A 56,069-nucleotide genomic window follows, 5' to 3' on the forward strand; every position below is an offset into this window, starting at 1 on the left:
CCACATGACGAGGCAATGCGGCTCGGCGAGAGAATAGCCGTACTCGAAGCCGAGCACGGCGACCTCCGATAGCATTGAGTTAAAAGTCTCGCACGGCGCTTGGTCTGCGCTCACATGACTGAGCGGCAGATAGCGCTCGCCGGTTTCCTGGTCGATAATCACCGAGTGGCGCTGAGAGAACGTTCCTCTTTCGCTGTCTTGGCCAGAAAGGCGCACAGGATGGCCTTCCCTCGCTAGGGATCCCATGGCGAGAGCTTCGGCCGTAGCCCAATCCAAATCTCGTCCGCTCTCTACAGCCTTTCCACGCGCATCGAGGAACCGAATAATCGTGGGATGCGCCGCGAAGCGATCAGGCAGCGCGGTTATCGCCCGCCCGACCTCCCGTAGCGCCGCCAGATCGACGCCCGTGGATTCCGAAAAATCTTCCCTTTCAGGGTCACCACGTTCCAGCCCTGCCCACCTACCGTCAAGCCAGTCGCCCTTGTTGGGCCGGTAGCTCTTCGATGTTTCCAGTTCTGTCTCGAGATGAGCCGACCAAGCCGCGCTGGCTGCATCGACGTCCGCTTCGGCCAGTATCCCCTCCGCGGCCAGCCGCTGGGCGTAAAGTGACAGAGTGGACCTATGGGATCGTATTTCCCTATACATCGCCGGCTGCGTGAACGAAGGCTCATCGCCCTCATTATGGCCGTACAGCCTGAAGCACATAAGATCGATGACCACCGGGAGGTGAAACGTCTGACGGTACTCGACCGCGAGCCGTGCGACCCATGCGACGGCTTCTGGATCATCTCCGTTGACGTGAAAAATGGGCGCGTCGACGGCTTTCGCTACGTCGGAAGGATAAGGCGAAGAGCGCGCGTAGCTTGGATCAGTCGTGAACCCCACCTGGTTGTTTATAATGAGATGCACTGACCCGCCGGTTCGAAATCCTTTTAGTCCAGACAACCCCAGACTTTCCGCGACGATCCCCTGACCCGCGAAAGCTGCGTCCCCGTGGATTAGGAGCGGCATTACGCCAGATCGCTCGACAGCATCGCCCCTCTGCTCCTGCTTGGCCCGAACCTTCCCCAAAACGACAGGGTCTATGACCTCAAGATGGGAAGGGTTCGCCACAAGCGACAGATGCATTTTCCTGCCTTGGACGACGCGGTCGGAAGAGGTTCCAAGGTGGTACTTGACGTCTCCAGATCCTTCCACGTCATCAGGAAAGGACGAACCCCCTTTGAATTCGCTGAAGATGGCCTGGTGAGGCTTTCTAATTACCTGACCCAGAACGTTCAGGCGCCCTCTGTGCGCCATGCCCAGAACGACTTCAGTTACGCCCAGCTCCGCTCCCCGCTCAATTATCTCCTCAAGCGCGACTATCGTCGTTTCCGCACCGTCGATCCCGAACCTCGTGGTACCGACGAACTTTTTTCCAAGGAAGCGCTCGAAGCCGGTAACCTCGACCAGCGTCTGGAGGATCGTGCGCTTCTTCGCCTTGTCCGGTTCAGACCTCCGCCCTTCGGCGTACCGCTGCACCCACCCTCTTCTAGCGGGATCAGCAATGTGCATGTATTCAAACCCAACCTTTTCGCAGTACGCGCTGCGCAAGGCTGAAACGAGCTGACGTACGCTCGCGGCCTCAAAGCCCATGACACCATCTACGAAGACTTGACGGTCCAGATCCGCCTCGTCGAAACCATACGACGATGGATCGAGTTCGCTATCCCTCGCGCGCGGATTCAGCTTCAGGGGATCCACGTCCGCTGAAAGATGTCCTCTGGTTCGGTAGCTCCTGGTCAGCGCCAAAGCGCGCGCGGTGTCACGTGGTGCAAATTCTGGCGAGACCGTGAGCTCAGCGATCGCCTCGGCTTCGGCCTTCGCCGGCACATCAGTTTGGTGCCAATTGCCGTCTAATACCGCGGCCAGATCGCCATGCAACGGAACAGGCCAGTCCACCCCCTTCCGAGACGCCACCTTCTCGACGTCGCGGACGTTATCGCCGAGCTGGTTGAAAAAATCGCGCCATTCTGGCCCTACAGAACTCGGATCCTTGGCGAACCGTGTTTGTAGCTCTTCAACATAATACGCATTGGTGCTGTCGAGGAAAGATGTCTGACGGAAGGCTTCGTTCGCCGGCTGTCTTGTAAACGCGCTATTCATTTCAAACACCTGGACCCGACTGTTCAAATATTGCTGTTCGTGGATCAGCTCAGCGTCTTGCCCAGAAGCACAACAGCGCGGGCGTATTTTTCCGGACCTGCTTGAGAAGACTAATTCGGACAAAGGCCCTGCAGATCCCGCCGATCGATGTCCCTACAATCCGCCACTGCCCGCGCCGCTCCAATTGCACCATGGTATTGGAACCGGCCCTGCAACGCGGCGGAACGTCGTACCGATACCTAAGTTCAGTTAAATCGTCCGCCTGAGTGCGCTACCTTCAAGTTGTCGTTGACCTCCCACTCTCGAACGAATGTTCAAGACCAGCGACACGCTCCGGCGCCCTCCCCTCCGCCGGGGCCAGCGGCCAACAGAGGCCCGCTTGGGCCGTCTCTCCCGCCTTAGAGACGGCCCACCTTTTCAAAGAACAAATGGGAGGGATCGCACCGGAGGGTCTATAGCAACCGCGATAAACTCGGAAGGCCAAAGCCACCGGTTGTAGAATGCCGTTGTCCCGAGTTTGCAAGCACGACGTCCGCCATACAGGGAGCTGTTGCTGATGATATTTGGCTGCAGGGATGCCCCCTCGAAAGCTAGATCGGCTTCGCTGGTCGACGCACCCTTTTGCTAAATTATCCCGGCCATCATCTTAGTGAGTTGCATCTCATTTAAGTTCGCTTTGTCGAATGTGCCGACCGAACGCCCCCGAAATAGCACTACAAATGTATCTCCGATCGAATAGGCGTGCTGCACGTTGTGCGTGACTAAGATCACGCCAATCCCGGCCTCTTTGGCCCGCCGGACATAGCCTAGCACCCTTTCGACTTGCTTGACTCCGAGGGCAGATGTCGGCTCATCGAGAATCAGGATTCGCGCGCCAAAATACAAGGCTCTCGCCACCGCGACGCCCTGCCGCTGACCGCTAGAAAGCGTTCCAATTGGAAGTCGGACGGCGGCGGAACTGACGCCTAGGTCGCGCAACGCTCCCTCAGTAATGGCTATGGCTTTCCGTTTGTCGAACATCTGGAATGGCCCCCAACCTACCGTTGGCTCACGCCCGAGAAAAAAATTGCGGTACACGGGCATGATTGGCACGACCGCGAGGTCTTGGAAAACCGTGGCGATACCTCTTTCGCGTGCTTCGGCGGGAGAACCTAGTCTCACGTCGGCACCGCTTATACGAACCGTACCGCTGTCCGCCCTTTCCACTCCGCTCAAAATATGAAGGAGCGTCGACTTGCCGGCACCGTTGTCACCTAATAGGCAGACCACCTCGCCGGGCCGGACGGAAAGACACACTTCGTCTAATGCCGAAACATCCTGATAGAACTTTGTGACTTTGACTGCCTCAAGATAGGGTTCACCTTTGATGGCCCGCCCTCCGCGGTTTCATCGCCTTTAATCTGGCATAGTTATTAATGAGGACCGCGAGAAGGAGCACAACGCCAAGAAATGTCATAAACCAAACGTCTGGCAGCGGCGTGAAAAAAAAGCCCTGTTCCACCATGCCGAACAAAAGCGCTCCCAAAAGTGAACCTATAGGGGACCCGTATCCGCCGGTCAGCAGAGCACCGCCAATGACCGCAGCCGTCACCACCTCGAACTCGCGTCCAGTCGCTGCGTTTGCATCGCTTTGGTTTATGGCAAAAATGTCCAGAGCGGCAACCACCACCGCTGAAGCCGCCACTGCTATATAAAGTATCACTTTAACTCCTTGCACTGGAATCCCCAACCGCACCGCCGCTACCTCGTTGCCGCCGGTTGCGTAAATCCAGTTGCCAAAGGCAGTTTTTTCGAGAACCCAAGCCCCCAGAACCGCTATCAGCACCCACCAAACGAGCGATACTGAAAAAGGACCGATCGAATTCGCAAACAGAGATGCCAAATGGTCCTCGCTGACAATATCTCGAACACCGTCTATCGTCGTCGTTCCAACCAACATTCGCAAACCACCTTGCGCACAGCCTCGAAGAATAAACAGCATTGCAAGGGTTATGATGAACGAGGGTAACCTAGTCTTAACAACCAGAAGACCGTTCACTGTTCCAACAATTGAGGCCGCGACCATAGCGACGGCGAACGCAGCGGCAAACGGCCAACCGCAATATACCGTCAAATATCCTATAATCGATTGACTCACTGCGACCATCGCCCCAACGGAAAGGTCGAACTCACCGGCAACAAGCAACAGCGTGACAGGCGCGGCGATGATACCAATCTCGGCTCCAACCTCAAGATAGTTGCGAGTCATCGGCAACGTTAAAAAGCCCGCTTGACCGGTAAAAATCGCAAAAAAAGAAAAGACAACTATCGTTCCAATAACTGCGGTCAGTTCCGGTCGCGAAACCATCGAAAGAATGACCTTGGCCGTTCGCATGTTAGGTTTCCCGAGTCGGTCGCACCTTAGCGATCGGTGGCCTCAAGTCGGCTTACGTTGCTTTGGGTTATCACCACCGGGCCGGTAATTAGCCTTGGCTCGGCCGGCCGGATCGCTTGGCGAACATACAAATCTAGCATAACCGCGGGATAGTAGCCTTGAGCATACTGCTGTGCATCGAGCGCAAAGTCGAGTTGGCGAGCTTTCAGAGACCTAATGGCGCTCGCCGTCATATCGATCGTGCCCCAGTGAATGTCCTTGCCCTTTTCCCCAAGATCGGCGCGGACCTGCATCATTGCTGTGATACAGCAGCCGCCAATAGAGAATACCGCATCAATCGACGCGTCCTTCTGGAGCTGCGACTCGGTGATTGCTTTAATCCGATTTGAGTTGTTGAAATCTGACAGCGGGATTTCCGCCAACGCCGATGTTCCCACAAACGCTTTCTTAAATCCGTTCGTGCGTGCGTCCAGGAACGGCAAAGCCCCCGGAGGAGCGGTAATTATCAGCGCGTGTTTGGATCCCAAGGAATTAAACTGAGCGGCGCCGAGCTCGCCTTGAGAGCCCGGATCGTCCCCCACAAACGCGAGCGCGGCCACGTTTTCAACCTGATCGCCTCCCTGGTTAACCAAAACCACAGGGATCCCCGCATCCGACGCCTTCTTGATTGTCGCGTTCAACGACGACGGCGTTGGATCAGAAACGATAATTCCGTCGGGCTTGGCCGCGATCGCTGCTTCAAGATTTCGGCGCTGCTGGTTGGGATCGTTGAGATTATTCTCAACGCCACGGTATTGGACTTCGACGCCCAAGTCCTTACCCGCCTGCTCCAATCCCTTGATCACGCTCACCCAATAAGTATCTGATGGCGGGGAATGGGTTACCATAATGAAGATGGAGCCAGCCCTAGCTGAACCATGAACTACGAAAAAGAGTGCGGCTAACGTAACCGCGAATGCCAGTTTCTTGACCATAACATCCCTCACCTGCACGATTTATGCCTCTAGGGAGCCGATACCGCTGGTTTCGCCCATCTCACGATATATTCCTTTTTCCAACAAAACGGAATATACGATAAAGAAGGGAATTCAGTGAAGCGTTGCATCGTTGTGCCGCCAAATGCAAAACGGGCGACGACAAAACGTCGGGCTAGAGACCGCGATCAACGAGTTAGTCGTTGGCGACGTTTTGCATCCTACTTTGCGTTTCGTCGACACTCACCGCAGGTATCGTTTTTTGGACAATCGTGGAGCGTGATGGATGGATCCCCAGATCTCGCTTGGCGCACGCGGAGGCGGTCTGAGCATCTTGTGGGAAGATGGCGAGCGCGCGCTTTGTCGAGGGGTGATTTCCGATGGCAACAAGTCCTCACGCAACGTACTCACACTGCACCTCACTTCAACCTCCCCCCGCCCGGCGAGCATCGACCGGCTGGCAAATGAATTTCAACTCAAAGATCACTTGGACAGGGGGTGGGCCGCCCGCCCGCTAGAATTTGTTCGCGAGCCGGATCGAACAATGCTCGTATTGGAGGACCCCGGTGGCGAAGTGCTCAGCCAGAGAATTGGTGAGCCGATGTCGGTTGACGAGTTCCTTAGACTGGCAATAGGCACCGCTGCGGCGCTAAGTAGAGTTCACCGACATGGCCTTGTCCACAAAGACCTCCGGCCGATCCATATCTTGGTAGATGGTCCAAACGCCGATGTGCATATAACTGGTTTTGGACGCGCTTCTCGGCTTCCTCGCGAGCGTCAGACACTAGCTCCCCCCGACTTTTTGACCGAAACGCTCTTATATGTAGCACCCGAGCAAACGGGGAGGATGAACCGTTCGATAGACTCGCGCAGCGATCTTTACGCGCTTGGAGCTATTTTTTACCAAATGCTGACGGGAGCGTTACCATTCTCGTCGTCTGACCCGATGGAGTTGGTTCATTGCCACATTGCGCGCACTCCAACTCCGCCGCATGAACGACTAGCAACTATCCCGATCCAGGTCTCTAACATTGTAACAAAGCTGCTCGCCAAGACGGCCGACGATCGCTACCAGACAGCGGCCGGCGTGGAATATGATCTCCGGTTATGTTTGGCCGAGTGGCAAGTCAAAAGGAACATCCATCCTTTTGCAATAGGCGTCTTTGATACGCCTGACCAGTTGATAATGCCCGAGAAACTTTACGGCAGGGATTTGGCAATCACGTCCCTAATGGATGCTTATGACCGCGTGGCAGCCAACGGCACTCCTGAGTTGATTACAATTTGCGGCTACTCGGGGATTGGCAAGTCTTCAGTAATTAATGAGCTGGAAAGGCTACTGCTTTCTTCCCGTGGTATGTTCGCAACTGGAAAATTCGATGAGCAAAAACGCGATATTCCATATGCAACTCTCGCCCAGGCGTTTCAACGCTTGATCCGCGGTCTCTTGAGCAAAAGTGAGACTGACCTGGATTTCTGGCGAGATTCCCTGAAGGGGGCATTAGGAACGCAAGCGCGGCTTCTTGTGGATGTCATACCCGAGTTGACGCTGATAATAGGTCAACAAGGCCCTGCTCCCGATCTTTCGGTGCAGCAGGCGCAGCAGGCTTTCCAAATCGCCCTCCGCCGGTTCGTCGGGGTGTTCGCTACCTCGGACCACCCCCTAATATTATTCCTCGACGATCTACATTGGGCCGATTCGGCGTCACTTGATCTTCTGCAAGATCTCACGACACACTCCGAATTGCGGTTTCTGTTAGTAATCGGCGCATATCGAGAAAGCGAAGTTAACCCGAACCATCCGCTGGTATTGAAGTTGGAGGCGATCAGAGACGCGGGTTGTGAAACCGGACAGATAGTGCTGCAGGCCCTTAGCCCAAAACAGTGTGAAGAATTTGTTGCCGACGCTTTACATCGCACAAGGTCGCGCGCGGCCTCGCTTGCTCGGATACTACACCAGAAGACTGGCGGGAACCCATTCTTCTTAAAGCAGTTCCTGTCGGGGCTTTACGAGGAGGGTCTCGTTTCATTCGATCCAGCCAAGCGCGAGTGGTTTTGGGATCCCAGCGAGATACGACGGAAGCAGCACACCGAGAACGTCGTCGAACTGATGGCCGGTAAACTCGTCCAGTTGCCGACAGAGACAAGAATTGCATTGCAACAACTTGCTTGTCTTGGGACCAGCGCAACGACGTCGATGCTTTCAACGGTACTCTCGATGTCGGAAACGCGCGTCGACGCTGCACTGTGGGAGGCAACCCGGCGCGAATTCGTCGAACACAGCGACGGATCGTATCGGTTTTTCCACGATCGGATTTTGGAGGCCGCGTATTCGCTGATCCCTGAACAAACACTCGCCCACACTCATTTACTCATCGGCCGTCTACTCGTATCGCACACACCAGTTGAACAGCGAGAAGAGATTATTTTCGACGCCGTCACCCATCTCAATCGAGCTAGAGAGCTGATTGTTTCCACGGAAGAAAAAGAGCAACTCTCTGAGTTAAATTTGATGGCGGGAAAAAGAGCAAGGGCTTCGACGGCCTACCATCAAGCACTCAAGTTTTTCGAGGTTGGGGCTTCGCTCTTGACCACCGAGGCTTGGGAAAATCGCCACGAGACCGCCTTTGCGCTCGAGTTCTACCGCGCCGAATGCGAGTTTCTTATTGGCGAGATGAGAATTGCGGAAAAACGCCTCAATCTACTTTCTTCTCGATGTGCAAACGGTCTTGAGCGGGCAAATGTCGCGTGCCTTCGCATTGATTTGCACACGACCCTCGACGAATGCGACGAGGCCGTCGATGTATGTATCGGATATCTACGGTTCCTAGGAGTTAACTGGGTCGCGCATCCTAAGCGTGCGCAAGTGAAGCGCGAGTATGAAAAGATTTGGAAAAACCTTGGTTCTCGGACGATAGAGCAACTAAGTGATCTACCATTGACGAACGACGCCATCGCTCGCGCTACGTTAGACGTGCTTACGCGGGTCCTTCCGTCAGCGCTGTTTACGGATGCAAACCTGCTTTCGCTCGCGATCTGCCATTCGGTCAACATCAGCCTAGAAAAGGGCCACGGCGATGGATCGTGTGTCGCATACGTTTTTTTCAGCAAAATAGCAGGACCACAGTTCAACGATTTTGACGCTGGGTATCGCTTTGCCAACCTCGGTTATGAGTTGGTCGAGAAACGTGATCTCGAAAGATTTCGCGCTCCCACTTTGCTTTGGTTCACTCAGTTTTCATTGATGTGGACGAAGCATGTACGTTTCAGTCGTACAGTAATAATGCGAGCGTTTGAGACAGCGACGAAAGTCGGCGATTTAAATTTTACAGTCTATTGTTGCGACAACCTTAACACCAATTTTCTAGCCGCAGGCGATCATCTCGTTCACGCCGAGCGGCAAGCCGAGGCCGGGTTAGTACTCGCCGAACGCGCCCGCTTTGATCACATAGTGGACATCATGAAAGTGCAGCTCGGAGTAATCCGAAATCTGCGCGGGCTAACATATAAGTTTGGCTCATTCGATGACGAACAGGTAAGCGAGAATGACTTGGAGGCTCGCTACGCTAACGATCCCGCGACAAAGCAACCCGAGTGTTGGTATTGGATCAGAAAGCTGCAGACACGCTTTTTCGCCGGAGATTTTCCCGCGGCATTAAATGCCGCGACGAAGGCGCGCGACTTACTTTGGACGTCCGCTGCCATGTTCGAGATAGCAGAGTATCATTACTATCATGCGCTATCCCTCGCCGCGACCCAAGGCCGAGGAGGCCCCCCGGTTGCGAAGGAGGACATGATTGCTCTGGTCGCTCACCACAACCAGTTAGTGGCGTGGGCAAATATTTGCTCAGAAAACTTTGAGAACCGGGCCGCGCTTGTCGGTGCCGAGCTTGCTAGACTTGAAGGCCGCGATGATGACGCCGGACGCTTGTACGAGCTTGCAATTCGGTCCGCTCGCGCAAATGGTTTTATTCATAACGAGGCCATAGCCTATGAAACTGCGGCGCGCTTCTACGGTCTCCGCGGCTTCGAAGAATTTTTCAAACTGTACCTTTCCAAGTCGCGCGACAGCTACTTGCACTGGGGCGCGCATGCCAAAGTGAAGCAGCTAGAGTCGCTCTATCCGATGCTTTTGAACCCGACCCTCAATCCCGTAAAAGACGAAAGAACTGGAGCTGAAAGGTTCTTCGACGCTGACGCCGTCCTAAAAGCATCGCAGGCATTGTCTAGCCAAATTCTCTTGCCAGACTTGGTTGAGCGCCTGATGACGCTAGCGTTGCAAAATGCGGGCGCCGATCGCGGACTTCTCATCCTATCCCAAGACAACAGTTTCAGTATCGAAGCGGAGGCGTTGACAGAGGGGGAAGCGATTGTGTTGCGTCACGACCGCTCCGCGGCGCCGGCAATTCCACAAACGATCGTTCGTTACGTCATCAGGACACACGAAACCGTGATCATTGACGACGCAGCGGCGCAACACATCTTTTCGAGTGACCCATACATCGGCAGACAAAAGCCCAGATCCGTGCTTTGTCTTCCTCTTATCCGTCAAGGCGTTCTAGGTGGGTTACTGTATTTAGAAAATAGTCTGGCGTCGCATGTGTTCACGGAGGACAGGGCGCGGTTGTTGGAGGTTATCGGAACCCAGGCGGCTATTTCACTTGAGAATACGCGTCTATACGCAGATCTCCAAGAACGCGAAGCGCGTATTCGACGCCTGTTCAACGCCAATATCATCGGAATATTCACCTGGAGCCTGGACGGAACGATCACGGATGCGAATGATGCCTTTCTGCAGATCGTTGGATATCAAAGTGACGATTTGGCCTCGGGTAGCATGCGATGGAAAGATCTGATGCCCAGCGACTGGGACCCGGAGAACGACCGAATTATCGGCGAGATGCTTGCAACCGGCGTTGCGACGCCGTTTGAGGGAGAATACGTTAGGAAGGACGGCAGCCGTGTTCCCGCCCTTATTGGCGCCGCACTTTTTGATGGCCGACCAACAGAAGGCGTTGCGTTCGTCATTGACCTCACTGAGCTCCGACGCGCGGAGTGGTCTGCCCGTGACAGCGAACGCCGATATCACGACAGCCAGTTAGCTCTCGCACATGCCAACCGTGTGACCACTTTGGGACACCTGGCAGCATCGATAGCCCATGAACTTAGCCAACCCCTGTCCGGCGTAGTTGTAAATGCGGAAGCGGCAAGATTGCTACTGAATGAGAGACCGAATTTGCCCGAGGCGCGAGAAGCTCTCGGTCGGATCGTGAGAGACGGCACCCGCGCTAGTCAAGTATTTAGCCGAATTCGTACTCTTATCAAAAGAAAGCCGCCGGAGAGGTCTTGGCTTGATATGAACGTTGTCGTTGGCGAAGTAATCGGCCTAACGTCAGGCGAAGCGCACAAAAATGGGATATTGCTCAAAGCGAACTTGACTGAAGGTTTACCGCTAACTCAGGGTGACAGAGTGCAGTTGCAGCAGGTGTTGCTTAACCTGATCATGAACGCGCTGGAAGCGATAAAGCAGGGCAGCGGTGGACGAGGCGAAGTTCAAGCAACTACTAACTTTTCAGCGTCAGGCGAAATTCGAATATCCGTACGGGATACCGGACCGGGTATTGAGCCAGAAAATCTGGAGCTCATCTTTGGGGCATTCTACACGACCAAGGCCGAGGGATTGGGCATGGGGCTCTCGATTTGCAGGTCCATTATTGAGGCGCACGGTGGCAAGTTGTGGGCAGAGACCGCGTTTCCGGTAGGGACCACTTTCAATTTTGTTTTACCCGCCCCAGAATAACGGCAGATCGCGCATTTTTTTCATCGACGTCTTGGGCGAGTGCCGTGCAGGGTTCTACGCTGCCGCGCGACGGGCAGAAGGTTTCCTACGAATTGGGGCCGAGAGCGCAAGACGGGCAAGTCGAAGGCGGAAAACGTCCGCGGATTCTGACCAATCCATCGGCGGAGCGTTGCGATGAAGATCAGGACGGCCACCCTCGATGACGTGGCGGCGATGGGCGCGATGCTCGAGAGGCTGGTCGCCGCCGGCAAGCGAACTGCGGCGGCGGACGAAGAACACGTCGAAAATCCGCTCGGTATACGTTGCACTCTCGCGGAAGACGGCGACGGCAATCTCCTCGGGTTCCAGTCGCTGATCCACGCCGTCGAGGGCAAACATTACGACACGCCTGTTGGCTGGGATCATTGGCACGCATCTGTCGCCCGAAGCAGACGAACGGGCGTCGGCACCAAGCTGTTTGTGGCGAGCAAAGAGGCCACAATCAAGGCCGGGCTAACAAAGATCGAAGCCTTCATCGGCAAGGACAACTCGGTCGCGCAGGCATTACGAGCGGATGGGTTTCGAGACCTTTCGGCATACGGAAGCGGCGGTCTACGAGGTTTGGACACGAAGTTAAGGGAGGACCGCCCTTTTGAGGTCGCTTTTACGCCCCGTCCGCTGCCGCTTCAACTTTGCGCATCAGGATAATTGCATGATTATGGTCGTGATCGCGTGCGGCATAAAGCAAAGTGACGTCCTGACTCGACACCAATCCCCGAAGCTCGCCGAGGGCGCTATTGCAGCTCAGTTCCTTTTGATAGCGATCTTGGAATTCCTCCCAGCGATCGACGCGATGGTCAAACCATTTTCGCAGTTCGGTACTAGGGGCGACGTCCTTCATCCAGCGGTCAAGGCTGGCGTCCTTTCTTGAGAGGCCGCGTGGCCAGATCCTATCGACCAATATCCTCTCGCCGTCGGCTGTTGCCGGCGCCTCGTAGACGCGTTTAATCCTCACTGCCATCGCCTGCGATCCCCCTCGGTACTCCTACGCCTCGCCCAACGTTTCTGCCAGGATCTGGCCGTACGGAAAAAAGTCGTCCTTTCGGCCTCCGTTCCATGCGTCCCGAAGCGCCGGCTTTGTGATGTCCCAGTCCGCGAAGGACTTCGTGCAGACCGCGCGAAGATCAAGTCGCAGTTCCTCGACGGTGGGACGCCCGAAGAACCAATAGCCATTGTAAATCTTGTGAACGACCAGTTTCGGCTCGAGCACGATCACGTGCGGGATCATCGGATTGTGGATTGGATCGGTGTACTCGGCGATATCCAAGTCCTTCTGGATTATCCGTCGCGGGTCGGCCAGGAACGGCCACTGCGCGCCGACGCCGCTGCGATACTCGTGCGTCTCGGCGATAGCGTCGGTGCTGATCGTAACCATACGGCAATATCCAACGGTCATCTCTCGATGGAGTTGGAGCAATCCCTCCGCTTGCCGTCGGTCTTTAGGGCAGTAGCTTCCCCGACTAAGCACGACCACCGTCGGATACACGCCCTGGAGTTCAGAAAGCTTTCGGCGCTTGCCGGTGTGATCGCTCAGTTCAAAGTCGGGGAATACGGCGCCCGGCACGATGTCCGCTCTCATCTGTTCCTCCGATAAAGGCTCTGACCTGTTCCATCCGACACAGGAAACCTCACTCTTGCCTTCCGCGCCATTGCACTTAGGTGTCGCCGGGAACCCTTTCGGTGATAGGCGGCTGGCGAGCGTTGGGACCGCCTGCCGCTGCTTGTCAGGCGATGGATGTCATGTCTTTCAGGAAGTGATACCGGAGGTCGCTCTTCAGGACGCGCTCGTAAGCTTCGTTGACATCCTTGATTTTGATCGTCTCGATCTCGGGAACGATGTCGTGCTTTCCCGAGAATTTCAGCTTCCGCTTGAAGGATCCGATCGTCGAACCTGCGACGTTCCGGCAAGCGTGAAAAAACCCCGCCAGTGTCGAGTAAGGAATGTCTCGCATCTACTGGTCGCATCTCCCCGACGCTAACACACGGCAACGACGGCGCGCCGGCGTCGCGCCGATACGATGGTGCAATAGCGGGCCGTGCCCAGTTGACCCAAACTCTGCGGATAGTGAACCCAGCGGCCGGGCTGTCGAGCCACTCTCGAAGGACGCCGACTAGGGCTTGGCTTTTTCAACGGAGAACGCGGCAATGGGAAACACACAACTCGCAAGCCTGACGCGGCGTTCGTTCGGAGGCGTCGCGCTCGGCCTCACCGCTGCAGGGATACTTCCTGAACGCAGCACATCGGCGGCGGAAACCCATAGAGTCTCGGCGTCGCCGACATTGGCCACGTTCGACGACATCCGGCACGTCGACGCTGGAGATCTCAACGTCGCCTATGCGGAACTCGGCCCATCCGACGGATCTCCGGTCCTTCTGCTTCATGGCTGGCCTTACGACATAGACAGCTTCGCCGAGGTCGCGCCGGCCCTCGCCGCCCGCGGCCACCGCGTCGTGGTCCCCTACCTTCGTGGCTACGGTGGCACGAAGTTTTTGTCAGGCAAGACGAAGCGGAATGGCCAGCCCTCCGCTCTCGCGGTCGACACGATAAAGCTCATGGACGCGTTGAAGATCGAGAAGGCGACCCTGGCAGGGTTCGATTGGGGCGCAAGGACTGCGGATATCGTCGCTGCCCTGTGGCCAGAACGATGCAAGTCGCTCGTGTCCGTGAGCGGATACCTCATCGGAAGCCAAGCGGCAGGCGCAAAGCCCCTTCCCCCAACGGCGGAGCTGCAATGGTGGTACCAGTTCTATTTCACCACCGATCGCGGTCGCGATGGATACGAAAAGTACACGAACGACTTCAACAAGCTCATCTGGAAGCTCGCCTCCCCAAGCTGGAGTTTTGACGACACGACGTTTGCGAGGAGCGCCAAAGCCTTCGACAATCCCGACCATGTCGATATCGTCGTTCACAATTACCGTTGGCGATTGAGCTTGGCAAAGGGAGAGGCCCGTTTCGACAAGTACGAGGCTCTCCTTGCCCAATCGCCCGAAGTCCAGGTGCCGACGATCACGCTCGAGGGCGACGCGAACGGCGCACCTCATCCCGACCCGCAGGTCTACGCGGCCAAGTTCAAGGGCAAGTACGAACATAGGCTGGTCACTGCTGGGATCGGTCACAACCTCCCTCAGGAAGCACCGGAAGCATTTGCGAAGGCGGTCATCGACGCGGAAGCGATGGCATAGCGGCGACATCGCCAACGTAGTCGCCGCGTTTGAAAAGAAAGCAGCCCCGGAGATAGCAAGCTGACGGAATTGAAAAACGAATTGGCGGCGAGGCTGTTCGACAATTTCTTTGTCGGTGGTTGGTTACTGGCGTCCGGGAGTGAAACGAATGCCGTCATCAGCACTTCTATCAGAGAGATGGTGGCGATCCTTCTCTACGCCACGTCCGAAGAAGTCTACATAGCCATCCTTGCAGCCCGCATCGCATTCGATAGGGGAGCGTAGGCGCCCCTCGTCAACGGGGTGGCGGAATCTCACGAACGCCGCCAGCCGCTTTTTTCAAAACTCTGGACCGCGCAGGTGGCGGCAAGGTAACGAAGGTTTGCTTCACCAAAAGCGTCGCGACGGCTAGCAGCATCGCTTCCGTCGTCGCGGCACGGATGGGCCGACTGACATTCGAGATCGGCGGGAAGTCGGCCGCCATCCTGCTGCCGGACCTGGACATTGCCAAAGCGCTGCCGACACTCGAACAATTCACGATGCGGTTCTTCGGCCAGTTCTGCTTCTCTCAAACCTGTCTCGTCGTCCCTCGATCGCGGGAAGAGGAGATGGTCGGCGCCTGCCCCAGCCGCGTTTCTTCATTTCGAATGGTCGACCCGTGGTACCTGGAGGTGCATGTCGGACCCGTCCCCAACCGCGTGCAGTTCGACAAGGCAATGGGTTACATCGCGCAATGCGTCGAGGACGGGGCCAAAGTCACCGTGCAGACCTACGACGACAGCGACGAGGCCGTCGCCATCGCGTACGACACGGGCTTCGGCTTGAGCGGAGCCGTTTTCGGCGACGTCGACCGGGCACTCGACGTAGCCCGCAGAATTCCGACCGGCCAGATGCATTTGCCATGGAGCTGGCCGCGAGTGCGCCGTTTAGCGGTGTCACGATGTCGGGCGTCGGTCGAGAAGGCGGACCCGCTTGAAGCATTCCTTTTGAACACAAAGCGATCACCTCCCCGTCGAGCTGATGAAAGCATCGCTCTACGCACCCGAGCATTAAAAAGGCCGCGAGACAGGCGTCCCGCGACCTTCGGGCCCGAAATCTTCGAGCCTAGGCAGCCGTCGAAGCTTGGACGCTGGAGAGAAGCGCAACCAACGCTTGGGCGCCTGCCGTGGACGATGCTGGGTTTTGGCCGGTAATGAGCCGGCCGTCGGTAATGGCGAAGCTCTCCCAGTCGCCCTTCTTTTCGAACAGTCCGCCCAAGCGCTTCAGTTCGTCCTCCACCAAGAAGGGCACGACCTTTGTGAGCTGGACCGCCTCCTCCTCGGAATTGGCGAACCCGGTCACCCTCTTGCCCTTGACGATCGGCGCGCCCTTGTAGGTCACGTGGTGCAAGACGCCAGGCGCATGGCAAACGGCCGCGACAGGTTTGCCGGAATTGTAGAAGGACTCGATGAGGTTGATCGAATCCCGATCTTCGGCCAGATCCCACATCGGCCCGTGGCCGCCGGGGTAGAACACGGCGTCGAAGTCTTCAGAGCGCATGTCCTTCAGTCTCTTCGTGTTGGCGAAGACCTTCTGTGCCGCCTCATCTTTTTTGAAGCGCGTCATTGCAGGGGTCTGGTTTTCCGGAAGATCGCTTTTCGGATCGACCGGTGGCTGGCCGCCTTTCGGCGAGGCAAGCGTCAGTTCGATCCCGGCGTCCTTGAACACATAATACGGCGCCGCGCCCTCTTCGAGCCAGAAGCCAGTCTTGCGCCCGGTGTTGCCAAGCGTGTCGTGCGATGTGAATACCATCAGGACCTTCATCGTCGTCTCCTTCGGTCGGTTCAGCAGCCGGAGTTGGGCTGCGGGGGTACTATGTTCCCGAATGACGAGAGACGCAGTTGCACAATGGTATCGGTCAGCGCCCCGCATCGCCGAGGATCAGCTCTTGGTACGCCGCCAGCATCTTCGGGTCTTCGACAGATCCATGATGATGGAGCTGCAGCCAGGCCCCGTCCCTCCGGACGAACCACCGAGTCGTGCGGAAGGCCACCGTCATCGGCCGTTCCGGCGTCTGGCAGACGCCGCGCTCACGACCGACGAACAAGTGCCAGTCGTCTCCGCCCTGGCTGGAGAAATCGTGGAAGGTCACCTGCACATTCGTCCTGCCTTCGAAAATCCTGGAATAGCCTTCGGCAATCGTGCGCCATCCGCGCCGTATCCCTCCGATGGGGTTGTCCATGCTCGGTTCATGACCGACCGCCCAGACGGCTTGTACCGGGGCCAGGTCTCCTGAGTTGAACGCCCTGTAGAACTCTATAAGAGCGTCGAGAGCTCCCCCGTCTTCAGCCTTCGCCTCGTCTCCGGTGACTTCGAGAAGATTGCGTTGCATGGCGTGACCCTTTCGTAGGCGAACATCTAGGAGCGCGACGGAGCCGCACGGCGATCAGGATGGAAATTCGAGGGACAAAAAGCTATTGTACGATGGTGTGGCTAGTATCGCGCTCGTAAGGTGATGCGGCATTCGATCGAAAAACAACTAGCCGCATTGTTCGGTTCTTTGTTTCCCTTCGATGGCGATCGATGCGTGTGGATGGCGGATCGCGTCGTCTCCGGACTACGAAGAAACTGAGGCTTGATGGGCGCGATCAGCAGTCGCCTAGCTGACCCCGGAGCGTCTACCAACGACTTCCATGGCGGTCTCGAAGCGGGACTTCGTCGTAGGCCGGGAGCCGTGGCGCAAGGCGCGCGGCCTGCCCGGACCAAAGGTTGGTGAAGTCGTCCGAATCCAAGGCTTCGGCCTTTGCACGAATGGGCACCAGCGCGGCGGCGGCCATCGGGAAGGCTGGAGCGGATGGTGAGAGCGGCCCGACTTCCCGGACCAGCCGATTGACGACGTGCGAGCCGGCCGCCCCGTGAAGACGTTGGTGATGGCGGTGTTGTCGTCACAGGCGGAGAGCAAGGCGTGGGCGTGCATTTTTGGAATTCGCGCTTCCGGGCAGAGGAGATAGGCAGTCCCGACCTGCACTGCGGATGCGCCGAGCATAAGGGCCGCCGCGACCCCTCTCCCATCCGCAATCCCGCCGGCTGCGATCACCGGAACCCTTACGGCGTCGGCGACCTGAGGGACGAGCGCCATCGTTCCAGTCTGCGTGGACATATCGTCCCCGAGGAAGTTGCCGCGATGACCGCCAGCTTCAAATCCCATCGCGATGACGGCGTCGACGCCGTTCTCTTCGAGCCAGACCGCTTCTGCGACTGTCGTCGCCGACGATAGTATCTTCGCGCCGGTCGCCTTCACCCTCTCCACGAAACTCCGCTCTGGCAGGCCGAAATGAAAGCTGACCACGCTAAGGCGGAATTCTCGACCACCTCGCAGAAGGAGGAATCGAACGGAGCCCGCCCTGCGCCCGTCGACGGCACCGGAGGATCGAGGCCATGTTCCAGATAGTAGGGCGCGAGCAAGGCCTGCCATCGCTTGAGCGCGGCAGGGTCGTCGGCCGGCGTCGAGTGAGCGAAGAAATTGACGTTGATCGGAGCGTCGGTCGCCTCGCGTATCGCCGTCAGCGCCTCACGAAGCTGCGCGACGTTGTACTGCGCGCTGGGCAGCGAGCCCAGTCCCCCCGCCCGCGCCGTCGCCACCACCATCTCGAAGCTGGTCGCTCCAGCCATCGGTGCCTGGATGATGAGAATCTCGACCCCGAGCAGATCCAAGATACGGCGGTCGGTCCAAGTCCTCATCTCTTCCTCCTGCTGCTTTCCCGACCGGTATTTATCGCGCGCGGCATCATGCGTCCATTGAACGTTGATGTCAGCAAGGGCCTTGCGGGGGACACCATCGTACAATAGCGGGCGGACAGAAATCGTACGAAGGTCCACCTCACCGAGGGTGGGCAACCTGCTCGACCTCAACCGACAAGGCTGTCGCCGCGACATCGAGGCCAGGCTCGGGCACTACACGCAGACTCTGGCCGACAAGTAGGCAGACACGGTGCTCTCCTTTGCGATCCGCTCCTTCAGATAACGAAATCGGCGACTTTGAATTTCGCTATCTCCTTTTTTACTGTGAGCGCAATATCCGCGAGCGAGACGCTAATGAAGAAGCCTAGGAGGTAGATGTTGTGCGCAAGGTCTTCGACCGCGAATTTTAACGGAGTGGGTTGGTCTTGCACGAACGTATCGCCGACAGCCGCATGATGTGGGCCCGAGCACACCGACACCATCGCATAATAGACGGGCGGTCCGGCCTGGCTCATCGTCCCAATCAAGCCGTCCAACAAACGGGAGGCACAGATGACAGTCCAGGAGCGAGCAACAATTTCCCAAAAGACATCGGCCGGCGAAATCGACATGAAGCTTGAAGTCGTCGTCATTCCGGTGTCCGACGTGGAGAGGGCGAAGTCGTTCTACGTGGGTCTTGGATGGCGGCTTGACGCCGACGTATCCGGGCCGAACGAATTCCGCGTTATCCAGGTGACGCCGCCCGGCTCGCCCTGCTCAGTGATCTTTGGAAGCAACATCACCTTTGCAAAACCCGGTTCAGCGCAGGGACTTCATCTGATCGTCTCAGATATTGAGATGGCGAACGCGGCCCTTGCGGGACGTGGAGCTGAGATGAGCGGTGTCTTCCACGACGCGGGCGGCGTATTCCACCACAAGGGGACCGACGACCGGGTCGCCGGGCCAAACCCCTCCAGGGCGAGTTACGGCTCTTTCGCGTCCTTTGCCGATCCGGATGGGAATGGATGGGTTTTGCAGGAAATCACGAACAGGCTGCCCGGCCGGGTCGACGGGGGCGCCGCCTACTCCTCGTCCGCCGACCTGGCCAGTGCGCTTCGACGCGCGGCCGACGCACATGGAGAGCACGAGAAGCAGAACGGCGGCGTTCATGACGAGAAATGGCCCGAATGGTACGCGGCCCACATGCTCGCGGAAGTCGCCGGGGCCGCGACGATCTGAGAGGCGCTACCGATACCTTGGTACAATACACCGGGGGTTGAGCAGACCCTAAATTCGAAATAGCGTGAAACGACGGCCGTGTAAGCAACCCGCGTTGTTGGAGAGGTATTGCGAGATCGCTGTGGTGGCGGCGCGCAAACTGATTGCGGTGATCGACGAGACGTTTCGGTTCGCGAATCCCTGCCCGGTCTCCATCAATCTTTCGGCTTCGACGTGGTATCCTTCGCGTCGGCCGAGGAATTTCTGGACTCCCCGCAATTGGCCGGTTCCGATTGCTTGATTCTCGACGTCAAGATCGAAGGTATGGCAGGACCTGCGCTTCACCTGGAAAAGACGGAAGATCGACGTGCCCGTCGTTTTCATAACCGCCAGTCCCTGACGACAGCCTCCGCGCCCGTCTGCTGGCGCAGGGCGCGGCGGACTGTCTCTTCAAACCGTTTTCCGACGATGCGCTCAAGCAGGCGGTGTTCCGAGCGCTTGTCGGAAGATAGCTTAGACCTTCCTTGCGGCGACGATCTTTCGGTATTCCGACGTCGGCAGTCCGCCCCAGCCCCAGTTATCTAGATCGACTTCCTCGATCACCACGTAGGTGGATTCGAGCGGCTTGTTGAGGACGTCCAGCATCACCTGGCTAACGCCGGCGATGATCGCGGCCTTCTCCTCGGCAGTCACCGAATTCCTGTCGGGCTTCGTTCCTTCGCGCGTGATTTGTACGGTTACGATGGGCATTGAATTTCTCCTATCGGTTCGTGTGTTATGCTGCTGCCTTCAGCCGGGCCTCGAGTTCATCGACCTTGGCGTATCCCGGTGAAACCAATTGAAGCCGGGATTCCTTGCGGAGGAAGAGTGCCGGAAAGCTGGTGACGCCGATCGCACGGGCGGTCGCGAAGTCCGCTGCCGCCTCCTCGATAGTGCTGCGGAGCTTCCATATCTGCAGAAACTCTTCGGCCGACATGGGTCGCCCCACAGCCTCCAGCGCCCGCGACCCCACCTCCGCCAGTACCGCGCCCTTCGTCGTATCGAGGGCGTCGACGTAAAACGCATGCTGGAAGGCGCGGAAGACGCTCAGGATGTCGACCTGCGGGCGAAGGATCCGTGCGGTGACGACAGCGCGGCAGATCGGCTCGGTGTCGTAGACGAATCCCGTCCTTGCAAGCAGTCCTTCTCGATTGAAGGCCAGCCCGCTTGCTTCCTCTACCCTTTCCCAGTGATACAGCCGAAATTGCTTGCCGGCATCGTCGAGTACGTCGGTCGCTCCGGCACGAAGGCCGCCGAGTATGATCTTGAGCGTGATGTCGGGACGACGCTCTTCGAGAAGCGTCAGCTCTTTCCCGAACCCATAGCACCACGAGCACAGATCCGCGGCTAAAACCAGTTCCATATTTCGATCCTGTTGTTTCACAACCGCCCCCCCGCCCGGCACCGCCGGCAGGCGGGAGGACAGACTCGTGACCAGCGGCCGGCGTTCTGGCCGCCATCGACGTGCAGAATCTCTCCGGTGACGGGCGTCGGCGCAGTAGATTTATATGCTCGCCGATATCGGGAGAATTGCCGCCGCCCGGCGGTCAATCGACCCTTTTTCGGGATAATGATTGCAGGGTGCCGGCCTCGTCCGCGATCCGGCCCAATTCCGACCGTAGACGCGGAGACGCGAAATCGATGAATGCACGAACCCTCGGCACGGTGGTTCTTCCCTGCGGCGTTAGCAGGTGCACGGGCAGCGCAGGCGGCTCGGCGTCGGCAAGAACGATGACCAGCCGTCCGTCCCTGACGAACTCGGCGACGTGATACGAGTAGAGCCTTGTCGGTCCCATCCCCGCCACGGCCGACGCCGCCGCGGCCCGGACGGTGTTCATCACGTAGCGCGGAGAGAAGTGCACGTGCCGTGGGATCGTCGCGCCTTCCATAGGCGGAAAGCTCCAGGAATCGAGGCCGAAATTGCCGAAGGCGATGATCTGATGCTTGGATAGGTCGGCGGGATCGGTCAAAGCCGGTTTGTCCGCCAGATACTCGGCGGACGCGACCACGACCCGCCGGACGTCGCCACCGATGCGGGTCGCAATGTTCGACGAGTCCGCCAGTGTTCCTATGCGAAGCGCGATATCGACACCTTCATCGACGAGGTTCACGAAGCGATCATGCATGAGCATTCGCACGGAGACGCTCGGGTGCACGGTAAGGAATTCGTCGAGTATCGGCCGGAGCACCTCCTCGCCCAGGATCGGCGGGGCCGAGATCGTCAGCATTCCCTTCGGCGAAGAGCGCTCGCCGCCCGCGACCATGTCCGCCTCCTCGAGATCGACGAGAACCCGGCGGCAGGCTAGCACATAGCGCTGCCCGGCATCGCTGAGCTTCAACGTGCGCGTCGTGCGATGTAGCAGTTCGACGCCGACGTGCTCCTCCAAAGCGTTGAGCGCGCGCCTGATTGCTGTCGCGGCCCGCTTCAGCTTTCGCGCCGCACCAGCAAGGCTGCCCTCGTCCACTGCCGCAACGAAAACTCTCATCGCGTCGATCCGATCCATTCAAAACTCCTCGTGCGTAGTCTTCGCACACTGCCAGATTCTACACGGTCGGGTGCCAGCGTCGATTGTACCAAGGTCTCGCCGACACCATCGTACAATGGCGACGCTTCAGCATTGGTGACACGGTTTCGCCCGCCCACCCTCGAACTCACAGGAGAGTGCCATGTCACCCATTGCCAGAAATATCACACGCCGCTCCGTGCTTGCCTCTGCAGCCGCCGCGGGCGTCCTCAGCGTCGTTCCCGGCGCGATCGCAGAGGTCAAAGCCGACACGTCTGAAATCAAACCGTTCAAGTTCAAGGCGACCGACGCCCAGCTCGCAGACCTGCAGCGTCGCGTCAAGGCGACGCGCTTTCCCGAGCGCGAAGTCGTCGATGATAATTCGCAGGGTGTTCAATCCGCCACGATCGAGAAGCTCGCAAAGTACTGGGCGACGGACTATGACTGGCGCAAGGTCGAGGCCAGGCTCAATGCCCTACCGCAATTCACAACGGAGATCGATGGCGTTGAGATCCATTTTATCCACGTGAAGTCGAAGCACGACGATGCCCTACCGATCATCGTGACGCATGGCTGGCCCGGATCCATCATCGAGCAGATGAAGATCATCGGACCGCTGACCAACCCGGCTGCGGCTGGCGGTTCGGCGTCCGACGCGTTCCACGTCGTTATTCCCTCCATTCCCGGCTACGGCTTCTCAGGAAAGCCGATCGAGAAAGGCTGGGATCCCATTCGCGTCGCCCGCGCATGGATCGAACTGATGGACCGCCTTGGCTATACCAAGTATGTCGCGCAGGGCGGCGACTGGGGCGACGCCATCACCGAGCAGATGGCGCTGATTGCGCCGCCCGGACTTCTCGGTATTCACGTCAACATGCCCGCGACGATCCCCGAGGACGTGGCCGCGGCACTGCAGCCAGGCGGCAAGAAGCCTGATGGCTTGTCCTCCGACGAGTCTCACGCCTATGACCAGCTCGCGGACTTCTACGCGCATGGTCTTGGCTACGCGATCGAGATGGCGAACCGGCCCCAGACGCTCGTCGGCATCACGGATTCACCGGTAGGTCTCGCGGCATGGATGATCGACCACGACATCCGAAGCTACGAACTCATCGCACGCGTATTCGACGGCAAGACCGAAGGACTGTCCAGGGACGACATCCTCGACAACGTGACGCTCTACTGGCTGACCAACACCGCCGTCTCGTCGGCACGTCTCTACTGGGAGAACAAGCTTGCCTTCTTCCAGCCGAAGGGAGTCAAGATTCCCGTCGCCGTGAGCGTCTTCCCTGACGAGATTTACGCGGCGCCGCGGAGCTGGACCGAAAAAGCCTATCCCAACCTCATCCATTTCAACAAGCTCCCAAAAGGCGGCCACTTCGCAGCCTGGGAGCAGACCAAGGTTTTTTGCGACGAAATGCGGTCCTCCTTCAAAACGGTCCGTGCATAGTTCGGAAATTCGCGCCGCGGCGACCATCGTCCGCGGCGCGCGACGACACCATCGGATTATTGACCCGAAAAGCCAGGAGCGCGACGATCGTGCATCACCTCGGCAGTGCCCCATTCGATGACAATGAACCGGTGGCTACTCTCCGCTCTGCACTGGCGGCTTGAGCAGCACGACCGGCTCAACGGAAGCCAACTATTTCGACGCGCGCCAGACAGCTTCAGAGAGCTGAGCGGTAAAGCGCGCGTCGCCGTTGATTCCAGGGAGGCGGGCCGTAATCTCCTGCACCGTCCAGCCGTTGCCGTCTGGGTCTTCGAAGGTAATGTAGGACGCGTAGCTCTTGCGATCGGGATTCGGTCCAGCCGTGATGCCCTTTCCGTTCGAATGATGGAAGATCCCACCCACGTCGTGAAACGGGTCGCTGACGGCGATGCCGCGGCGGAGAAGGTCCTCCCGGACGTTGTCAATGTCGGAGACGACCAGATGCATCCCTTGCGCCGAGCCAGGCGCCGCGGCGGTGATGTTCGTGCCGAACATGATTGCACATCCGGAGCCCGGAGGGCTGAACTGGATGATGCGATAGTCGTCCCCAAGAGAATGATCAATGTCGAGATGCCAGCCCAGGCTTTGATAGCATGTCCGGGATCGATCGGGGTCGGAGACCGGGATCAACAGGAGTTCGATATTCATCGCGATCGCGACGTCGGCGGATTGTGTTGCTCTTCGTTCGCCAATACTCATGTTGGTCTCCTTGAGAGGGTCCAGCGTTGCCACTACATCTGCCGGACCGGGAAACGATAAAGGGGCGACCACAGCCACGCCATTGCACGAACGTATTGGCGACACCTTCGTCGCTTCCGGAGAACACCATCGTTCGATTCTGCTGAAGCTCATCGCTCAGAAGAAGAAGACCCTCAAGCCGGCGAAGAAGACAGCAAGAGACCAGAAGGAAGACGCCGGTCCGACGTCGAACGTCATCAACATCATGGACGCCCTCCGTAAGAGCATGGAGGCGGATCTCAAAAGCCGGAAGAGCGGTTGAATGAAGCTACCGCCGATCGACAAGAACGGCGGCGACCACTGGGGGATAAGGATTCGGCAACGTGAAGGCACCCTTCCTTGTGAGCTAGCCGGCGGAGCGCGAGGCGGCACGCACGTCGCGAAGCAACCGCTTGTGTCAGGTGTGACGATTTTCGTAGCTGGAGACGCTTTTTGGCGGCGTCAATCCGCAACTCTGTCTAACGGTGTCGATCCGCTGATCACTTCTCGCAAAGCTTGGCCAAGTTTTTCTCCAGACTTCGCCGGAGGGCGCCAGAGATTTCAGTCTCAAGTCCTTTGACGATGTCGCCGAACCGGCCACCGGTCTTCACGATCTCGATGGAGGTCTCGGTCATCTTGCAGGTCGTAAGGTCGACCATCAGCCGAACCTCAGCGGCCGCTGAAAACCCTCCTTCTACCAGCGCTTCGTCCGAGGTCTTGCAAGCAAGCGTGCCGCGGGCGCTCGCCTCCGCGGTGTTGCCATTCACCGACAATTGCAGGTTTTCGATCTTCACGGAATCGAGCTTGTCGACGCCTACCTCCACACTGATGCCGAAGCTCGATACCTTGGTCTTCAACGACCTGCATGGCTGCGCATCTCCGATGGCCCTCTCCAGGGCATTCGGTTCCTGTGCGTTGGCGAAGGAGCATAGCTGGAGGAGAGAGACTCCTGCCGCTAGCAGGCCTAAACAATTCCGCATCGCTCTCCCATCTCCCTGGATTTCATGCGGGCGCCTCGCGGGACCCGAACTTCCAAAGCATCGGATCGGGCTATTATCACCTCGAACCAGGTCCGCGGTAAGCCCCTCAATCAAGCCCCGACCCGCGCCTTGGCGAGGCGCTTGATCGCCTGTTCCAGTGGCCGTTGGTCGTCGCTACGACAATGCAATGCTAGCCGCGCACGAACCGATACTCCGCACCTTCCCTCTCGACGTACCCGACGCCTGGATAGGTCCAATGGTAACCCAACATTCGAAGCTTTTCGTTCGAGGCCTTGTCCAGGAGCGCGGCCCTGTTCTTAAGGGCAATATCCGGGTCCGTGTCGAACCCGAAATACCACTTCGGATTTTCGAAGGAGACTATGTTGTTGGGGATGACGTCACCCGCGATCAAGAGGTTTCCATCACCGGCGAGCTCCAGAGATATGTGTCCTGGCGTATGCCCGCGGGTACTGACGACATTCAAACCCGACACGATCTCGTCCCCTGGCTTCACCATCGTCAACCTATCTTTGACGGCGAAGAGGTCGCGCTGGGCACCGCGCGCGAAGGCGTGCAAAGTTCCCGGCATCTTCGTCTCGTAGTCGGGGTCCGTCCAGAACGACCACTCGGCTTCGTTGACGTAGTAATATGCGTTCGGGAACAGAAGCGATCCGTCCGCCTTCGTCGTGCCGCCGGAGTGGTCCGGGTGAACGTGCGTGAAGATGACCTTCGTGATGGACGCGGGATCGACGCCGACCGCAGACAGGTTCTCTGCGAGCCGGCCATCGGTCGGCTGGAAGTTAGCGCCTGCCCCGGTGTCGACGAGGATGAGATCGCTGCCGTGGCGAATGAGCGGGATGTTCGTCTGCAGCGGGGCGCTGTCGGCGTCTCCTCCTAGCCGACCGAGGATGCTTTGTCTTTCATCCGGGCTTCCGTCGGGCATGAGGATATCCGACGTCAGGGTGATGTAGCCATCGCTGAGAACGGTGATCTCGAAGCGACCATGCTTTAACTCATGAAACCCGCCCGCCAGCACGCCGGGCGGAAGTATCGCCTTTTCGGAAGACATGTCGATCTCCTTCGTTTCATCGGCAGACATTGATGTCCGCTCGGGCGCCTGGAGTTTGTCGTCTGCTCTCTGGGAACGCGAGTGTTTTCCTGTGAGTTCTTGTAAGGCGACACGAAAACGGCAAGCGGAGGTTAAGTAGCCGCCGCCTTCAGGGTGAAGGAGAACACGCTTCCGTCAGGCTCGTTCGGCGACACCCAAAGCCGTCCTCCGTGGGCTTCGACGATTGAACGGCAGATCGACAAACCCATCCCCATACCGCCAGGCTTCGTCGTGAAGAACGCTTCAAATATCTGATCCAACTTTGTCAGCTCGACGCCGGGTCCGCTGTCGGCAATGGCGATCAAGACCTTTCCTTTGTCCGACATCTCCGAAGTGACTTGCAGGCGCCGTGATCCGCCCTCGAACGATCCTATCGCCTCGACTGCATTCAGGATCAGGTTGAGGACGACCTGCTGCAACTGAATCCGGTCTCCGATCGCCGAGCCAGCACCCGCAGACAGAACCTTCTGGAGAGTGATCCCGTGGCGTTGAAGCTCGCCGCGTGTAAGGACCAGGACGTCTTCGATCATGGCGTTGACATCGACGTCCGCCATGGCCAGGGGCGACTTCCTCGCCAACGCGCGGATGCTCGTTATGACGTCGCCAGCACGATGGCCATCCCGGATGATGCGCTCCGCTGCCTGCCGGGCCTCGTCAACGTTGGGCTGGTCGTCGCTGAGCCAGCGCAGGCATGTCGCCGCGTTCGTGACGATGGCCATCAAGGGCTGGTTGACTTCGTGTGCGATCGAGGCAGTCAGCTCGCCGAGCGCCGTCAGGCGACCTGCGCGAGCAAGCACCTCCTGGGCCTCCTCGACGCGCTTAAGATCGTCGATGTCGGTGTGCGTGCCAAACCACTTCACGATCGCTCCTGTCTCGTCACGCATAGGCGCTCCCCGCACAAGGAACACCCGCGACACTCCGTCATGACGTACAATTCGCGCCTCGATCTCGCCGGCAGTTCCCGTCTGAACGAGCTCGGTCCATTTCCGGACTACTTTGTCCCTATCTTCGGGATGATATGAATCCACCCACCCGCCAGCGCGCGCGCTCTCAGGCGAGATTCCCGTGTAGTCGTGCCACTGCTTGTTGAACGCCGGATAAAGGCCGTCAGGCTGCGTGTTCCATGCCTGGGCCGGGATCATGTCATACGATACGCGAAGCTCCTCGGCCGCTCGTCGAGCCCGCTCCTGGGTTTCCTGCGCCTCGCGATATAGTGCGGCGTTTTCGAGAGAGATAGCCGCCTGAGAGGCGAGAAGACGAAGAACTGCGACCTGCTCTTCGGTGAACAGATGGGATGAAAGGCCGTTTTCCAGATACAGAATCCCGACCAATTGCTGCTGCTTGACGAGTGGCAAGCATAGGACGGACGTCGAACCGGAACGCTGAACGTAGGCATCGCCAGAAAAGAAGTCGGCCTGCTGGGCGTCGTCTAGGATCACCACTTCCCGAGTGTGGCTGACGTAGCTGATCACGGTTTCCGGAAATCCGGTCTCGCCCGACGGCTCAAGCAATACGGAAATCCCACTTTGATCGGTGACAGCCTCCGCAGCGATCTGCATTTTTCCGTCTTGGGAAAGCAGCAACAGCCCTCGCACGGCACCCGAATGCTCGACGACGGTGACCATCAGGCGCTCGATGAGGCGGTCGAGAACAATCTCCCCAGAAACCGCCTGCGACATTTCCATGACCGCCGCCAGGTCCAGGTGGTTTGCCGCCGTCCCCGTCGACGGCGGCCCCTGTTCCTTTTCGATTTCCAGACTGCGGTTCGGCCAATCGATTTGGCGCACTTTGGGCTGTGCACCCCATTTTGCGTAAGAGGTCCTTGCATTACGAAGGAAGGACTCCGTGCTCGTTGTCAGCCCGCGAGCGACACAGAGGCGGGACGCCAGTTCGTTCGAGATCGCCTCATTCTGGATGAAGCCGTATGTTCTCGCCGATCGAATAGCCTCCTCGTAGAATTCGAGGGCTTCGAGATCGCGACCTTCGAGGCGGGCAATTTCTCCCGCGACAAGGCTGCGACGATTGCCGAAATTCTGAGGGCAGCTCTCAGCCCAGATCTCGATCTGTTTTTGGTGCGCTTGGATCGACTGCATATGGAACTGCCGCTCTTCGCGGGTGGCGGAACCCCATGCTCCCGCGTGGGCGAGTGCGCCATAGAAATGATACTCGCCGAGATCGATGAAGGATCGCGTCGCGTGGACAACTTTCCGGGCTTCGTACTCGGCCTCAACCGCCGCGGCGTAGTCTCCTTCGAGAAATCGGGCCTGTATTTCCTGGATCCAGTACCATGCCAGGGGCAGCACAAGTGACGAACCGGCTTCCTGCAGTCGCTGGAGAAAGGACGATCTGTCGGGCAGATCGTCCCTCGCGGAGCCGGCTTGCCCGTTGAGCTCGCGGATCAGCAAAAGCTGCCCGATGGCGGAATCCGCTGCGAGGCCAAATCCAGCCTTCTTCGCCATCGCAAGGAACTGCATTCCTTCGTTTTCGACAACCTGCAGAGGCTCGCCGGAAACGAGGAGGTTGGAGACCAGGCTCTTGGCGGTCGTGGCGGCGTAAACGAGGTCACCGGCGGCGATACCGACTTCGATGGCGCGCCGTGTGAGCGATATCGATTCAGGAAGGTGTCGGGCCCATGGAACGACATAGCAAGAATAACATGTGTAGACGCGAGCCTTGAAGCGATCCAGACCGTATTCGTCGACGAGGGCCAGCCCCAGGTCGCCGAACTGGCGACCTGATGCATAGTCCCCGAAGCGGAGGCCGAGAGGAACCATGAACGAAGCATAGGCATAGCAGGAAGCATCGCAGTTGCCGTATTTAAGGCTCAGGTTGACCATCTGGGTATAGATCAGATCTTCGAGATTGCTGTCGGTCAGGAGCGCCGGCAGGATCATGTAGGCAAGGACGTCCATTGCCGCGAGCCAGTCCGGGTCGATCATGCGCGGCAGATCTACGAGCTGCTTGATGGCTCGCTCTCCGAGCAGGCCTCGCATCGCTTCGATTTCCATGCGGAGATCGGCTTCGGTCGGATGCGCCGACCACTCGATACCCAGATTGCGAAGAAACGCCAACCCGACGTCGACAGCCTTCGTCTGGTCGCCGAGCGCGACATATAGAGAGGACAACAGACGGACGACAGCGGCTTCGTCCACACGGGATGCCGCGCGCGCGAACAGTTCGACTAGACGAGCTTCCGCCTCTTCGTGCTCGCCCGTTAGGAACTCGCATTCGGCCTTCTGAAGCTCCAAAGCGAACATAAGACGGTAGCGCCGTTCCCAGTGTCGCTGGTCAAGCAGGCTCAAACCAGTTCTAAGATATCGGAGCGCCGAGGGATATGCCGCAGACGTCTTCGCGCGAGCGCCTGCCTCGAGAAAAAGCTCTGAGACCTGTTCTCGCTCGGCATCCGAGGTGATCAGATCGAGACCTTTCCCGATCTGGTCGATGACTTCGAAGATCCGATCCCGGAGATCGCTGGATGTCATCTTTGACATGAGAGCTCGGCCAATCCGAAGGTGGATCGCCGGCCGCTCATCTTCTGGAACGAGGAGATAGACCGCTTCCTGTATCCGATCGTGAGCGAAAACGAAGGCGTCGTCCACGCGCAGTACGAACCTCGCCTGCACCGCTTCCCACAGGATCGCGGCAACTTGCTGCTTGGATTTTCCAGTTACGATGCCCAGCGTTGACAGCGATGCACCATTGCCAAGACATGCGAGAAGTTTAACCGTCTCCAATGTCACTTCGGGGAGCCGCAAGAGCTTCGATGACACCAGCTCGGCGACGTTGGCGGTGATACCTTTTGTCCTAATCCGCTCCGGTTCCCATGTCCAAGTTCCCTGAACGGCGTCGAAAGCGACGAGCCTCTCGTCGTCCATCGTCGCCAGGAACTGGAGTACGAAGAAGGGATTACCCTCTGTCTTTTCGTGAACCAGCTTCGCCAACGGCGCGACCAGCTCCGTTTCCGACTGGAGCGCGTCCGCCAGGAGAAGCTCCAAGTCGTCGAGGGTGAGCGGCGAAAGATGCTCTTCCTGTACGTGGATCGGCGCATTTCGCATCGCCTCTCGCGTGGCGCTAAATGGATGGTCCCGAGGAACCTCGTCGTCTCGATATGCGCAGATGAGGAGGAGATCGGTGACGTCGGGCTCTACCGTGATCCGCTCGAGAAGTTCTATCGTGGCCGTATCCAACCACTGAACGTCGTCGATGAAGAGCACCAGAGGACGGTTCGGCATGGCGAAGATGTTCAAAAATCGGCGGAAGATCAGATGAAATCGAGCCTTCGCTTCCTGGGGTGGAAGATCGGGCGCCGGGAGCTGTTCGCCAATGACGAGGGAGAGCTCTGGAACGAGGTTCACCATGAGCTGCCCATTAGGGCCGAGGGCCTCGACCAGCATCTTTCGCCAACGTGCGAGGTCTTCGTCCCCAGCGCCGAGGATCTGCCTCACAAGCTCCCGGAAAGCCTGCGCTATCGTCGCATACGGAATGTCGCGGGTGTATTGATCGAACTTTCCCGAGGCGAAGAGACCTGCCTGCGGAAGGCGCTTCTTCCGCAGTTCGTGGACGATGGAGGATTTGCCCACCCCGGCGGGGCCGGATACCAGGACCACCTCCGCCCTGCTGGAAGATCGCACACGTTCGAATGCCGCTGCGATGGCGTCGTTCTGTCGTGAGCGACCGTACAGCCCATCAGGCACACGCAACCTGTCGCCGGCATCGTTTGTTGCGACCTTGAACTGGTGAATGCGCCCGCTCTGATGCCAACTGTCCAAGCACCGCTTCAGGTCGGCTTCAAGTCCCCCAACGGTCTGGTATCGCTCCTCCGGCTTCTTTGCTAGAAGCTTCTGGACGACGGCCCCGAGCGTGGGTGGAACGTCTTCGTGGCGTTGATCGGGTGGGATCGGCTGTCGGGCAACGTGCGCATGGATCCATTCCATCGCGTCGGTGGCGACGAAAGGCAACTCTCCGGTCAGGATTTGGTAGAGGGCGACACCGAGCGAATAAAGATCGCTGCGGGCGTCGACCGGGCGCTTCACCCGCCCGGTCTGTTCAGGCGAAATATAGGCGAGATCAACACCCGCGATCGGGGGACCCACTGGCTGGTCGTTGGGCGTCGCCGGGCCAGCGTTGCCGAATCCGGCTAACCAGACCCTTCCGGAAGTGTCTACGAGAAAATTGTCCGGCCTGATATCCTTGTGGACGAGGCCGACAGCGTGAGCCTTTCGAAGTGCCGCGGCCGCATTGGTCGCGATGACCATGAACCGCTCGGTTTCGAAAGGCTCCCCGAGCAGGTTGCTCAGGGGTGTTCCGCCCTCGTCGGACAGCACAAGAAACGGCCTTCCGTCGCCACGCTCCAGCGCCAAAGGCTTCGCTGCCCAGGACTCTTCAAGTTTCTCCGCGAGTGCAAGTTCATGTTCAAGTCGTTGGAGACCTTCTCCGGCTTCGTTCGCCGAAACTGGCATGACCAGAAGGACGGATGCGTTTCTCTCCGGTGACCAGCCGCGATAGACGGCGAAGTTGCGGTCCTCACGCAGTACCTGTGGCTGGTATCGAGACATGTCCATCACAATGCTCCGCGCGGCCCAGCACTCAATAGGTCGCCCGGCCTCACCCACCCCGGATCACCGGTCGTGCGCGCCTGAACAGACGGCCTCGATCCTAGAACATTTCGTCGACAGCGGCGCAAAAACTTTCTCCGCAACTCCTCGGTCGTTTTCAGGAGGTCAGAATGAGATCGGGGCGCTAGATCTGCGCCGATCCGCCGTCCGCAAAGAGCTCGCATCCATTGACGAAACTGCTTTCGTCGGAGGCGAGGAAGAGTGCGGCGTTCGCGATTTCCCGTGGGTCGCCCATGCGCCCGAGCGGGATACTCGCGACGGTCTGCCGCAGCATTTCCTTCTCCATCTCCTCCGAGTGCGCCAGACCGTGCCAGCCGGGAGTGGACGTGGCGCCCGGCGAGAGCACGTTTACCCTGATGCCGCGCGGAGCGAGATCGATGATCCAGTTGCGGGCGAAATTGCGGATGGCCGCCTTAGTGGCGGCATAGACAGAGAATGCCGGCGTGCCTGTCGATCCCGTAGTCGAGCCCGTGAGGATCACGGAGCCGCCGTCCTTCAAGAGGGGAAGCGCCTTCTGGACGGTGAAGAGCGTGCCCTTCACGTTGATGTCGAATGTCCGGTCGTAGTGCTCTTCGGTTATCGCGCCCATCGGCGCGAACTCCCCGCCGCCCGCGTTGGCGAACACGATGTCCAGGTGGCCCGCCTCGGCCTTTACGATCTCGTACAACCGATCAAGGTCGGCAAGATTGGCGATGTCACCTTGAACGCCTCGCGCATTTCTACCGACTTCGCTGACGGCTGCGTCGAGCTGCTCCCTGCGCCGGCCAGTCATGAAGACCTGCGCGCCCTCTTCTGCAAAGCGTTTGGCGGACGCGAGACCGATACCGCTGTTTGCTCCGGTAACGACTGCTACTTTTCCCTGGAGTCGCATGCTCGTCTCCCTCAGCGGCTTGAACGATTTCGATGACGGCAATGTTACTCCGGGTGTTTCGGAGGGGCTAAGAAGTTGCAGGGAGAGATTGTGAGATTGCGTTAGGCCCTGGCAGACGACAGGTCTGTGTTGGGGCCGACGTCCGTCGACCCCAACGCTCCGTCAGGCTTTGATGAAGGCCAGGATGTCCGGATTCAGCACCTCGGGGTGTGTCGACAGCATCCCATGCGGATATCCATCGTATAGCTTCAAGGTGCCGTGCTTCAGGAGTTTGACTGAAAGCTCCGCCGCGTCCTTGTAGGGCACGATCTGATCGTCGGTTCCGTGAATGACGTAGACCGGAACCTCGATCTTCTTCAGATCTTCGGTGAAGTCCGTCTCCGAGAACGCCTTGATGCACTCGTAGTGGGCATTCGCAGCACCCATCATGCCCTGCCTCCACCAGTTGTCGATCAGGCCCTGGGAGATCTTGGCGTCCGGACGATTGAAGCCGTAGAAGGGACCGGTCGGAACGTCGATGTAGAACTGTGCGCGGTTGGCGGACAGGGCCTTGCGCAAGCCATCGAACACGTCGATCGGCAGGCCGCCGGGATTCTTGTCAGACTTCAACATGACCGGTGGAATGGCGCCGGCGATGACCGCCTTGGCAACTCTGCCCGGTTTCGACCGCGCGACGTAATGGACTACTTCGCCGCCTCCTGTCGAGTGGCCAATGTGGACCGCGTTCTTGAGATCGAGCGCTTCCGCCACCTCTGCAACGTCAGCCGCGTAGGTGTCCATCTCGTGACCCGTCCGGCTCTGCGACGAGCGGCCGTGCCCCCGGCGATCATGTGCGATGACCCGGAAGCCTTCTCCGAGAAAGAAGAGCATCTGGTTGTCCCAGTCGTCGCCGCTGAGCGGCCATCCGTGATGGAATACGATCGGCTGCCCGTCCTTCGGACCCCAGTCCTTGTAGAAGATTTCGGTTCCGTCTTTCACTTTCACTGTACCCATGAACTTGTCCTCCGTTCGGGATTGTTTCTGTTTGGTGGCGGCTGATGCCGACGGACCGACTGCCAATGCGATCGCGGCGGCGGATCCTGCGAGGAGAGCATCTCGTCTCGTAAGGGAAATGTCTGACGTCGGTGTCATCGGGAGAACCTCCAGTTCGTGGTTCGAGGCTACAGCAAGACTATCGACGCGCACCGGCCGCCTCTTGGAACGAACGATTTTTGCGTCCTGATGGCAGCCGGTCTTTCGAAATCGTCCGTTTCAATTGGGCGGCCGGCTACGCCAGATAGCCGCCGTTGTTATGATCGCGAGTAGCAGTTGGACAGCCGCCGCAGACTTCGTCGACGATCGCCTGTTGAACCGCATCAAATCGGGCCGCGACTTCGCGCTTCACCCCAAGTTCTTCGAACATCTCCGCCATAGGATGGAAGGCGACCGCGGAGTTGCGCCCAGGGAGCTCCCGGACGAGAATTCGCAATGGAAGATCGAGGGCGGTCAGCGGCATGTCCAGCATAACTGGCGTTCCCGCCTTCGGATTGCCGTAGACGATCACGCGCGTCTCGGGCATCGACAGCCCGTTGTCTCGTGCCGCCTTTGCGTGATCGATCTCGGCGAATACTGTCATCCCGGCCTTCCCGATCGCCCTTGTGGCCGTCTCCAACGCCTCCTCGAACGCGTGGGTCGTACGATGCTCGATGGCTTTTGAACGCATATGAAGCTCCTCTATTCCTGGCCGGCGTCGTCCCGACGGGACAATTTCCCCTCCTCGGCCTTGTAGAAATACTGGCTGGCGACAAGCCACCCCTTGAGCGGGCGCAAGGGCGGAATGCACGTCAGGATCATGAACGGCCCGGTCACGAAGATCTGGGTCCAGATAGACGCCTGGTGCGCGACCGCAAGCCAGACCGACAGGAGCACCGTCGGAATGCAGGCGAAGCAGATCACGAAGAAGGCAGGCCCATCGGCGGGATCGGCGAACGAGTAGTCCAGGCCGCAGACCTCGCACTCCTTGCGCAACGTGAGGAAGCCGTCGAACAGGTGGCCGCGCCCGCATCGGGGGCACAGTCCGCGGACGCCCGTCTTGAGCGGCGACAACGGCGGATAAGGATCTTCCATGTCTGCGCCCTTCCATTCACCCCATAGGGCTCATTACGTCACTGGTTTCACTGGCTGTCGAGAACCATCCGGGATGGGCGTCCACGGTATCGTACTCTGACGAAATTTCGGGCAACTTGCCGATATCTCGCGTCCTGCTACTCTGCACCTCGGCGACATCCGGCGGAACGGACCATGGATGCAACGGAAGGCATGCGATTGCTGCGAGCGCTGTCCGCCGATGCGGATCGCGACAGCGTCGTCGATGCGCTTTCGAATGCCTGCTTGAAGTTCGACGACGTCGATCGGGCGGAAGTGGTCTTTCTCCCGAACCAAGGTTCCGATCTTTTTCCGTCCGCGGTCATGTCCTCGCTCCGGGAAACCAAGATGCCGCTGTTCGCGGCAGGATTTGACGTCGGCGGCAACGGTTCCGGTCTGCGCTGTGAACTGCTTGTCCCTCTCCTCGTCGGAGAGGACGTCCTCGGGATCTTGAAGATTGAAAGCTCCACGACCGCGGCGTTCGGCGCGGAACAAATGAGTGCATTCGAATTTCTCGCCTCGTACGCAGCCCTACGCATCGACAAGGCGAACCTTGGGTCAGATCTCGACCAAGCCCGAGAGAAGGCCCGCCTTGCCGAACGGGAGCTCCGGCTTTCGTGGGACATGCTCCCTGCACACGCTTGGCACACCAGACCTGACGGAACGTTGGAGGCTGTGAACCGGGAGTGGTCGGGCTATTTCAAGCTTACCGAAGAGGAGTCTTCCGGGTTCGGGTACACACGCGTCTTTCACCCCGATGATCTTCAGAAGGTGATGGACGTCTGGATGCGCCTTCTATCAGAAGAGGTTCCAGGAGAGGTCGAAACCCGCATGATGCGAGCCGACGGCGAGGCTCGCTCCTTTCTCATCCGTACGGTTCCGATCCGCGACGAGAGCGGCAACGTCATCCGATGGTACGGCATCAACATCGATGTCGAAGATCTGAAGATTGCACACAACCGCATCCAAGAGAGCGAGCAACGCTACGCCGCCACGTTGTCAAGCATTGGTGACGCGGTGATATCGACTGACGACAAGGGACATCTGACATTTCTCAATCCGGTCGCCGAAAAGCTCACGGGCTGGACTCAACAGGAGGCCGTCGGTCGGCCCGTTGCAGACATCTTCAGACTGATCGACGAGTCTCACCAACTCGTCGTCGACCCAGTATCCGAAATCCTCGGTCGTGAGACCGATCTTGCAATAGGCAACCAGTACGCGCTTCGGTCGAAGGCCGGATCGGAACTCGTCGTCGACGTATCCGGCGCGCCAATTATCGATTCCCGCGGCGAGATGAAAGGCGCGGTTCTCGTGTTCAGGGACATGACGCAGAGAAACGAGACTTCGGCCGCCCTGCGAAAGTCGAAGGAGGATCTGGCCCGCATGAGCCGCCTGACCGCAATCGGCGAGTTGGCGGTGTCCGTCACGCACGAAATGAACCAGCCTCTCATGGCCATCGTCACAAACGCGGCGGCATCCATGAGCTGGTTGAAAGCCAGTTCCCCGAACATCGAAGAGGCCGTGCAGGCGATCGACTGGATTCTGCGCGACGGCCATCGGGCGGGCGAGGTACTGAGCGGCATCCTTGCATTGGCACGGAATTCGCGGCCGAAGGTCGAGCCGCTAAGTATACGAGGCGTGATCGAAGAAGTGCTGCTGTTGACCAAGAGCGAACTCCGACAGAAAGGCGTCCTTGTCGAAACCGCTTATGATGGTACGGCGGATGCCGTCAACGGGGACCGAATCCAGCTCCAGCAGGTGCTAATCAATCTGGTGATGAACGGCGCGGACGCGATGGGGGCGATCGAGGGCGAGCGAAAGGTGCTGCACATCGTCACGAGCCGGAGCAACGGATCGGTTGAGGTCAGCGTCACGGACAACGGCGTCGGGCTCGATCCGGATACAGCGGATCGGGCGTTTGAGGCATTCTTCACCACCAAGGCGACCGGCATAGGCATGGGACTTTCGATCTGTCGATCCATCATCGAGGCGCACGGCGGCCATATCTGGGTCGCGACCGAGAAGGGCACGGGAAGCACGTTCAGCTTCACCCTGCCGCCTCCGCAATCCTTGCAAGTGCGATCCGCAACTCCTGATGAATAGCCGGGCGTGGGTCGAAGCTCGTGTAGGAGAGATGAAGCCGAGCTTTAGCGGCGGACACGAGCAAGTTCGGATGAGAGCTTGTGAGATCGCGTATGATGCGACCAATGCTCAGAATCCGAAGTCGCTTAGGCCCAAATGCCCGTCGGGCCTTCTTCCGAGGGACCAATTGAAGGCACGTTCTTCAGGCTTGATGGGGTGCTCGTTGATCGACGCGTGCCGGTATTTCATAAGCCCATCGGCATCGAATTCCCAATTCTCGTTGCCATACGCCCGAAACCAGGTGCCGCTGTCGTCGCGATGCTCGTAGGCGAAGCGCACGGCGATCCGGTTCCCGGAAAACGCCCACAGTTCCTTGATCAAGCGATAGTCGAGTTCCTTCGCCCACTTGCGTGCAAGGAATGCCTCGATGGCCGTGCGCCCGACGACGAACTCCGCACGGTTCCGCCAATGGCTGTCGACGCTGTACGCCAAGGCGACCTTCGAGGGGTCGCGGGTGTTCCAGCCGTCCTCAGCCAGCCGCACCTTCTCGATCGCCGACTGCAGGGTAAAGGGAGGTAACGGCGGGCGGCTCATGTGTGAATCCTTCGAATGAGGCTATTGGCCGGAAGATTTCGCGGATTTGAGCGTGGCGATCTCGGCCTCGAGTTCTTTGATCCGCGCGTCCCTGCTCTCGATCGCCTTTAGAACTTCGTCAGCCTCGAACCTGAGCGGAATATGCTGCGGGCAGTTCGCGTCCCAAGCGTCGACATGGAACAGGATCACCTGCTCCGGCCTGGCCTGGTAGCCCTTCGGCATCAACTGCTCCAGGAGCGCCGGGTCGTCTTCGACGACGCGGGCCGTCCCCCAAATCTTCACTCGGGACCGGCTGCCGTAGTCGATGAGGAATAGCTGCGCCTTGTCGTTGTCGACGAGGTTTCCCTGGGAGATGTATTGCCGGTTGCCGATGTAGTCCGCGAATCCCAGCGTGGTCTCGTCGATCACGCGGAGGAACCCAGGCGGGCCGCCCCGGTGCTGGATATAGGGCTGGCATTCCTTGTTGGCGGTGGCCATGAAGATGCTGATTTGCTTCTCGATGAAGTCCTTCAGGTCGGGTGTGATCTCGGTCGCCCATCCGCCGCGTTCTTCCACGCGTGCATAGGATCGGCGCGAACCCTTCCTTGCCTGAATCTCCTTCACCGACGGCGAAAAGGCGACGTCGCTCGATATATGCTTTTCAGTCTCCACGGCCGCCTGCCCTCGTTTTGGAATCGGCGGCCCGACGCCGCCGCGGAGAGTTTCAGCTCAGACGCCCTCATAGGCAAGGCGGGTGAACAGCGCCGGCGATATCGCCCAGTTGCCGAAGACCGGATCCCATTTCGCAGTGGGCTTCGCGGCGATCGTTTCTTCGACGCTTCGACCATCTTTCTTCAGCTTGGCGACGTTCTCCCGGATGCCGACGAGCATATCCCGCCAGGCGATGAGATCCTTTTTGTTGCCGATCTCGCCGTGGCCCGGAATGACGATCGTCTGGTCGTCGACCATCTTGACGTTGGCCTCGGCGGCCTGGATCTGCCCGTCGATGCTGCCACCGGTCGAATAGTCGATGAAGGGATAGACGCCGTTCCAGAACGTGTCGGCGACGTGGACGACGTTCGCCTCCTGGAAGAACACCGATATGTCGCTGTCGGTATGGGCCGGGCCGTAGTACTTCAGCGCGATCGTCTGGCCGTTGTGCTTCAACGTCTCCTCGTCGCCCTTCATGAGCATCGTCGGCAGCGCGCCCTTCGGCGACGCCGGGAAGTCGAAGTCCCAATCCTCGACGCGGGTGGCGACCGTCAGATGTTTCAGCGAATTGGGGTGTGCCGTGATCATGGCGCCTTCCGAATTGAGCCACTCGTTGCCGTCCGTGTGGTCGAAGTGCCAGTGCGAGTTGATGAGATGCTGGATCGGCTGCGGCCCGAGATCGGCGAGCGCCTTCTCGATCTTGGGACGGGTGGCCGTGATCCCGGCGTCGACGAGAAGCTTTCCGTCATCGCCGACGAGAACGCCCATGTTGCCGCCGGAGCCGGACAACGCGCTGATACCGCCCCGAAGCTTGGTTGTGGTGATATCCGCTGCGGCCGCGGCCTCGCGGATCTGGACGACGAGACTTTTGGCGGCGGCGAAAACCTCGGCCGGAGTGAGCCATCCGCCCGTGGCCGCGAATGTCGCGCCACCGAGGCAGCAGAGGCAGAAGCCACGTCTCGAGAGGTGGTAATCGTGCTTGGTCATTTCCAGCTCCATCGTGTTGTGACAGTCGCGGTGAATGGGCGCCACCACGCAGGGAGGCGTGCGTGGTGGCCAGGCCTCGATCTAGTCGCGGCTGAGCTTCCGATCGAGGAAATCGTGGATGAGCGGGGCCATCTCCGGCAGCTTGTCTTCGAGCGCGAAGTGGCCCGTGTCGAGCAGATGCATCTCGGCGTGCGGCAGGTCGCGCAGATAGGGCGACGCGCCGTCGGCCGGGAAGATCTTGTCGTTCTTCCCCCAGACGATCAGGGTCGGCGGCTTCTTGTCCCGGAAGAACTTCTGGAATTCCGGATAGAGCGGGACGTTCGTACCGTAATCGTGGAAGAGGTCGAGCTGAATGTCGTTGTTTCCGGGACGATCGAGCAGGGGCTGATCGTGTCCCCAGTTGTCGGGATCGATGTGCGCCAGGTTACTCATGCCATCCGTGTACTGGAACACAGTGGTCTCGGGCTTGAAAAGCACCAGCAAGGCCTGCCGGTTTTCGGGAGTGTCGTTTTTCCAATACGCTTTGATCGGATCCCAGAACTCCTTGAGCCCCTCCTCGTAGGCGTTGCCATTCTGGACGATCAGGGCAGACACTCGGTCCGGATGCTTGAGCGCGAGGCGGTAGCCGACAGGAGCGCCATAGTCCATGACGTACATCGCGTATTCAGTAATGTTCAGCTTGCCGAGAAGGCCGTCGACGATATCGGCGTAGTGGCCAAAGGTGTAGGCGAACTTGGTGTGGTCGGGCGCGTCGCTCTCGCCGAAGCCAGGGTAGTCCGGCGCGATGACGTGATATTTGTCGGCGAGAATCGGGATTAGGTTCCTGAACATGTGTGACGACGTCGGGAAGCCATGAAGCAGAAGTACGACGGGAGCGCCGGCGGGACCGGCCTCGCGATAAAAGATCTTCGTGCCGTCGACGTCAACCGTGTGATAGGTGACCTGCGGGACCACGAGCTTATGTATGGTGACAACCTTCTTCGCTGCGTAAGAGATGGCCGGCAGAGCTGTTGATGCAGACAACGCGACTGCTATGGCCAAGGCGGTTCTGCTCATGATGGATCTGTTCATTTCAGCCTCCAGTTTTTCGAACGAGGATGCGAGCGCGACTTACCCGTTGCGTCGCTTATTTCCTCTTGATTGCTACGCTCGGCGAGCGGAAACCACGAGCTAGTTGTCGTAAGGCGTCGTGAGTTTGCGTGAGAGGGCATGCCAAGCGACTTCGCCAAGTCGTTCGAATTCCTAGACCTTGGTCTAGTTCTTCACGACGTTGTCGGGGTCGGACTGGCCATTGGTCGGATTGTTTGCGTGCATCGCGGGAGCTAGGCTCTCCCTGCAATCGCACGCATATGGAGATCGCCTCCCGCAAGCGGGGCCTGATTTGTAGGACGCCGATCTTCAGCAGCGCGATGAACAATTGCAGCCGACGGGGGGAAGTCAGCCATGCAAGTCCAATTCGCCGATACGCTCGAACAAACGAACCCAGCAGACGCATACCTGCCTCACCATTCCAGAGAGGCGAAGCGCGAAGCCTATGACGACGCGATCCGGTTCGGCAGGTTCTGCGCGATCCCGCACTCCCGTCAGCTCCTGCTGGATGGGAGCCCGCAGGAGATAGGCGGCCGGGCGTTCGACCTTCTCATGGTGCTGCTCAGGTCCAACGGCAGGATCGTCAGCAAGGACGAGATCCTGAACGAGGTGTGGCCGTCGCTGGTGGTCGAGGAATGCAATCTCCGCTTCCAGGTGAAGTCCTTGAGGCGGGCCTTGGGCAGCCAGGGCAACATGATCAAGACGATCGTCAGGAGAGGCTACATGCTGATCAGGGACGACGTGGTGCCCGAAGGCGAGGCGCGGTTCGACGCCACAAGATCAACGACCATTTCTGAGGTCGACACGCCTGTGGCGATCAGGGCCTCGGCGCCCTACATTGTCCTGATCGAGGACGACGAGAGCGTCCGGCGCTCGATTTCAACACTGCTGAGATCGGTCGGCCTTGGCGTCGCATCCTTTGAATCCGTCAAGGAATACCAAGAGAGCGAGCACTCACCTCAGCCCGACTGCCTTATCCTCGACGTCTGCCTGCCCGGAAGGAGCGGCTTGGACTTCCAGGCCGATCTCCTGAAGTCTGGAATACGATATCCGATCATCTTCATCAGCGGCCATGCGGACATCCAGATGTCGGTGCGCGCGATGAAGGCGGGCGCGGTCGAGTTCCTGACGAAGCCGGTGCGCCATCAGGACTTGTTGTCGGCGGTGGACATGGCGATAAACGCCTGACGCGTAGGCGTGACCGGGCATTGACGTTTTAAATCGAAGGCGGCCGCGAAGGCCGCCTTCGTCCGTCGTGGCTTCGATCCTGACCTTCCCGTATCTCCGACCACGTCGAACGCAGCATTCGTGGCCAACTGGATCTCACACGCCATCTCGACAACTCACACCATTGGACGGCGCCGCGTAGTAGCCTCGCAGGAATATAAACCAAGCGCGCATGCTCACTGCTGCAGGCGCCCAGTGTGAGGTTCTTCGCATGAAAAAGTGGTTGTCGAGTTCAGCAATGGTCGCGGCGCTGTTCCTGAGCCAGAATGCGATGGCGGCCTCGAAGCCGACGATCGTCCTCGTCCACGGCGCCTTCGCGGAGTCGGCGAGCTGGGACGGCGTCGCCGCCAAGCTGGTGAAGGACGGCTATCCTGTCGTCGCGGTGGCCAACCCACTGCGGGGACTGAAGTACGACTCCGACTACGTCTCGGCTGTTCTGAAGTCCATCGACGGGCCGGTCGTCCTGGTCGGTCATTCCTACGGCGGCTCGGTGATCACCGACGTCGCCGTCGAAGGAACGAACGTCAAATCCCTCGTCTTTGTCGCAGGACTCGCGCCGGACAACGGAGAAAGCGCAGGCAGCCTTGGCAAGAAGTTCCCGACCGGCACGCTCGGCGACGCCCTGGCACCACCCGTCATCCAGCCCGATGGAAAACATGATCTCTACATTCTGCAGAGCAAGTTCTGGAAGCAGTTCGCTGCGGACGTCACGGAGCAGCAAGCGGCACTCATGGGTGCGGAACAGCGCCCGGTCACGGCCGAGGCCCTGAACGATCCTTCCGGCGATCCATCCTGGAAGAAGCTGCCTTCCCATTTCATCTACGGCACCGCCGACAAGAATATTCCGAGCGAACTCCATGAATTCATGGCAAAGCGAGCGGGCGCAAAGGAAACGGTCGGCGTAAAGGGCGCGTCCCATGTTGTGATGATCTCACATCCAGATCTGGTGTCTGCAATGATCGAGCGGGCCGCCACCGACAAGTAGCGCCACGGCCATCAACTCAATTCGCGCCCTTTTGATGAGGAGCAGCCGATGCAGACCGATGTCGCCATCAAGGTGAGCTTGGGCAGGATACGTGATGGCTTCGAAACCATCGACGACTGCCTGCACGTCGAGCACTACAGCGTCGCCGACCCGAATATCTCCCTTGCAAAGCTGACACGAGAGAACGGAAACCGAGCGATCACCGCCTCGCTGGGGTCCGGCGTCGGGACGTTCGTCGTTGCGGCCCGCGATTCCGAGCTGCGCCTTGAGCAAAAGGGGCGTGTCCTGTTTCAGGGACTGATGGTCGAGGACAGCGTCACCTTCGTGGAAGGCCCCGATCCGATCGCCGTCGAACTGCAGTCCGACGCCTATCTCTACGTACTCACCTTTCTGCGAGAGCCTTGTCGAGGCCTCTGCTCCATTGTCGGAGGAAGGTTCAACATCCGCGATATTCGCCTCGCGGAGCTGATCGGCGAAATTTCCGAAAGCTCGCCCGCGCGAAGGAGCGAAATCACCAGGGATTTCTCGCAATTGGCGTTCGAGCACTATCGGTCACTGCCACGCGTTCATCCCCTCTCGGCATGGCGCCTCAGTCGCGTCAGACGATATGCGGAATCTCGTCTCGATCAGCGGATGTCGCTGGAGGACCTGGCGGACGTCGCAGGGTTCTCGCGGGCGCATTTCGCGGCAACGTTCAAGGCGGCCACCTCGATGAGCGCCCATGAATTCCTTCTGCGGATGCGAATTCAGGCTGCAGCCAGGCTGCTGACTTCCACCGATCTGGCCCTCGTCGAGATCGCGTTGCAGACTGGGTTCCAGAACCAGCCGCACTTTACGACGGTCTTCAAGAAGATCACCGCGGTCACCCCGCGAAAATGGCGGGATTCCCGTCGGTCTACCGCAATGGCGCACAGCCTCAAGCAAGTGGTCGACGGTGCCATCGTCATCGAACATCTGCCACATGAGCCGGACGGATTCCTTCCGCATGATCTGCATTGAAGACCGGCTTCACACAGAACGACAGAACCTGAAGCAACAAAGGAGATTGAAAAATGGCCCGAATTCCAATTCCCGCGACACTCGAAGCGGCCCCTGAGGCTTCCAAGTCGACGCTGGAGGCGATCAAGAAGCAGATCGGCGCGCTGCCCAACGTATTCCGCATGATGTCGACAAGCCCGGCCGTGCTCGAAGCCTACGCAGGTCTCAACGGAGCACTGGGCAAGGGCAAGCTCGACAAGAAGATCCGCGAGCGCATCGCGCTGGCGATCGCCCAAAAGAACGGCTGCGAGTATTGCCTCGCAGCCCATACCTACACCGGCACCCATGTCACCAAGCTCAGCCTAGAGGAGATTGCAGCGGCCCGTCGCGGCGGGTCCTCCGAGGCAAGGGCCGACGCCGCCGTCAAATTTGCGGTCAGGGTCGCCGAAGCCAGGGGCGGCGTTTCCGAACAGGAAGTGGAAGCACTGAAGGCGGCCGGCTTCGATGACGGCGAGCTTCTGGAGATCGTCGCCCACGTCGCGGCGAGCACCTTCACGAACTACATGAACGAAGTCTTCAAGACCGACGTCGACTTCCCGAAGGTCGAGCGCGAAGCCGCCTGAGCGACCTGAACCTTGAGAAGACACTCTCCGGAGGGCGGCACTCCCTTCCGGGGATTTGTGATGCCATGTTCGCCTCGTTTATCCACAAAAGAACATGCCCTCGCGACAGGGTCCGCGAGGGCAAATTCTTGGGAGGTTGCGGCTCGAAAGCGGCAGGCGTTTGCGGCATGGCGCCTACCGCGTGCGATCGCCTTGGGAGCTCGAATCCTTCAAACTATCTCTTCTCCGGCACGAAGAAGCTGACCGTCTCCGCCGTGATCACGTGATGTCTCGGATCGGCCAGTTCCACGAGAACCTTGTGCTCGCCCGCCGGAAGGCCGACGACGATCAGCGTCTCACCGCTTGCATCGACGAAGTGCCATGGGAGATCATCGATGGTCACGTGGACGTGCCCTAGCCGGGGCGATACTCGGAGCGCGCCCTCTCCGAAAACTGGGACAATGCGAATGTTCTCCGCCCGATATTGAATGAAGACAAGGCCACGGGACAATGGCTCCGGAAGCGGCGGATCGACGATAAGCTTCGGCGCCGGCTCGTCTTCGATGGTGATCAGTGGCGAAGGTCCAATGATGTCTCTCGCCGTGTGGGTGGGAGCGCTCGTGGCAGGCGTCGTCATGGCGGCCCTCGTAGCTCGATTGCTTCGATGTCCGAGGTGCATATTCGCGCGACGTCGTCCATCTCTCCGTCAATTTCTGCCGGAGGAGCGATGGAGTCGAGTTAGATGTCGTGAGGTGCCGTTGGTTCTGGTGCGATCAGTTGCGGCTATCACTCTCAGGGCGTGGAAGCAGGACCGCTCGCCAGAGCCGTCCTGATCGCCTCCAGCAAATCCGTTGGACTGACGGGCTTTAGGAAGATACGCGACGCCCCTGAATTCCTGGCACGGTCACCCACCGCGACGTCGGAGTGGGCAGTGATAAGAATTGACGGAATCCTTCTGGCCATCCCGGACAGTCGATCCAGCAGGTCCAATCCCGAAATACCGCCGAGCTGGATGTCGGTGACGAGGCAGGCCGCGGTCTGCAGCTCCGTGGAAGCGAGGAATTCTTCCGCCGACGCGAAGGCGGCAACCCGCAGGCCATTGGCGCGCAGCAGTCCTCTGAGCGCGTCACGGACGGGCTCGTCATCCTCGACGCAAATCACCAGGGAGGTCTTCGAGGCATCAACCATCAATCGATCCTATCATCGTGATTCTATGACCGGGGTTGCACGCTCGCAATGCGACTAACGTCACAAAATTTCAAATGAAAACTAGCCTTTAGTAGAGGTGTTCGCTTGCTCGCCCAACTCGAGCAGATCGTAGTGCCGTACAAGCTCCGGCAGCGTCAGCACGTGCATCTTCTGCATGACGTTTCCTCGGTGCAGTTTGACCGTCGCCTCCGTAATCCCTAAGGCCGTGGAGATCTGCTTGTTACGCTGTCCCTCCACCACCCGGATCAGAACTTCCTGCTCACGTTTCGTCAGCTTCTCAAAATCGGCTCGGGCGCTCGCTGCCGCCTCCTCCTTCATCGCCGAGCGACTGTCCCGCTTCATTGCGGCGTGGACCGCGTCCAGGAGATCCTGCTCGCGCACCGGTTTCGTCAGGAACTCTACTGCGCCTGCCTTCATCGCCCTGACGGCGATCGGAACGTCGGCATGGCCGCTCATGAAGATCACCGGTCTGTGGAAGCCGCGGGTCCGCACCTCTTCGTAGAATTCGATTCCGCTCTGGCCGGGAAGCCGGACGTCCAGGATCATGCAACCGACGGAGCCCAATTGGCCCTTCGACGAGAACTCGGCCGCCGAGGGAAATGCGGTCACGTTGAACTTCATAGAGCGGAGAAGGCCGACTAGCGACTCGCGTACGCCGACGTCGTCTTCGATGACGACGACCTGCGGGGTGATCTCCTCACGCTGCTTCTGGTTCATCTGCCCCCCTTGCATATGGTATCGCGAACTCGAACACCGATCCTCCCGACGCCCGAGGTCGCGCGGACAACGTCCCGTTATGCGCCTCGATGATAGACTTGCAAATCGCCAGACCCATGCCGGTACCCTCCGGCTTGGTGGAGAAGAATGCGTCGAAAATACGTTCCGATGCAATGGGGTCGAGACCATGGCCATTGTCCTCGACCCGGACGACCACCGAGTGCGCCCCTCGATCCTCACTGACCACGCTCATCGTCCGGCCATGCTCCTTGCCCGTCATCGCTTCGGCCGCATTGAGCATGAGGTTCAGGAGAACCTGTTGAAGCTGAACCTTGTCGCCCCGGATTGACCTTATGGCCGACGACAACGAAACGGATGCGTTGATTTGCCGGCTGCGAAGTTCGCTTCGCATCATCGTAAGCACGTCAGCGACGACTTCGTTGATATCGACTATCGCGATGGATGGACGCGAATTGCGCGCCATGTTTCTGACGTTCAGGAGAACGTCCCCTGCCCGTTTCCCCTCATTGACGATCCGTTCCGCTGCTACCTTCGCTTCATCCAGATCCGGTTCTGGGCGATCGAGCCAGCTTAGACATGTGGCCGCATTCGTCACGATAGCCATGAGCGGCTGGTTCATTTCGTGAGCGATAGAGACGGTGACGGCGCCCATCGCCGTCAGGCGGTTCATTCTGACGACGTCTGCCTGAGCTTTCCTGAGCGCCTCCTCCCCGTTAATTCGATCCGTCAGATCGATGATCGCCCCGAACACCTCGGGCTCTTCGTCAGGATCTGACTCGACGCGGGTTACGCAATGTACATGTCTGATCGTCCCGTCCGGCATGAGAAGCCGGTGCTCGGCCTCCCAGGGCTTCCGGTCACGGATCCCCCTCGCATAGATCTCGTTCATCCTCTCGCGATCGTCGGGGTGGATGCGCTCCATGATCGCCTTGCCCGTCAATGGCTCCGCCGGGTCGAGACCGTATATGTTGTAGGTCTCCGCCGACCAGATAATCTCGCTGCTAGAGGGTCTGATCTGGAAACTGCCTACGTGAGTGAGCTTCTGTGCTTCGGCAAGCGAGGCCTGCGCCCGCTGCGCCTCGGCAAGCGAACTTTGTATCCGCTCTTCGGAAAGCCTTGCCTCGGTGACGTCGACGATGGTGCCGATGTAGGCGCGAGGATGGCTTCTCTCATAGATCAGACGGCCACGCGCATGAATGAACTTGACCGTTCCATTTGGCAGGACGAAGCGATGCTGGACGTTCAGTTCTTCGCCTTGTAGCGCCCTCCCATGCGCCTCTGCGACCAATTCGCGGTCTTCTGGATGCACCCTTTCCATCAAGGTCTCGAAGGTGATGTCGGTGCTCGGGAGACCGACGATGTTGGTGCACTCGGCAGAACAGGTGAAAATGTCCGATATCATGTCCCAAGACCAACTGCCGGTCTCGATGATCCGTTGCGCCTCTGCCATGACGGCCTGGCTTTTGGCCAGTTCGAACTCGGCACGTTTCAGGTCGTCGATGTCAGTGTTGATCCCGTACCACTTGCGAACCTTGCCATCGTCGCCCACAAATGGGACGGCCCGGAGCATGAAGTATCTCGCTTCCCCGTCGTGACGCAGGATGCGCGCCTCGACGCCGCCGGGCTTTCCGGCGACAAGGAGTTCGGTCCAGGCGGTTATGACTTTCTGAACATCGTCGGGATGGAACGACGCCAGGAACCCCATGCCAAGGGCGTCTTCCCGCTTGATGCCCGTGTATTCGTGCCATTGCCTGCTTGCATCTTCGAGCTCGCCGCCGGGGCCACCGATCCATGTAAGGGCGGGGATCATGTCGAGGTTGAGCCGTAGCTCCCGTATCACAATGGCTGCTTCCTCCTTGAAAGAGCGCAACTCCTCGTCGGCCGTTCTCTTCGCGAGCGAGGCGGCGAAGGTCGACGCCATCCACTCGAGATTTTCCAACCGCCAGTCGGAGACGCGCTCTCTCTCGATCTCCAAATAGACCGCTGCCTTGGCACGGTCGGGAAAACCGATCGGAACGCACACGATTGATCGGGGCGTACCGGGAATCGCCCTTCCTTTCCCTGAGGCGATCACTTCGCGGACGATGATCTGATCCCGTTCGTGAAGAGCCACAGATGAGACATCTTCGGCGCCGGCATTGGCGGCGACCATAAGGCCATCGTCGCCGGACGTCACGATGAACGCCCTGACCGCTCGAGCCGCGTGCAACGCCGATAACAGGAACTGCTCCATATCGTGCTTTTCGGCACCCTCGATGTGCGACGTTCCCAGGGTTTCCGCATGCGCGACGTCGTTCATCGGTGCCATTGCTCCGCGATCATACCAGGATGCTATTCCTGAGGGCCGACGAAAGCCAGTTGTGAAAGCAGTCAGGCGTTCGGTATCCCATGGCGTGCAACGCCTTCCATGCGACGATCTCGCTCGACGACATGTTCGGCCGCCTGCCCGAAGAGTAGGCCCAGCCCTGCCCAGACGATCAACTGCACCAGTGCTGCGTATACGTGGAATTCGAACAGAAGGCCCCTTGGAAAATCGTGAGGCGTTTCCGAGATCGCAGGCATCATCGTCATCAACAAGCTCGCAAGTGCGACGAACATCCCAATGCCGATCGAGACCGCTGTCGCCGGCCCCATACGCAGTCTCGTCCGGTAGGCGATCCATGCCGACGCCGCCATGCACATGGCCGATGCCATTATCATGACGAAGTAAAGTTCCGTCCTGACGCCAATGGTCTCCGCACTCCCGACGCCGGGAGGGCTCGCGGGATATTTAAGCTGGGGCACCAGCACGAGGGCGACGTAGCCGGTCAGAGCCAGCATCCAGACGGCCGAACGTGGCCGAGCGCTCAGGCGGCCATGAACGGAGGCCAAGCCGATTGCGAGGATGCCGCCGAGCGCCGCGCAGTACGAGGCCAGGCCCGTTAGCAGGCCGGCGTTGCGCTGCGTGCTCCGAGAGACAGTGCCCTCCTCGGGCGAAGCGTGATCTTGAGCGACGTCCTCCTCCAGGGCGATCGCGCGTTCGATGGTGGGCTCGGCGTAGACGCGCGCGAATGAGAAGGCGAACAGCGCGACGATCAGGCCGGACAGCATCCCTGCCAGAAGAAGTCTCTGAACCATGACGTTATCCTCAGTGGCACGGAAAGCCGAGCAGATGCCGGCCGTCATGGACGAACTCGTGAACGGCGTCGCCCCGTATGAGAGAGGTCGCGCCCTGCTCCGCGCCGACGAAGTAGAGGGTCATCAGCAGCAGGAGGCCGACGAAGACGGTCCACGGCAGCAGTTCCGGCGGGGAAATTGGCACCGCGCTTTGTGCGGGCTGGACGATGATGTGGGTCATCGGAAGGTTCCTTTGCGAAGTGTGGATGTTGTTGTCACCAAATCACATCAATGGCCCGCCGTTTATCGAAACCGTCCGATTGCGCGCATCCCTTCCCGCCATCGCACGAATTCGAAATATCGCCCGTCGCCGTCCTCGTAGTGTTCGGCGAGATTAATCGGAGGCTCGAATGAAGTCCGCCCATACACCAACAAAGAAGCTCGATGGCATCGTCCCCGCCTTCGGCGAGCTACCAATCTTCGCGGTCGGGCAATCCGTCAAGGTCTCGGATCGCGCACCGGTCGGACATTACCGGGTGCCGACCTACCTGCGTGGCAAGACTGCGGTCGTCGAGGCGATCATGGAGCCCAAGGCAGTCAACAACGAGGAAGAGGCGTTCGGCCGCAACGCAGGCTCCGTTCGCCACTACTATCGAATTGCCGTGCCGATGACGGCGATCTGGAGCGACTATGCGGGCTCGCCCGATGACGGGCTTCGAATCGAGGTGTTCGAAACGTGGCTGGAAGGAGTTTCAGGATGAGCGACCACGACCATGGGCATGACCACGATCACGCTCCTATCGCCGCGACGGAAGCGCCTGGCTACTACGATATCATGGAGACGGCGTTCCAGGAGCTCATGATCGAAAAGGGATACTTCACTGCCGGGGAAATCCGACGGCAGATCGAGGTGCTCGATTCCCGCAACCCGGCATTGGGTGCGAAGGTCGTCGCAAGGGCCTGGACTGATCCGGGCTTCAGGGCCCGTCTGCTGGAGAACGGCAGGACCGGCTGCGAAGAACTGGGGATCACCTTCTACGACGAAACCCAACTGATCGTTCTTGAGAACACGCCGAAGGTCCACAATCTGATCGTCTGCACGCTCTGTTCCTGCTATCCGCGGCCAGTCTTAGGTCTTCCCCCCGACTGGTACAAGCTGAAGCCTTATCGCGCGCGTGCGGTCTACGAGCCGCGGAAGGTGCTGGAGGAGTTCGGGACCAACATTCCAGACAACGTCGAGATCCGCGTGAGCGACTCCACCGCCATCCAGCGCTATCTCGTCCTGCCCATGCGCCCGGCCGGCACCGACGACCTCGACGAAGAGCAACTCGCAGCTCTCGTCACCCGCGATGCTATGATCGGCGTCATCCAGATCCCATCACCATCCCAGGGAGTTGCGGCATGACCGGCAGCGAACAGTTCGTAAAGCGTCTCCCGAACGACATCGGGGGATTGGAGGCGCCGAAGATCGAAAAGGTCGAGCACGAACTACTCCCCTGGGAGAAGCGTTGCCATGCTCTCGCCGACGTCCTCGACTTCTATAAGATCATCAACACCGAGGAGAAGCGACGCGGCGTCGAATCCTTGGGATCCGACCTGGTCGGCAAGCTCTCCTACTACGAGAGATGGATCGCCGCCTTCGCGAACATCGCCTTCCAGAAGGGTCTGCTCACGCCCGAAGAGCTCGCGGTGAAGATGGACGCCGTGGAGGCGAGATGGGCGTCGCACGCCTAGGGCCTGGCAGCACGTTCTCACGCAAATGCTTCGTCGAGGACGATGCGACCGTCTCGCTGTTCAGGCGATCGCTGGCGGAAGGCGTGGGAACCGCGATGCTGATGATCGCGGTCGTCGGGTCGGGCCTCCATGTCGGCAGCTCGGCACTTTCGTCCGCGATGGCGATCTCAGGAAGTCTGATCGGCTTGATTCTGGCCTTTGGCGCGGTTTCCGGCGGCCACTTCAATCCGACAATCACGTTGATGCAGTGGCTCTCGGGACGACGAAGGCTGGACTGCACGGTATGGTACATCGTGTCCCAGATCGCAGGAGGACTGGCCGGGGTGCTCGTTGCCGCCACCATCTTCGATGCTCTGCCCGGTAGACCGGGTTTCGACTTTCCAGCGGTGTCGTCCTTGGCGAGCGAGGGCGCGGCTTCGTTCGGACTGATGACGGTCGTCTTCTGCTGCTCGCGAAGCACGAACAAATTCGTGGGGCCCTTCGCAGTCGGACTATGGCTGCTGGCAGCGATCCTCTCGACGCCGACGGGATCGATCGCGAACCCGGCGGTGGCTATCGGTCTCCTCGCCTCGCCCGCAAGCGCGTCGGTGGTTGCCATTACTCTCTTCGTGGTCGTCCAGATAATCGGAGGCGGCCTCGCCGCACTGGCAGTATCGACGATCTATCCAGATGGAGGTTGAAATGCGGAAAATCACAGCATTCTGTCTACTGGCGGCCGCCGTGGTCGCAGTCTCGGTCGACGCAGCTAGCGGCGTGTCGGACAACGTGTCACCGATCTACGGCGTCAGTCTACCGGAAGGATATCGAAACTGGCAGATGATCACGGTCGCCCATGAGGCCGGGAAGAACAACGACATCCGCGGCATCCTTGGAAATGACATCGCCGTGAAAGCCTTCCGCGAAGGCACGCGACCATTCCCCGATGGCTCGATAATCGCCCGCCTCGCGTACGTCTACAAGTCGTCTCCGGAGAACGACGCCGTCTTCCCGGCGCCGCAGTCCTTCGTGGCCGGCGACCCGACGAACGTGCAGATCAGCATCAAGGACTCGAAGAAGTACGCCGAGACTGGAGGATGGGGCTACGGCCAGTTCGAGAACGGCGTCGCCAACAAGAGCGAGCCGCTTCTGAACTCCTGTTTCGCGTGCCATACGAAGCTGGACCGTTCGAAGGACTTCGTGTTCAGCCACTACTCTCCGTGAGCATTGGCGGTCAGAAGCTGGACGGGAGCATTTCCGATGGCCAGGTTCTACTTCCATATTCGGATGCAGGAGGGGTTCGATCCCGACTACGACGGCGTGGAAATCCGATGCGGTGACGGCATCGCGGAAGCGGTCTCGATCGCGCGCAGGATGGTGTCCGAACTCCTGGTGGCGGCCAATGGATCATATTCGCTCGTCTCACCTTTGGTTTCGAAGTTGGCCGCAGGCCAGACACCGAAGAAGGTGAACGCCGACCCGCTTTCCTGCCTGCAGTCCGTGTGGCAGATGCCAATCCGGCTCGGCGAGCCTCGGACGGCAAGTCGAACGTCCCCGCACTTGCAAGATCCGGTCAGCGCCGTCATCTCGTCGAACCCTTAGTCGTCCACGACCTCGGTATCCGGCCGGTCGCCGCCATCCACGTGTTCCGTCTGCCAGCTCCCATCGGCGACTTGATAGGATATCTCGGCGTCGCGGCCTTCGAGGTGCTGCCGCTCCGCTGCAGATTTGGCGGCTCTGAGCGCCGTGTCATGATCAGGAAAGGTCTCGGACCAAACGTCACCGAGCCTGTATCCAAAACCGCCGTCATGCTCGCCGACATGATATGTGAGCTTCGTCATGCAAATTCCTCCGTTGGAGGGACGTATCTAGTGCGACGAAGGGACCGGTCCAACCCCATCCTTCGGTGGCAGGTTGAAGCTCTTTTTCACAGTCCTAGGTGTTGGAGGATGGAAGGAGCACTTGAATGAAGAAAGAGCTCGACAAGCCCGACTTTAAGACGATGTCCGAAGCCGTGCAGGCGTGGTACCGCTACTACGAGGTGGATCCGAAAGACGGCCTTTCCGACGTACTTCGCCAGGCGACGATCGAGTTCTACCAGGAGGGGCATCGCACTTCCGACGATATCGCGACAGCGCTCATCGGAACTTACGTCGGCATCCACGCCACGCGAGTGAACGCGCCGACCTCTGCCGCGTTGCACTGATCCCAGACGAAGACCGCTTTGTTTCAAACAGCCTCCAACCTCAAAATCCTTCGCGAAGAACTTTCAGATCACATGGAGATTCCCGAATATTTTTTGGGAATGCACGCCTTTTTCGACGGAGAGGTCGTGTTCGCCCGCGACGTCGTCCAGGTGAACTTCGATCTGTCGCCGTTCCCCGTGGATTTCGACAGCGTCTGGAGCTGGTTTAAGGAACAGCTTCGGGTCAGGCCGAGCAGGAGACATTCGCGTACGAGCTCGCTTTTGCGATCGACGCCGAAGATGACCCGGCGATGGTGATGCTCATGGAGATCACTCGAGGATCGGGCATGACAATCTGGATGATCGATCTCGCGCATCAGGAGACGCCGACGGATGGCAAGCGATACGTTGTAGTCTCCGTGCCGCGCGATAAGCTAGACCTAAACCTCAAGCCCGGCCATGGCAGCCTGGTTTTCTCGCGCGAGGAATAGATGCGCACTTCTCTATCTGCCCTTTGTGCCGCCTTCCTGGCGAGCATGTACTTCCGAAGTTATTTCGGCGTCGTCGGTCCGTTGATTTCTGATGAGCTCGCACTGTCGCCGGTCGAATTCGGGTGGCTTGCGTCCGCGTTCTTCGGATCATTCGCATTGCTACAAGTCCCCGTCGGCATCGCGTTCGACCGATTTGGCGTCCGTTGGCCAATGGCCTCGATGATGGTCGTGGGCGCCGTCGGTTCTGCGCTCCTCGGGTCGTCATCCGGCTTTTTGTCGGCGTTCGCTGGTCAGGTCGCCATCGGCATTGGATGTGCGCCGATCTTTATGGGCGTCCTCTACTATCTGGGCCGGCTTCATTCGCCGGACAAGGCCGGGCGGCTGGCAGCGACGGTGAGTTCGATGGCTCAGTGGGAGCGCTGATCTCCGCGTCTCCGTTGTCCTTCTTCACGGCGGAATGGGGTTGGCGCGCCGCGTGCTGGACAGCCGCGGCGATGACGTCGGGCTGCGCCCTCTCGATCGCGTTGTCGTTGCGCCAGACGCCCTCGGCCAGGAGTGCCCTACAGACGACGGGGCACGGAACATGGAGGCTGCCTCACCTCCTCTACCTTGTACCCATCTGCTTCACGCTCTCGCTAGGTGGCACCTTTAGAAACGCTTGGGCGGGACCATACCTCACGGACGTCTTCGGGCACGGCACCAATGTCGGCGCCGTTCTGACTGCCGTAAGTGTTTTTGGAATTGCGACTTCGTTCGTCCTGCCTTTCGCGCTCCCGCGTTGGCGCGGGCGTAGGATCGTGACCGCAACCTACGTAGTGGGCGTTCTGAGTGCGCTTCTCCTCGCCTTCTCGCCGGGTGCAAGCATCTTCGCCGCATCCGCGGGATTGGCGTTCCTCTACGCGATGGGAAATGTCCATCCCGTGGCGATGACGGAGGCGCAGGCATTGTTGCCGACTCAAATTAGAGGCATCGGACTGGGCGCGCTCAACACGCTCGTCTTCCTCGGGGTGTCGGCGTCGTCCTCTGTCTTTGGCGCTCGCCGAGCTTCATTTCAGCGCGGCCGCGACCTATGGCCTGATTTTTGGCGCGACGGCCATGGCGCTTGCGATTGCCCTTGGTCTCTACGTGGTATGTCGTCCGAAGGCTATTGCCGTGCAAGAGGCCGCGCGAGTGTTCGATTGAAAGCGACCTCTCGTTCGGCCCCTACTCCGTCATCCGCCGCCGCCAACCTATCGCCTCTTCGACGACGGCTGCGACCGGCTCTCGGATGTCCACCCATCTCGCCCAGGTTATCAGCCCGTCCTTCGGGAAAGTCTCGCTGTAGATGCGACTGGTCCGTCGGTCAAACGTAGCGAACCACGTGCTCGATGAAGACGCCGTCGGCCTCTTGATGACGGAGATGTTGAGGGTGCCGTGATCGTCGAGCTGATCAGTGGTTACGCCAAAGAACTCATCGAAAAAAGTCGCCATTGGCCGCCCGCATGATAGTTAATACAACACGAAGAAGGTGGGGCGTCGAACGAAATTTCGTAACCACGAATCTATGCGCGCCTTCGCTAATCAACCAGCGGAATCAACTGATACCGAACACGGGGCACCGAGGTGCTTCGACGGTCCTCCCTGCATCGTCCCTGCCCTCCACCTTTCCAGCCGGCTCTTCCGCACTCCCAGTTCGTCAGGTGCCCGCAACCGTATGACCCCACCTTGTCGTTAACGGTCGGTTCCGGCGTGCCGTGAATTCCAAAGGTTGGCTCGGTCAGATCAATCCAGACGCTCCCAAAGGGTCGAACAGCCAGTAGACGTATCCGACACCGATCGCCTACCCGAACCCCGCGATCCTCTGAGCGAACCAGAACGCCGACACCGTTCCGATCACGTAGGCCAGCGAGACGCGCAGGCGAGCTATGTCCGCGACCAGCAGCCGTATTGCTGCCATAGTCAGAAGTGCGACCGCCACGAAGGCGAGCTGCCCGACCTCGACTCCCAGATTGAATGTCAGGAGCGCCAACGGTACGTCCTTCTGCGGCAGTCCGATTTCCCGCAATGCGCCGCCAAATCCGAAGCCGTGCAGCAGTCCGAAAGTAAAGCTGATCATCCAAGGATATCGGCTCGAGAGATTCCGCCTTCCTCGATCCGACCGAACGATCTCCGCGCCGACGAACATGATGCTGAGCGCTATCAGCGCTTCTATGGGAGGCTGCGGCACGGCCGCGATCCCCAGCGTCGCGAAGGCAAGAGTCACCGAGTGCGCGACCGTGAAGGAGGTGATTGTCGCAAGTAGCGTCCTTGGATTCCCGATTAAAAGCAGGAGCGCGAACACGAACAGGAGATGGTCCACGCCGGTCACGATGTGCTGGACGCCGAGTACGAAATACGTCCGGGCCGTGGCCATCCCAGTCGGCGTCGCGGCGATCGCGACCTCCGGATAGTCGGGCGAAACGCGGCTCGTCTGCGTCGTGCCATCGAGATTGACCACTCTGATCAGCGCATCCGTGTAGGTTGACGCGAGACCGTCGATGGCGACCACGCCGCCCGCCAGACCACC

General features: G+C 59.3%; 54 protein-coding genes and 6 pseudogenes (2 of these 60 running past the window's edge). 21 read left to right on the plus strand and 39 right to left on the minus strand.

Annotated features, from left to right (window positions below; translation table 11 throughout):
- From CUJ84_RS10520 to CUJ84_RS10535, 4 genes are all read right to left on the minus strand, one after another.
- Positions 1-2,145, minus strand: partial view of a 2-oxoglutarate dehydrogenase E1 component gene (locus CUJ84_RS10520; protein WP_105008150.1) — the 5' portion only. Its footprint begins 780 nt before the window's first position; only the first 2,145 of its 2,925 coding nucleotides appear in the window; its start codon is at positions 2,143-2,145; its stop codon lies off the left edge, out of view.
- 624 nt (positions 2,146-2,769) lie between these two features.
- Positions 2,770-3,513: an ATP-binding cassette domain-containing protein gene (locus tag CUJ84_RS10525; protein ID WP_105006150.1), complete on the minus strand. Its 744-nt coding sequence runs from the start codon at positions 3,511-3,513 to the stop codon at positions 2,770-2,772.
- Complete coding sequence (locus CUJ84_RS10530) at positions 3,503-4,519, minus strand: ABC transporter permease (protein ID WP_105006151.1); 1,017 nt, start codon at positions 4,517-4,519, stop codon at positions 3,503-3,505. The genes CUJ84_RS10525 and CUJ84_RS10530 overlap by 11 nt, the downstream gene beginning before the upstream one ends.
- Before the next feature lie 26 nt (positions 4,520-4,545).
- Positions 4,546-5,493: a substrate-binding domain-containing protein gene (locus CUJ84_RS10535; RefSeq protein WP_105006152.1), complete on the minus strand. Its 948-nt coding sequence runs from the start codon at positions 5,491-5,493 to the stop codon at positions 4,546-4,548.
- Between the two features lie 286 nt (positions 5,494-5,779).
- Here CUJ84_RS10535 and CUJ84_RS10540 point away from each other — a divergent pair, with 286 nt between their 5' ends.
- The gene (locus CUJ84_RS10540; protein ID WP_105006153.1) at positions 5,780-11,293 is read left to right on the plus strand and encodes an ATP-binding sensor histidine kinase; all 5,514 of its coding nucleotides are present in this window, start codon (positions 5,780-5,782) and stop codon (positions 11,291-11,293) included.
- Between the two features lie 174 nt (positions 11,294-11,467).
- A complete protein-coding gene (locus tag CUJ84_RS10545; protein ID WP_105006154.1) occupies positions 11,468-11,980 on the plus strand; it encodes a GNAT family N-acetyltransferase in 513 nt (170 codons plus the stop codon).
- On the opposite strand, the gene CUJ84_RS10550 is transcribed toward CUJ84_RS10545, so the two are convergent.
- The 3 genes and pseudogenes from CUJ84_RS10550 to CUJ84_RS10560 form a co-directional block, all read right to left on the minus strand.
- Positions 11,937-12,293 (minus strand): DUF488 domain-containing protein, encoded by a 357-nt coding sequence (locus CUJ84_RS10550; protein WP_105006155.1) that lies wholly within the window; start codon positions 12,291-12,293, stop codon positions 11,937-11,939. The genes CUJ84_RS10545 and CUJ84_RS10550 overlap by 44 nt on opposite strands.
- Before the next feature lie 24 nt (positions 12,294-12,317).
- Positions 12,318-12,911 carry a peroxiredoxin family protein gene (locus CUJ84_RS10555; RefSeq protein WP_105006156.1) on the minus strand — a complete coding sequence of 198 codons (594 nt, stop codon included), beginning with the start codon at positions 12,909-12,911 and terminating at the stop codon, positions 12,318-12,320.
- A gap of 145 nt (positions 12,912-13,056) precedes the next feature.
- Positions 13,057-13,236, minus strand: a pseudogene (locus tag CUJ84_RS10560) (NAD(P)-dependent alcohol dehydrogenase); the annotation flags it as partial.
- Positions 13,237-13,477: 241 nt separating this feature from the next.
- Here CUJ84_RS10560 and CUJ84_RS10565 point away from each other — a divergent pair.
- From CUJ84_RS10565 to CUJ84_RS10575, 3 genes are all read left to right on the plus strand, one after another.
- Positions 13,478-14,518, plus strand: coding sequence for an alpha/beta fold hydrolase (locus CUJ84_RS10565; protein ID WP_105006157.1), 1,041 nt, complete (start codon positions 13,478-13,480; stop codon positions 14,516-14,518).
- A gap of 69 nt (positions 14,519-14,587) precedes the next feature.
- A complete protein-coding gene (locus tag CUJ84_RS10570) occupies positions 14,588-14,782 on the plus strand; it encodes a hypothetical protein (RefSeq protein ID WP_158686920.1) in 195 nt (64 codons plus the stop codon).
- A gap of 131 nt (positions 14,783-14,913) precedes the next feature.
- Positions 14,914-15,690 carry an aldehyde dehydrogenase family protein gene (locus CUJ84_RS10575; protein ID WP_245457557.1) on the plus strand — a complete coding sequence of 259 codons (777 nt, stop codon included), beginning with the start codon at positions 14,914-14,916 and terminating at the stop codon, positions 15,688-15,690.
- Here CUJ84_RS10575 and CUJ84_RS10580 read toward each other — a convergent pair.
- The 4 genes and pseudogenes from CUJ84_RS10580 to CUJ84_RS10595 form a co-directional block, all read right to left on the minus strand.
- On the minus strand, positions 15,602-16,300 hold the full coding sequence (locus CUJ84_RS10580) for a type 1 glutamine amidotransferase domain-containing protein (protein ID WP_105006160.1): 699 nt from the start codon (positions 16,298-16,300) through the stop codon (positions 15,602-15,604). The two genes, CUJ84_RS10575 and CUJ84_RS10580, sit on opposite strands and share 89 nt — an antisense overlap.
- 94 nt (positions 16,301-16,394) lie before the next feature.
- Positions 16,395-16,868 carry a YybH family protein gene (locus CUJ84_RS10585; protein ID WP_105006161.1) on the minus strand — a complete coding sequence of 158 codons (474 nt, stop codon included), beginning with the start codon at positions 16,866-16,868 and terminating at the stop codon, positions 16,395-16,397.
- 286 nt (positions 16,869-17,154) lie between these two features.
- Positions 17,155-18,217, minus strand: a pseudogene (locus tag CUJ84_RS10590) (NAD(P)H-dependent flavin oxidoreductase).
- A gap of 275 nt (positions 18,218-18,492) precedes the next feature.
- On the minus strand, positions 18,493-18,849 hold the full coding sequence (locus tag CUJ84_RS10595) for a hypothetical protein (RefSeq protein WP_199788834.1): 357 nt from the start codon (positions 18,847-18,849) through the stop codon (positions 18,493-18,495).
- On the opposite strand from CUJ84_RS10595, the gene CUJ84_RS10600 reads away from it, so the two are divergent.
- Positions 18,770-19,435 (plus strand): VOC family protein, encoded by a 666-nt coding sequence (locus CUJ84_RS10600; protein WP_105006163.1) that lies wholly within the window; start codon positions 18,770-18,772, stop codon positions 19,433-19,435. The two genes, CUJ84_RS10595 and CUJ84_RS10600, sit on opposite strands and share 80 nt — an antisense overlap.
- Before the next feature lie 48 nt (positions 19,436-19,483).
- Here the strand turns inward: CUJ84_RS10600 and CUJ84_RS39260 are convergent, their stop codons facing one another.
- The 4 genes from CUJ84_RS39260 to CUJ84_RS10620 form a co-directional block, all read right to left on the minus strand.
- Positions 19,484-19,798 (minus strand): hypothetical protein, encoded by a 315-nt coding sequence (locus tag CUJ84_RS39260; protein WP_158686921.1) that lies wholly within the window; start codon positions 19,796-19,798, stop codon positions 19,484-19,486.
- A gap of 129 nt (positions 19,799-19,927) precedes the next feature.
- Positions 19,928-20,164 carry a tautomerase family protein gene (locus CUJ84_RS10610; RefSeq protein ID WP_105006164.1) on the minus strand — a complete coding sequence of 79 codons (237 nt, stop codon included), beginning with the start codon at positions 20,162-20,164 and terminating at the stop codon, positions 19,928-19,930.
- A gap of 25 nt (positions 20,165-20,189) precedes the next feature.
- The gene (locus CUJ84_RS10615) at positions 20,190-20,816 is read right to left on the minus strand and encodes a DsbA family protein (protein WP_105006165.1); all 627 of its coding nucleotides are present in this window, start codon (positions 20,814-20,816) and stop codon (positions 20,190-20,192) included.
- 184 nt (positions 20,817-21,000) lie between these two features.
- Positions 21,001-21,957 (minus strand): LysR family transcriptional regulator, encoded by a 957-nt coding sequence (locus CUJ84_RS10620; RefSeq protein ID WP_105006166.1) that lies wholly within the window; start codon positions 21,955-21,957, stop codon positions 21,001-21,003.
- Positions 21,958-22,120: 163 nt separating this feature from the next.
- On the opposite strand from CUJ84_RS10620, the gene CUJ84_RS10625 reads away from it, so the two are divergent.
- The gene (locus CUJ84_RS10625; protein ID WP_105006167.1) at positions 22,121-23,407 is read left to right on the plus strand and encodes an epoxide hydrolase family protein; all 1,287 of its coding nucleotides are present in this window, start codon (positions 22,121-22,123) and stop codon (positions 23,405-23,407) included.
- A 192-nt stretch (positions 23,408-23,599) separates the two neighbouring features.
- On the opposite strand, the gene CUJ84_RS10630 is transcribed toward CUJ84_RS10625, so the two are convergent.
- Positions 23,600-24,145: a VOC family protein gene (locus CUJ84_RS10630; RefSeq protein WP_105006168.1), complete on the minus strand. Its 546-nt coding sequence runs from the start codon at positions 24,143-24,145 to the stop codon at positions 23,600-23,602.
- Positions 24,146-24,284: 139 nt separating this feature from the next.
- Here CUJ84_RS10630 and CUJ84_RS10635 point away from each other — a divergent pair.
- A pseudogene (locus CUJ84_RS10635) lies at positions 24,285-24,446 on the plus strand (Ku protein); the annotation flags it as partial.
- A gap of 217 nt (positions 24,447-24,663) precedes the next feature.
- On the opposite strand, the gene CUJ84_RS39265 reads toward CUJ84_RS10635, so the two are convergent.
- The 7 genes from CUJ84_RS39265 to CUJ84_RS10670 all read right to left on the minus strand — a co-directional run bounded on the left by CUJ84_RS39265 (position 24,664) and on the right by CUJ84_RS10670 (position 34,843).
- Positions 24,664-25,143 carry a hypothetical protein gene (locus CUJ84_RS39265; RefSeq protein WP_105006169.1) on the minus strand — a complete coding sequence of 160 codons (480 nt, stop codon included), beginning with the start codon at positions 25,141-25,143 and terminating at the stop codon, positions 24,664-24,666.
- 190 nt (positions 25,144-25,333) lie between these two features.
- A complete protein-coding gene (locus tag CUJ84_RS10645; protein ID WP_105006170.1) occupies positions 25,334-26,212 on the minus strand; it encodes an MBL fold metallo-hydrolase in 879 nt (292 codons plus the stop codon).
- A gap of 131 nt (positions 26,213-26,343) precedes the next feature.
- Positions 26,344-31,812, minus strand: a complete 5,469-nt coding sequence (locus CUJ84_RS10650) for an AAA family ATPase (protein ID WP_105006171.1) — start codon at positions 31,810-31,812, stop codon at positions 26,344-26,346.
- Positions 31,813-31,990: 178 nt separating this feature from the next.
- The gene (locus CUJ84_RS10655) at positions 31,991-32,737 is read right to left on the minus strand and encodes a glucose 1-dehydrogenase (RefSeq protein ID WP_105006172.1); all 747 of its coding nucleotides are present in this window, start codon (positions 32,735-32,737) and stop codon (positions 31,991-31,993) included.
- Positions 32,738-32,899: 162 nt separating this feature from the next.
- A complete protein-coding gene (locus CUJ84_RS10660; RefSeq protein WP_105006173.1) occupies positions 32,900-33,730 on the minus strand; it encodes an alpha/beta fold hydrolase in 831 nt (276 codons plus the stop codon).
- 274 nt (positions 33,731-34,004) lie between these two features.
- The gene (locus tag CUJ84_RS10665; RefSeq protein WP_105006174.1) at positions 34,005-34,439 is read right to left on the minus strand and encodes a DUF302 domain-containing protein; all 435 of its coding nucleotides are present in this window, start codon (positions 34,437-34,439) and stop codon (positions 34,005-34,007) included.
- A gap of 11 nt (positions 34,440-34,450) precedes the next feature.
- A complete protein-coding gene (locus tag CUJ84_RS10670) occupies positions 34,451-34,843 on the minus strand; it encodes a DUF983 domain-containing protein (protein ID WP_105006175.1) in 393 nt (130 codons plus the stop codon).
- A 174-nt stretch (positions 34,844-35,017) separates the two neighbouring features.
- Between CUJ84_RS10670 and CUJ84_RS10675 the strand changes: the two genes are divergently transcribed.
- Positions 35,018-36,964: a PAS domain S-box protein gene (locus tag CUJ84_RS10675; RefSeq protein WP_105006176.1), complete on the plus strand. Its 1,947-nt coding sequence runs from the start codon at positions 35,018-35,020 to the stop codon at positions 36,962-36,964.
- Between the two features lie 108 nt (positions 36,965-37,072).
- Here the strand turns inward: CUJ84_RS10675 and CUJ84_RS10680 are convergent, their stop codons facing one another.
- From CUJ84_RS10680 to CUJ84_RS10695, 4 genes are all read right to left on the minus strand, one after another.
- Positions 37,073-37,537 (minus strand): DUF1348 family protein, encoded by a 465-nt coding sequence (locus CUJ84_RS10680; protein ID WP_105006177.1) that lies wholly within the window; start codon positions 37,535-37,537, stop codon positions 37,073-37,075.
- A 21-nt stretch (positions 37,538-37,558) separates the two neighbouring features.
- Entirely contained in the window at positions 37,559-38,188 is a 630-nt protein-coding gene (locus tag CUJ84_RS10685) for a pyridoxamine 5'-phosphate oxidase family protein (protein ID WP_105006178.1), read from the minus strand.
- Positions 38,189-38,245: 57 nt separating this feature from the next.
- The gene (locus CUJ84_RS10690; RefSeq protein WP_105006179.1) at positions 38,246-39,214 is read right to left on the minus strand and encodes an MBL fold metallo-hydrolase; all 969 of its coding nucleotides are present in this window, start codon (positions 39,212-39,214) and stop codon (positions 38,246-38,248) included.
- 81 nt (positions 39,215-39,295) lie between these two features.
- Positions 39,296-40,285: an alpha/beta fold hydrolase gene (locus CUJ84_RS10695; RefSeq protein WP_105006180.1), complete on the minus strand. Its 990-nt coding sequence runs from the start codon at positions 40,283-40,285 to the stop codon at positions 39,296-39,298.
- A gap of 372 nt (positions 40,286-40,657) precedes the next feature.
- Here CUJ84_RS10695 and CUJ84_RS10700 point away from each other — a divergent pair, with 372 nt between their 5' ends.
- The 4 genes from CUJ84_RS10700 (at position 40,658) to CUJ84_RS10715 (ending at position 44,116) form a co-directional block, all read left to right on the plus strand.
- Complete coding sequence (locus CUJ84_RS10700; protein ID WP_105006181.1) at positions 40,658-41,491, plus strand: response regulator; 834 nt, start codon at positions 40,658-40,660, stop codon at positions 41,489-41,491.
- A gap of 250 nt (positions 41,492-41,741) precedes the next feature.
- Entirely contained in the window at positions 41,742-42,515 is a 774-nt protein-coding gene (locus CUJ84_RS10705) for an alpha/beta fold hydrolase (protein WP_105006182.1), read from the plus strand.
- 48 nt (positions 42,516-42,563) lie between these two features.
- Positions 42,564-43,514, plus strand: a complete 951-nt coding sequence (locus CUJ84_RS10710; RefSeq protein WP_105006183.1) for a helix-turn-helix domain-containing protein — start codon at positions 42,564-42,566, stop codon at positions 43,512-43,514.
- Between the two features lie 53 nt (positions 43,515-43,567).
- The gene (locus CUJ84_RS10715) at positions 43,568-44,116 is read left to right on the plus strand and encodes a carboxymuconolactone decarboxylase family protein (RefSeq protein WP_105006184.1); all 549 of its coding nucleotides are present in this window, start codon (positions 43,568-43,570) and stop codon (positions 44,114-44,116) included.
- A 214-nt stretch (positions 44,117-44,330) separates the two neighbouring features.
- Here CUJ84_RS10715 and CUJ84_RS10720 read toward each other — a convergent pair whose 3' ends face one another.
- The 6 genes from CUJ84_RS10720 to CUJ84_RS10745 form a co-directional block, all read right to left on the minus strand.
- Positions 44,331-44,732, minus strand: a complete 402-nt coding sequence (locus tag CUJ84_RS10720; RefSeq protein ID WP_105006185.1) for a DUF6130 family protein — start codon at positions 44,730-44,732, stop codon at positions 44,331-44,333.
- Positions 44,733-44,887: 155 nt separating this feature from the next.
- Entirely contained in the window at positions 44,888-45,283 is a 396-nt protein-coding gene (locus CUJ84_RS10725; RefSeq protein ID WP_105006186.1) for a response regulator transcription factor, read from the minus strand.
- 81 nt (positions 45,284-45,364) lie between these two features.
- Positions 45,365-46,021: a response regulator transcription factor gene (locus tag CUJ84_RS10730; RefSeq protein ID WP_105008152.1), complete on the minus strand. Its 657-nt coding sequence runs from the start codon at positions 46,019-46,021 to the stop codon at positions 45,365-45,367.
- Positions 46,002-48,341, minus strand: a complete 2,340-nt coding sequence (locus tag CUJ84_RS10735) for a PAS domain-containing sensor histidine kinase (RefSeq protein WP_105008151.1) — start codon at positions 48,339-48,341, stop codon at positions 46,002-46,004. Before CUJ84_RS10735 ends, CUJ84_RS10730 begins: the two co-directional genes overlap by 20 nt.
- Positions 48,342-48,412: 71 nt before the next feature.
- A complete protein-coding gene (locus CUJ84_RS10740; protein WP_105006187.1) occupies positions 48,413-49,159 on the minus strand; it encodes a CbtA family protein in 747 nt (248 codons plus the stop codon).
- Between the two features lie 10 nt (positions 49,160-49,169).
- On the minus strand, positions 49,170-49,379 hold the full coding sequence (locus CUJ84_RS10745) for a CbtB domain-containing protein (RefSeq protein WP_105006188.1): 210 nt from the start codon (positions 49,377-49,379) through the stop codon (positions 49,170-49,172).
- A 169-nt stretch (positions 49,380-49,548) separates the two neighbouring features.
- Between CUJ84_RS10745 and CUJ84_RS10750 the strand changes: the two genes are divergently transcribed.
- From CUJ84_RS10750 to CUJ84_RS10770, 5 genes are read left to right on the plus strand one after another with little or no spacing between them, the layout of a single operon-like run.
- Positions 49,549-49,899 carry an SH3-like domain-containing protein gene (locus CUJ84_RS10750; protein WP_105006189.1) on the plus strand — a complete coding sequence of 117 codons (351 nt, stop codon included), beginning with the start codon at positions 49,549-49,551 and terminating at the stop codon, positions 49,897-49,899.
- The gene (gene nthA / locus CUJ84_RS10755) at positions 49,896-50,543 is read left to right on the plus strand and encodes a nitrile hydratase subunit alpha (protein ID WP_105006190.1); all 648 of its coding nucleotides are present in this window, start codon (positions 49,896-49,898) and stop codon (positions 50,541-50,543) included. The genes CUJ84_RS10750 and nthA overlap by 4 nt, the downstream gene beginning before the upstream one ends.
- Entirely contained in the window at positions 50,540-50,872 is a 333-nt protein-coding gene (locus CUJ84_RS10760) for an SH3-like domain-containing protein (protein ID WP_105006191.1), read from the plus strand. The genes nthA and CUJ84_RS10760 overlap by 4 nt, the downstream gene beginning before the upstream one ends.
- Positions 50,854-51,552 (plus strand): aquaporin, encoded by a 699-nt coding sequence (locus tag CUJ84_RS10765; protein ID WP_105006192.1) that lies wholly within the window; start codon positions 50,854-50,856, stop codon positions 51,550-51,552. Before CUJ84_RS10760 ends, CUJ84_RS10765 begins: the two co-directional genes overlap by 19 nt.
- 1 nt (position 51,553) lies before the next feature.
- A complete protein-coding gene (locus tag CUJ84_RS10770) occupies positions 51,554-52,072 on the plus strand; it encodes a cytochrome P460 family protein (protein WP_105006193.1) in 519 nt (172 codons plus the stop codon).
- Between the two features lie 185 nt (positions 52,073-52,257).
- Here the strand turns inward: CUJ84_RS10770 and CUJ84_RS38725 are convergent.
- Positions 52,258-52,434: pseudogene (locus tag CUJ84_RS38725) on the minus strand (GFA family protein); the annotation flags it as partial.
- A 12-nt stretch (positions 52,435-52,446) separates the two neighbouring features.
- Positions 52,447-52,689: a hypothetical protein gene (locus CUJ84_RS10780; RefSeq protein WP_105006195.1), complete on the minus strand. Its 243-nt coding sequence runs from the start codon at positions 52,687-52,689 to the stop codon at positions 52,447-52,449.
- 125 nt (positions 52,690-52,814) lie between these two features.
- Here CUJ84_RS10780 and CUJ84_RS10785 point away from each other — a divergent pair, with 125 nt between their 5' ends.
- Positions 52,815-53,054 (plus strand): hypothetical protein, encoded by a 240-nt coding sequence (locus tag CUJ84_RS10785; protein WP_105006196.1) that lies wholly within the window; start codon positions 52,815-52,817, stop codon positions 53,052-53,054.
- 68 nt (positions 53,055-53,122) lie between these two features.
- Here the strand turns inward: CUJ84_RS10785 and CUJ84_RS38580 are convergent, their stop codons facing one another.
- A complete protein-coding gene (locus tag CUJ84_RS38580; RefSeq protein ID WP_210208132.1) occupies positions 53,123-53,410 on the minus strand; it encodes a hypothetical protein in 288 nt (95 codons plus the stop codon).
- Positions 53,411-53,569: 159 nt separating this feature from the next.
- Here CUJ84_RS38580 and CUJ84_RS10795 point away from each other — a divergent pair.
- Both CUJ84_RS10795 and CUJ84_RS38730 read left to right on the plus strand, forming a co-directional pair.
- Positions 53,570-54,480 (plus strand): annotated as a pseudogene (locus tag CUJ84_RS10795) (MFS transporter); the annotation flags it as partial.
- Positions 54,481-54,553: 73 nt separating this feature from the next.
- Entirely contained in the window at positions 54,554-54,706 is a 153-nt protein-coding gene (locus CUJ84_RS38730; RefSeq protein WP_245457569.1) for a hypothetical protein, read from the plus strand.
- 21 nt (positions 54,707-54,727) lie between these two features.
- Here the strand turns inward: CUJ84_RS38730 and CUJ84_RS10800 are convergent, their stop codons facing one another.
- The 3 genes and pseudogenes from CUJ84_RS10800 to CUJ84_RS10805 form a co-directional block, all read right to left on the minus strand.
- On the minus strand, positions 54,728-54,994 hold the full coding sequence (locus CUJ84_RS10800) for a hypothetical protein (RefSeq protein ID WP_105006197.1): 267 nt from the start codon (positions 54,992-54,994) through the stop codon (positions 54,728-54,730).
- 103 nt (positions 54,995-55,097) lie between these two features.
- Positions 55,098-55,308, minus strand: a pseudogene (locus tag CUJ84_RS38735) (hypothetical protein); the annotation flags it as partial.
- A 35-nt stretch (positions 55,309-55,343) separates the two neighbouring features.
- Positions 55,344-56,069: the 3' portion of a HupE/UreJ family protein gene (locus CUJ84_RS10805; protein WP_105006198.1), read on the minus strand. Its footprint extends 261 nt past the window's final position; the window shows 726 of its 987 coding nt (coding positions 262-987); its start codon lies off the right edge, out of view; the stop codon is at positions 55,344-55,346.

This window comes from Rhizobium leguminosarum (genome assembly GCF_002953715.1).
GTDB lineage: Bacteria > Pseudomonadota > Alphaproteobacteria > Rhizobiales > Rhizobiaceae > Rhizobium > Rhizobium leguminosarum_V.

Coding starts and splice junctions, on each gene's coding strand:
- CUJ84_RS10760 (WP_105006191.1), top strand. CDS start 50,540: ATGACCGGCAGCGAACAGTTCGTAAAGCGTCTCCCGAACGACATCGGG.
- CUJ84_RS10765 (WP_105006192.1), top strand. CDS start 50,854: ATGGGCGTCGCACGCCTAGGGCCTGGCAGCACGTTCTCACGCAAATGC.
- CUJ84_RS10715 (WP_105006184.1), top strand. CDS start 43,568: ATGGCCCGAATTCCAATTCCCGCGACACTCGAAGCGGCCCCTGAGGCT.
- CUJ84_RS10630 (WP_105006168.1), bottom strand. CDS start 24,145: ATGAGTATTGGCGAACGAAGAGCAACACAATCCGCCGACGTCGCGATC.
- CUJ84_RS10650 (WP_105006171.1), bottom strand. CDS start 31,812: ATGGACATGTCTCGATACCAGCCACAGGTACTGCGTGAGGACCGCAAC.
- CUJ84_RS38580 (WP_210208132.1), bottom strand. CDS start 53,410: ATGCGCGAGATCGATCATCCAGATTGTCATGCCCGATCCTCGAGTGAT.
- CUJ84_RS10730 (WP_105008152.1), bottom strand. CDS start 46,021: ATGAACCAGAAGCAGCGTGAGGAGATCACCCCGCAGGTCGTCGTCATC.
- CUJ84_RS10540 (WP_105006153.1), top strand. CDS start 5,780: ATGGATCCCCAGATCTCGCTTGGCGCACGCGGAGGCGGTCTGAGCATC.
- CUJ84_RS10620 (WP_105006166.1), bottom strand. CDS start 21,957: ATGGATCGGATCGACGCGATGAGAGTTTTCGTTGCGGCAGTGGACGAG.
- CUJ84_RS10645 (WP_105006170.1), bottom strand. CDS start 26,212: ATGTCTTCCGAAAAGGCGATACTTCCGCCCGGCGTGCTGGCGGGCGGG.
- CUJ84_RS10725 (WP_105006186.1), bottom strand. CDS start 45,283: ATGGTTGATGCCTCGAAGACCTCCCTGGTGATTTGCGTCGAGGATGAC.
- CUJ84_RS10555 (WP_105006156.1), bottom strand. CDS start 12,911: ATGAGAGCGGACATCGTGCCGGGCGCCGTATTCCCCGACTTTGAACTG.
- CUJ84_RS10660 (WP_105006173.1), bottom strand. CDS start 33,730: ATGGGTACAGTGAAAGTGAAAGACGGAACCGAAATCTTCTACAAGGAC.
- CUJ84_RS10610 (WP_105006164.1), bottom strand. CDS start 20,164: ATGCCCATCGTAACCGTACAAATCACGCGCGAAGGAACGAAGCCCGAC.
- CUJ84_RS10565 (WP_105006157.1), top strand. CDS start 13,478: ATGGGAAACACACAACTCGCAAGCCTGACGCGGCGTTCGTTCGGAGGC.
- CUJ84_RS10600 (WP_105006163.1), top strand. CDS start 18,770: ATGACAGTCCAGGAGCGAGCAACAATTTCCCAAAAGACATCGGCCGGC.
- CUJ84_RS10735 (WP_105008151.1), bottom strand. CDS start 48,341: ATGAACGACGTCGCGCATGCGGAAACCCTGGGAACGTCGCACATCGAG.
- CUJ84_RS10655 (WP_105006172.1), bottom strand. CDS start 32,737: ATGCGACTCCAGGGAAAAGTAGCAGTCGTTACCGGAGCAAACAGCGGT.
- CUJ84_RS10535 (WP_105006152.1), bottom strand. CDS start 5,493: ATGGTCAAGAAACTGGCATTCGCGGTTACGTTAGCCGCACTCTTTTTC.
- CUJ84_RS10780 (WP_105006195.1), bottom strand. CDS start 52,689: ATGACGAAGCTCACATATCATGTCGGCGAGCATGACGGCGGTTTTGGA.
- CUJ84_RS10695 (WP_105006180.1), bottom strand. CDS start 40,285: ATGAACAGATCCATCATGAGCAGAACCGCCTTGGCCATAGCAGTCGCG.
- nthA (WP_105006190.1), top strand. CDS start 49,896: ATGAGCGACCACGACCATGGGCATGACCACGATCACGCTCCTATCGCC.
- CUJ84_RS10690 (WP_105006179.1), bottom strand. CDS start 39,214: ATGACCAAGCACGATTACCACCTCTCGAGACGTGGCTTCTGCCTCTGC.
- CUJ84_RS10720 (WP_105006185.1), bottom strand. CDS start 44,732: ATGACGACGCCTGCCACGAGCGCTCCCACCCACACGGCGAGAGACATC.
- CUJ84_RS10700 (WP_105006181.1), top strand. CDS start 40,658: ATGCAAGTCCAATTCGCCGATACGCTCGAACAAACGAACCCAGCAGAC.
- CUJ84_RS10680 (WP_105006177.1), bottom strand. CDS start 37,537: ATGAGCCGCCCGCCGTTACCTCCCTTTACCCTGCAGTCGGCGATCGAG.
- CUJ84_RS10710 (WP_105006183.1), top strand. CDS start 42,564: ATGCAGACCGATGTCGCCATCAAGGTGAGCTTGGGCAGGATACGTGAT.
- CUJ84_RS10585 (WP_105006161.1), bottom strand. CDS start 16,868: ATGCAACGCAATCTTCTCGAAGTCACCGGAGACGAGGCGAAGGCTGAA.
- CUJ84_RS10740 (WP_105006187.1), bottom strand. CDS start 49,159: ATGGTTCAGAGACTTCTTCTGGCAGGGATGCTGTCCGGCCTGATCGTC.
- CUJ84_RS10800 (WP_105006197.1), bottom strand. CDS start 54,994: ATGGCGACTTTTTTCGATGAGTTCTTTGGCGTAACCACTGATCAGCTC.
- CUJ84_RS10785 (WP_105006196.1), top strand. CDS start 52,815: ATGAAGAAAGAGCTCGACAAGCCCGACTTTAAGACGATGTCCGAAGCC.
- CUJ84_RS10625 (WP_105006167.1), top strand. CDS start 22,121: ATGTCACCCATTGCCAGAAATATCACACGCCGCTCCGTGCTTGCCTCT.
- CUJ84_RS10580 (WP_105006160.1), bottom strand. CDS start 16,300: ATGAAGGTCCTGATGGTATTCACATCGCACGACACGCTTGGCAACACC.
- CUJ84_RS39260 (WP_158686921.1), bottom strand. CDS start 19,798: ATGAAAACGACGGGCACGTCGATCTTCCGTCTTTTCCAGGTGAAGCGC.
- CUJ84_RS10550 (WP_105006155.1), bottom strand. CDS start 12,293: ATGGCAGTGAGGATTAAACGCGTCTACGAGGCGCCGGCAACAGCCGAC.
- CUJ84_RS10545 (WP_105006154.1), top strand. CDS start 11,468: ATGAAGATCAGGACGGCCACCCTCGATGACGTGGCGGCGATGGGCGCG.
- CUJ84_RS10745 (WP_105006188.1), bottom strand. CDS start 49,379: ATGACCCACATCATCGTCCAGCCCGCACAAAGCGCGGTGCCAATTTCC.
- CUJ84_RS10750 (WP_105006189.1), top strand. CDS start 49,549: ATGAAGTCCGCCCATACACCAACAAAGAAGCTCGATGGCATCGTCCCC.
- CUJ84_RS10675 (WP_105006176.1), top strand. CDS start 35,018: ATGGATGCAACGGAAGGCATGCGATTGCTGCGAGCGCTGTCCGCCGAT.
- CUJ84_RS10770 (WP_105006193.1), top strand. CDS start 51,554: ATGCGGAAAATCACAGCATTCTGTCTACTGGCGGCCGCCGTGGTCGCA.
- CUJ84_RS39265 (WP_105006169.1), bottom strand. CDS start 25,143: ATGCGGAATTGTTTAGGCCTGCTAGCGGCAGGAGTCTCTCTCCTCCAG.
- CUJ84_RS10530 (WP_105006151.1), bottom strand. CDS start 4,519: ATGCGAACGGCCAAGGTCATTCTTTCGATGGTTTCGCGACCGGAACTG.
- CUJ84_RS10670 (WP_105006175.1), bottom strand. CDS start 34,843: ATGGAAGATCCTTATCCGCCGTTGTCGCCGCTCAAGACGGGCGTCCGC.
- CUJ84_RS10705 (WP_105006182.1), top strand. CDS start 41,742: ATGAAAAAGTGGTTGTCGAGTTCAGCAATGGTCGCGGCGCTGTTCCTG.
- CUJ84_RS10595 (WP_199788834.1), bottom strand. CDS start 18,849: ATGACGACGACTTCAAGCTTCATGTCGATTTCGCCGGCCGATGTCTTT.
- CUJ84_RS10665 (WP_105006174.1), bottom strand. CDS start 34,439: ATGCGTTCAAAAGCCATCGAGCATCGTACGACCCACGCGTTCGAGGAG.
- CUJ84_RS10615 (WP_105006165.1), bottom strand. CDS start 20,816: ATGGAACTGGTTTTAGCCGCGGATCTGTGCTCGTGGTGCTATGGGTTC.